The following is a 50,105-nucleotide window of genomic DNA, read 5'->3' as shown; positions in this document are numbered from 1 at the left end:
TCGTGATCACCACGATCATGTTCAACTTTATCGCGGCGGCGGTGCTGAACTATATTCTGGTTAATATGCTGCGTCCCCAAGGCAGCATGGATCCCGCAACGGCGCGTTTTCCTGACGCGACCAAACTGCCGACGCTACATGATATCCTTGCCCCGCTGGGGATCGAGTTTTCCAAGGCCGCGCCCGCCAATATCTCTCTTCTGGTGGCGGTTGCGGCCTGTATCTTCCTGTGGGTGCTGATCTGGCGCACGCGGCTGGGGTATGAGATCCGCGCCTATGGCCATTCGGAATCGGCCGCGAAATACGCCGGTATCTCTCCGGTCAAGATCACAATGATCGCGATGATCATCTCGGGTGGTTTGGCGGGCATGATGGCGATCAACAACGTCATGGGCGAAGCCGAACGGCTGGTGCTGAACGCGACCGAAGGCGCGGGCTTTATCGGGATCGCTGTGGCGCTGATGGGGCGTAGCCATCCTCTGGGTGTCTTCCTTGCCGCGATCCTGTTCGGGTTCCTCTATCAGGGTGGTGCTGAACTGGCGCTCTGGACCTCGATCCCGCGCGAGCTGATCGTCGTCATTCAGGCGCTGGTGATCCTCTTTACCGGAGCGCTGGACAACATGGTGCGTATGCCGCTCGAGAAAATCTTTCTGGCGCTGCGCGCCGCACGGGCCCCCAAGCCCGAACGCAAACCGGTGGAGCCTGCTGAATAATGGATTATATCACGCTCATCCAACTGTTCGACAGCACCGTGCGCCTTGCCACACCGCTGCTGCTGGCCTGCCTTGCCGGTCTGTTTTCCGAACGCGCCGGTATTTTCGACATCGGCCTTGATGGCAAGATGCTGGCGGCGGCGTTCTTTTCGGCGGCCGTGGCGTCGCTGACGGGGAACGTCTGGCTGGGGCTGCTGGCCGGCATCGCCGCGTCGATGGCGCTGAGCCTGCTACACGGGCTTGCCTCCATCACCTTCCGCGGCAACCAGCTGATTTCCGGCGTCGCGATCAACTTTCTTGCCGCCGGTCTGACGGTGCTGATCGCGCAGGACTGGTTCCAGCAAGGCGGGCGAACGCCGTCGCTGATCGGCGGGGCGCGGTTCAATCCGATCACCCTGCCCTTTGCCGATGACATCGCCCAGACCCCGATCATCGGCCCGCTCTATGCCGAGCTGATCTCGGGTCATTCGATCCTTGTCTACCTCGCCTTCCTCGCGGTCCCTGCGACATGGTGGCTGCTGTATCGAACACGCTTTGGCCTGCGTCTGCGCGCTGTGGGCGAAAACCCCGCGGCGGTGGATACCGCTGGGGTTTCCGTCATCGGGCTGCGCTATGCTGCGGTGCTGATCTGTGGCGTGCTTTGCGGTATTGCCGGTGCCTACCTCAGCACGGCGCTGCAGGCTGGCTTCATCAAGGATATGTCCGCAGGCCGTGGCTATATCGCGCTGGCGGCGCTGATCTTTGCCAAGTGGCGCCCGTGGTACGCGCTGTGGGCCACGCTGCTGTTCGGCCTGTTCGGCGCGCTGGAAACCCGCCCCGACGTGATCGAGGCATTGGTGAACTTCAAGGTTCAGGGCCAGTTGCTGGCCGCCCTGCCCTATGTGATGACCGTGATCATCCTCGCGGGCTTTGTCGGCAAGGCGATCCCGCCCCGTGCCGGCGGCGAGCCCTACGTCAAAGAGCGTTAACGCTCCCCGCGCCGTCGCAAATTGCGGCGGCGCAGCATCCACGATTGATTTCAACCTTTGGATCGGTCTAACTGCTTCTATGCAAATTTACCTGCCCATTGCCGAGCTGTCGGTCAACGCGTTCCTCCTTTTGGGGTTGGGCGGTATCGTGGGCGTTCTATCCGGCATGTTCGGCGTCGGGGGCGGATTTCTGATCACGCCCCTGCTTTTCTTTATCGGCATCCCCCCTGCGGTCGCTGTGGCGACCGGCGCGAACCAGATCGTTGCCTCCTCCTTCTCGGCGCTGCTGGTGCATCTGAAACGCAAGACGGTGGATCTGCGCATGGGCAGCGTGCTGCTGGCGGGCGGGCTGGTCGGGGCCGCGGCGGGCGTCACCATCTTCAACTACCTCAAATCGCTGGGTCAGGTCGATCTGCTGGTCAACCTGTGCTATGTCGTTTTCCTTGGCATCATCGGTGGGCTGATGCTGATTGAATCGCTGAATGCGATGTACAAGACCCGCAGCGGCAAACGCCCCCCGCGCAAGAAACACACGTGGATACAGAAGCTGCCGTTCAAGATGCGCTTTCGGGTCACGGGGCTTTATATCTCGGTCATTCCACCGCTACTGGTCGGGGCCTTTGTCGGGCTTTTGGCCGCAATCATGGGCGTTGGCGGCGGCTTTATCATGGTACCGGCGATGATCTATCTGCTGGGGATGCCGACCAAGGTGGTTGTGGGGACCTCGCTGTTCCAGATCATCTTTGTCGCCGCGTTTACGACGATGCTACACGCCACCACCAACTATACCGTCGACATCGTACTGGCCGTGCTGCTGCTGATCGGCGGGGTGATCGGCGCGCAGTTCGGGACCAGCCTTGGCACCAAGCTCAAGGCGGAACAACTGCGGATCCTGCTTGCGCTTCTGGTGCTGGTCGTCTGCGGCAAGCTGGCGCTGGAACTGTTGCTGCAACCGGCAGAGCTTTATTCCGTCGGGTTCACATCATGAACCGTCTGCGTGCCCTTTTGGTAGCAGCGCTGGCCTGCCTGTCTTTCTCCGCCATCGCGGACGAGGCGATTGTGCTGGGCCTGAACCAAAGCGAAGTCTCTATCTCCACCAATTTCAACGGGTCCGAGATCATCATCTTCGGGGCCGTCAAACGCGAGACCCCGATCCCCGAAGGCCCCGAGCTTGAGGTCGTGGTAACCGTGTCCGGCCCGTCGGCCCCGGTCACGGTGCGGCGCAAGGAAAAGACCTTTGGCATCTGGGTGAACACCGCCGCCGTAGAGGTCGACCGTGCCCCCAGCTTCTATGCCGTCGCCACCAGTGGCCCCTTGCAGGACGTGCTGAACCGCACCGAGGACCTGCGCTATAAAATCTCTGTCCCGCGGGCGATCCGGTCGGTCGGTGCGCCGATGAATATCGAGGATTCCGCCGCCTTCTCGGACGCGTTGGTGCGCATCCGCAGCAAGGCGAACCAGTATCAACTGGACGAGGAAGGCGTGACCGTGGACGAACAGACCCTGTTCCGCGCGACGGTGCAACTGCCCGCCTCCTTGATCGAGGGCGATTACAACACCCGCATTTTCCTGACCCGCGGCGGGTCCGTCGTGGCGCAATACGGGACGTTGATCGACGTGCGCAAGGTCGGGCTGGAACGCTGGCTGTTCAACCTGTCGCGGGAAAATGCGCTGGTCTACGGGCTGCTGTCGCTGGCGATTGCCATCGCGGCGGGCTGGGGGGCCTCTGGCCTTTTTGCGGCGCTGCGGCGCTAGGCCGCAGGATCGTCCGTCTGTGTCTCAAGGCTCAGCGGGGCGGCAGGGGCCGCGCGCAGATCATCCACCCGCAGCATTCCGGACGGTTTCGACAGGCGGTTACGCACGACCCAGATCAACCGCTCTTGCGCGCGGGTGATCGCCACATAGGCGAGCCGCTTCCACAGCGGTTGCCCCGCCTCTGACCGGCCCATCCGCGCCGCTGCATAAAGGTCGGGCGCAAAGACCTGCACCGTGTCCCACTGGCTACCCTGCGCCTTATGGATCGTCACCGCCGCCCCATGCAAGAACGTCGCCCCCATGCGCGCGGCAAAGGGGATAAAGGGTTCTTCCTCGTCCGGTTTTTCGATCTTCACGATCGACGCAGCAGAGATTTGCGGGTCTTCCGCGCCCATCACATGCAGGCGGCTAAAGCCCGGTTTGCGCCCTGCCCCCAGATAGACGACCTGCGCACCCTTGATCAGGCCCCGCGCTTCAAGGTCGAGCCGTTTCTTGCGGTGTTTCAACGGCAGCTCGATCCCGTCGCAGATCAGCGGCTCCCCCTCCAGCAGCGCGTCTTCGGGCGCGCCATAGACCGACCGGAAAGCGTTGATCAGCCGGATGCGCGTGGCATTGCGCCAGACCAGCACGGGCGACCGCGCCATCAAATCCACTTCTACCCGCTGGCCCCAGACGACACGGTCGTCTTTCTTTGAGGCGTCTTCGACCATACGCTCGAACTGTTCAAAGCTCAGGTCAGGGTCGGCAAGCGCATGGGCCAGATCAAGGATCGGGTTGTCGGCCTGCTGCCGGTGAATTCGGCTAAGGTTCAGCACCCGTTCCTTGGGCAGCTTTTCAAACACCATCGTGCCCGACTGCCCCACCGGAGCCAACTGCGCCGGATCGCCAAACAGCAGCAACGTCGGGAAGATCTCTTTCAGATCCTCGAACTGTTTGTCGTCCAGCATCGAACTTTCATCGACAAACCCGATATCCAGCGGTTCTTCGCGACGCTTCCATCCGGTGATGAAATCGCTGCCGCGCAGACCCGCAGCGGCCAAGGCACCGGGAATGGATTTATTGTTCTCGTAGAACGCGAAGGCGCGGTCCAGCGAGACTTCGTTCATCCCCTCGATCACCGGGCGTTCACCGCTGCCCGCCAGCCATTCTGCGATGCGTTCGTATTCGGGGTCATAGACAGGCGTATAGAGGATGCGGTGGATCGTCGTCGCGGGCACACCGCGCAGCCGCAGGACTGATGCCGCCTTGTTGGTGGGTGCCAGAATGGCCAGGGTGCGCTTGTCTTTCTTCTTGCGTTCGTAATCACCCGAAACGATGTCGACGCCGGCATTTTCCAGCGCCTTGTACAGTTCTGCCAGCAGCAGTGTTTTGCCCGACCCCGCCTTGCCGGTCACCGCCAGCACTTGGTCCGCCCCGCCCGCAGGGGGCATCAGCAGATTGTCAGCCAGATCGATGCCCGCATGGCGCAACATCTCGGTCACGCTGTCAAAGGCAGCCGCCTGATCGGCGGAATAGGTAAGGGCAGGTACTGTCATGGCGCGACCCTAATTCAGCGCGGCACCGGGGGCCAGATGGCATCGCCGCTATTCGCGCAATCAGCCCGTGCCAAACCGCCGCGTGATGCCGCATACGACAACACCCGCGCACCGATTGGTGCGCGGGTGTCTGGTCAGCCGGTCGTCAGCGCCCCCTGAACGGGGGCCACCGACTTATTTTTTCGCGTCCAGCGCGTCTTCGAGCGTGCGCAGGCCGGTCTTGGGCGATTGCACCAGTACCGACATGTTGCCCGGCTTATGCTCGTTCGCCATCATCTTCATGTGCGCGTCGGGCAGATCGGCCCAGGTGAACACTTCGGACATACACGGATCAAGACGGCGCTCTACCATCAGTTTGTTGGCGGCCGACGCCTGCTTGAGGTGAGCAAAGTGGCTGCCCTGCAAACGCTTCTGGTGCATCCACATATAGCGCACGTCGAACGTCAGGTTGAAACCCGAAGTCCCCGCGCAGATCACGACCATGCCGCCCTTTTTGCAGACGAAGGTGGAAACGGGGAACGTCGCCTCGCCGGGGTGCTCAAACACCATGTCGACGTTCACGCCCTTGCCTGTAATCTCCCAGATCGCGGCACCGAACTTGCGCGCCTCTTTGAACCAAGCCGCATATTCGGGCGTGTTCACGGTGGGCATCTGGCCCCAGCAGTTGAAGTCCTTGCGGTTCAGAACGCCCTTGGCGCCCAGATCCATGACAAAGTCACGCTTGGATTCGTCCGAGATCACGCCAATCGCATTCGCGCCAGCAGTGTTGATCAGCTGGATCGCATAGGACCCCAGACCGCCCGAGGCACCCCAGACCAGCACGTTCTGGCCCGGTTTCAGGTCATGAGGCTCGTGGCCGAACAGCATCCGGTAGGCGGTGGCCAGCGTCAGCGTGTAGCAAGCGGCCTCTTCCCATGTCAGGTGCTTGGGGCGTGGCATCAGCTGCTGCGCCTGCACATTGGTGAACTGGGCGAAGGATCCGTCGGGGGTCTCGTAGCCCCAGATACGCTGGCTGGGAGAATACATCGGATCGCCGCCGTTGCACTCTTCGTCGTCGCCGTCATCCTGGTTGCAGTGGATCACGACTTCGTCGCCGACCTTCCAGCGTTTGACCTTGTCGCCAACCGCCCAGACGATGCCCGACGCGTCAGAGCCCGCAATGTGGAAGGGCTGCTTGTGGCCGTCGAAGGGGCTGATGGGTTTGCCCAAGGCAGCCCAGACACCGTTATAGTTCACACCCGCCGCCATCACGAGGACAAGCACCTCGTGACTGTCGAGCGTCGGCACGTCCACGACCTCTTCGAGCATCGCGGTATTGGGGTTCCCGTGGCGTTCCTTGCGGATGGTCCATGCGTACATCTGCTTTGGAACGTAGCCCATCGGCGGGATTTCCCCGATCTCGTAAAGGTCTTTTTCCGGTGCGTCGTATTGCGCGATATTCGTGTCCAAGGCCATGTCGGTCTCCACAGTCAGAATAGGTTTGTGCCGCAGTGCAGAATCGCGGCGTCTACTGGTGGAATATGACCCTTCGCGCAACAATGCAACACCATTTGACCTGTAATTGTAATTTTATGACTTTGCATCCGCAGCAATTTCGGCAGTAGTTTCGCTTGTGTGACCTATCTGTCGAAGAAATGGGCGATAGAGTTCGCATAGAAGCGCAAGGCAGGGCGTTGCCCGTCGGCAGGAGCATAGCCACGATCCGACGCCGCGATCATCCCGCGCTGCACCAGATGATCGCGTGCTCTGGCGACATTGGCGGCGAAGTCCTGCGCCACAACCGTAGCCTCGTCAGAGGCCCGCGCGGCCATGCCTTGCATTTCCTGTTCCAGCGCGACGCCATCCAGCGGCTTTTCCGCCAGCAGCAGCACCCGCGCCAGCAAGGGCACGAACAACAGCGGCATCTCGTGTTCGATCCGCCCCATCAGATCCTGCGCCAGCCCGTCCACATTCGGCGCGTCGCCATAGTCGCGCAAATGTACCGGCGTGCCGAACACGACCACCGCCTCGCCGAAGCGCAGGAATTTGCCGCGCATACGCAGCCAGATCTTGCGAACAATGAATTTCAAAATGACCGAGATTTGGGCATCGAACCGACGGGTGCCTGCCTCGTCCGCAGCAATCAACACGCGGTCTTCCAGCACACGGTCATAGTTGATTGCCACCGGCACAAAGACGACATCGCGGTCTTTCAATTCTGCCTCAAGCACATAGCCAAGCAGCCCCATCTTGGGCGGCATCAACTTGCCGTTCAGGCTCAGCCCGCCCTCGGGGAAGATCGCCTGGGTCACCCCGCCTTCGGTCGCCATCTGCACATAGCGGGCCAAGACCTTGCGATACAGCGCGCCGCGCGATTTGCGCCGGATGAAATACGCCCCCATCGACCGGATCAACCGGCTGAGCGGCCAGACACGCGCCCATTCCCCCACGGCATAGCTGAGCGCCGACGCCTCCCCCGCGAGGTAGGTCACCAGCACGTAGTCCATGTTGCTGCGGTGGTTCATCACAAAGATGATCGTGGCGTCTGACGGGATACCTTCGATCACCGCGTCGTTGCGCGATCCGGTGCGCACATCATACAGCGCATTCGCCAGAAACCGCGCCAGCCGGATGCCAAAGCTGAAATAAGCAAAGGCGCTAAAACTCGGGACGATCTCGCGGGCATAGCGGCGCGCCTGTTCGGAGGCGACGTTCTCGGGGATACCTTCGGCGCGCGCGTGATCCACAATCGCCTGACTGATCTGCGGGTCATAGATCAGCCGCTGGATCATATCGTGCCGCCGCGCCAGCTTGAACGGTTCAATCGGGCGGGTCAGCCGCGTGTTCAGCTGTGCGACAGCTTTCTCCAGCCGTCTGCGAAAGAACCACCGGACCGAGGGCAACAGGAAATGGCTGAGCGCGGTCACAGCCGCGAACAGCAGGATCACCGCGAAAAGCCAGACGGGAAGTTCAATCGTTTGCGTCATCGCCCAACCCTTGCAGGACCCGCGCTGTCTGGGCAACATAAAACAGTCAACCACACATAGGGCACCCCTCGACAAGGCACACGCGACCGTAACGCAGCGGCTTTCGCCCATGCCGCAATGCAGCGAATTGACAGCGCCTGATTATTTCACGTATCAATCGACCAGCGCAAGAATATTACCCATTCGATTCACGAAAGGCCGCCCCATGTCGCAACCGCAAAAAGACCGCCCCTGGCTGATCCGCACCTACGCCGGACACTCCACCGCCGAGGCATCCAATGCGCTGTATCGCGCGAACCTTTTGAAAGGGCAGACCGGCCTGTCGGTGGCCTTCGACCTGCCCACCCAGACCGGATATGACAGCGATCACATCCTGTCGCGCGGCGAAGTCGGGAAAGTGGGCGTGCCCGTGGCGCATCTGGGTGATATGCGCAGCCTGTTCAAGGATATCCCGCTTGAGCAGATGAACACCTCGATGACGATCAACGCCACCGCGCCGTGGCTGCTGGCGCTGTATATTGCTGTGGCCGAGGAACAGGGCGCGGATGTGTCCAAGCTGCAAGGCACCGTGCAGAACGACCTGATCAAGGAATACCTGTCGCGTGGCACCTATATCTGCCCGCCTGCCCCGTCTCTCAAGATGATCGCGGATGTGGCCGAGTATTGCTATACCAACGTGCCCAAGTGGAACCCGATGAACGTCTGTTCCTACCACCTGCAAGAGGCCGGTGCTACGCCCGAGCAAGAGCTGGCCTTTGCCCTTGCCACCGCCACCGCCGTACTGGACGCCCTGCGCCCCCGCGTCCCCGAAGAGGACTTCCCCATGCTGGTGGGGCGGATCTCTTTCTTTGTGAACGCGGGCATCCGCTTTGTCACCGAGATGTGCAAGATGCGTGCCTTTGGCGACCTTTGGGACGAAATCTGCCGCGACCGCTATGGCGTTGAAGACCCGAAATACCGCCGCTTCCGCTATGGGGTGCAGGTGAACTCCCTCGGGCTGACCGAACAGCAACCCGAAAATAACGTCTACCGCATCCTGATCGAGATGCTTGCGGTGACCCTGTCAAAGAACGCCCGCGCCCGCGCCGTGCAGCTGCCCGCGTGGAACGAAGCGCTTGGCTTGCCACGCCCGTGGGACCAGCAATGGTCGATGCGGATGCAGCAGATCATGGCCTACGAGACCGACCTGCTGGAGTTTGACGACCTGTTCGATGGCAACCCCGCCGTGGACCGCAAGGTCGAAGCGCTGAAAGAGGGCGCACGGGCTGAACTGGCGAACCTTGATGATATGGGCGGCGCGATTTCGGCGATCGACTATATGAAGTCCCGTCTGGTCGAAAGCAACGCGGACCGTCTGGGCCGGATCGAGGCCGGCGAGACCATCGTCGTGGGCGTGAACAAATGGCAACAGGGCGAACCCTCGCCCCTGATGACGGGTGATGGCGGCATCATGGTCGTGGACCCCGCAGTCGAGGCCGACCAGATCAACCGTCTGAACGCATGGCGCGACAGCCGCGACCAGGCCGCCGTGGACAAGGCGCTGGCCGATCTGCGCGCCGCCGCTGCCGAAGGCCGCAATGTGATGGAACCTTCTATCGCCGCCGCCAAGGCGGGGGTTACCACCGGCGAATGGGCCGAACAGATGCGCAGCGTGCACGGCGAATACCGTGGGCCAACAGGCGTTGCTTCGGGCCGGTCAAACAAGACCGAGGGGCTGGACGACCTGCGCGACGCCGTGGATGCCGTCAGTACCCGTCTGGGCCGCCGGCTGAGCTTCCTTGTCGGGAAACCGGGTCTGGACGGCCATTCGAACGGGGCCGAACAGATCGCCGTGCGCGCCCGCGATTGCGGCATGGAAATTGCCTATGAGGGTATTCGCCTGACGCCGTCGGAAATTGTTTCCGCCGCCGCCGAAGGAGAACATCACGTTGTCGGGCTTTCGATTCTTTCGGGATCGCATATTCCATTGGTCGAGGATTTAATGAAACAAATGCGCGCCGCCGGATTGGATCACATTCCCGTAATCGTGGGTGGTATTATTCCAGAAGAAGACGCCAAAAGATTGCGCGCTATGGGAGTCGCTCGTGTTTACACGCCAAAAGACTTTGAATTGAATACAATTATGGCAGACATCGTCACACTCGCCGATCCCGAAACTGTGGCCGCCGAATAAAAAGCGGCCAATTCAAAAACTCTTTGTTTGTTCATTCTTTTGGCGTAAAGCATTAATTGGCTTTTCGACAAAGGAATGAGCGAGAATGAGTATTGATCTAAGCACAATGTCCCACAAACAGCTGGAACAGCATTTGGAAGACGTGAAGATGGCGATTAAGAACGCATATGAACGCGACCGCGTAGAAGCCCGCAAAGCCGCTGAAAAAGCAGCCGCCGAATACGGGTTCTCGCTGGATGAAGTATCCGGCGGTGCGAAAAAGGGCAAAGCCGCGAAAGCTGCCGCGAAATACGCCAACCCCGAAGACCCCAGCCAGACATGGACCGGCAAGGGCCGCCAGCCCAACTGGTTCCGCGACCTGATCGCCAGCGGCACAGATCCCGAAACGTTGGAACTGTAAATCAGCCTGACATGCGCACAGCGTGCGATTATTGCGTCCCCTCGGCGCATCCCCTTGGCTTTGGAAATATAAAGAGCATCCCATGACAATTCATATTGGCGCAAAACCCGGCGATATTGCCGAAACAGTCCTTATGCCCGGCGACCCGTATCGCGCGAAATGGGCTGCGAAAACATTCCTTAAAGATGCAAAACTTGTAAATGAAGTACGTGGCATGCTGGGTTTCACCGGCACATGGAATGGTAACCGCGTCACTATTCAAGGCTCTGGCATGGGAATGCCCTCGCTGTCGATTTATGCCAATGAATTGATTTCCGAATACAACGCGCAAACCCTTATTCGGATTGGATCTTGTGGCGGGATGCAGCCGCAGGTTGGTATTCGCGATGTCATTATTGCCATGACCGCCACGACAATTACCTCGCCTTCTTCCGGTATCTTCCGCGAGATGAATTACGCCCCCTGCGCCGATTGGTCCCTGCTGCGTGCTGCCGTGGACGCGGCAGAGGCGAAAGGCACGAAAACCCATGTCGGCGGGATCTATTCCTCGGATGTCTTTTATGCCGAACGCCCCGATCTGGACGAGCAGATGACCCGCCACGGTATTCTGGGTGTCGAGATGGAAGCGGCAGAGCTTTATACCCTCGCCGCGCGCCACAAACGCCGTGCGCTGGCTGTGCTGACGGTCAGCGACCACCTGCAAACCGGCGAGGCGCTGCCCGCGGAAGAGCGCGAGAAATCCTTTGGCGATATGGTCGAAATCGCGCTACAGGCGGCTTTCCCCAACAGCTGATGCGCGATGATCCCCCGGCGGACGCTCTGCGGGGGATTTATATCCATTTGGAAGCATGGCCGGGCGCTACCCCGATCCCTTAGCCCCCGTGGCTGCGGTCGTAGCCGTTGGGGGACGGGCTTTGCCACCCCTCAAGCGCGCCTTTGGCGGGGGCGAACACCTCTACCAGCAGCGGATAGCAGGCGGCAACGTCCGAGGAGTGTTTGGCGGAGCAATCCCCCCCCGGACAGGCGCTGAGCGCGCCAAGCAGGTCGATCTCGGCGAAAAACTCAAGGTAGTCGCCGGGGCGCACGGGGCTGGCCTTCATGAAATACTGACCGGTGTCACGGGTAAAGCCGGTGCACATAAAGACGTTCAGCACGTCATGCACGAAAGGCTCTGCCTCGGCGCGAGTGATGCCCTGATGATCCGCCAAGGCCCGGATCAGGTTGGAGTGGCAGCAATGGTGGTATTGCCCGCCCGACAACAGCTGGTTGGTATAGGGATCGCAGCGCGTGCCGATCACATCATGCACCGAGCCGCCGAAGGCATCCATGCCGTACCAGTCGAGCGTATCATGGGTCAGCGTCGCCATAGGGCGCAGCGTGGGAAAGCTGCTCCACATGCGCTGTCCGGTGGTGATATGCGTGCCATGCAGCGCGCGGGTTTTGCCGGAGTAGAACCGCTCGGACAGATCATTTTGCGACCAGAGGTTCAGATCACCGACCTGTGGCCCCTCGACAGAGGTAATCCGAAAGAAATGCCCCGCAGGCACGGTAAAGCAGCTTGCGTCACGAGGGGCGACGGTGACCTCGTCCACTTTGGTCAGCGTTTCGCGCGCGCGCCCGTAAAGTGCCATGTCAGGCACGGGCAGCGTCTCGACGGGATAGCAGATCACGGGCGCAACAGCGCGGCGGGCGTCGGCATCATGGGGCGGTGTCATAGCGGAAACTCCTGACTGTCGGGTCCGATCCTGAGGCCACCGCACGCGGCGTCAGAGAGGCCGGCCGCCGACATTGGCCTTGCAGTCGCGGGGGGCCGATTGGGTGGCGGTATAGGCCTCTGCTCCGCAGGCGACACAGTGGTAGAACTGCAGGCTGCCTTTGTCGCGGGTACTGTCCTTGCGCCAGCGGCATCCACGCACCGCCTTATCACGGTAGGCAAAATAGGCGACGATCGCAAAAGCGATGGCAAAGGCAATCAGGATCATAGGGGGCACATGTCACGCCCCCCGCGCCATAGGGCAGCGGGAGGCGCAGGTTGCGATGGGATCAAACAGTGCGTTCGACCATCATCTTCTTGATATTGGCGATGGCTGCGGCAGGGTTCAGGCCCTTGGGGCAGGTCTTGGCGCAGTTCATGATGGTGTGGCAGCGGTAAAGTTTGAACGGGTCTTCCAGATCGTCCAGACGTTCACCTGTGGCTTCATCGCGGCTGTCGATGATCCAGCGGTAGGCGTGCAGCAATGCGGCTGGCCCGAGGTAGCGGTCGCCGTTCCACCAGTAGCTGGGGCAGGATGTCGAGCAGCAGGCGCACATGATGCACTCATAAAGCCCGTCAAGCTTGGCACGGTCGTCGATCGACTGTTTCCATTCTTTCGCGGGCTCTGCCGTCTTGGTTTCAAGCCACGGCTGGATGGAGGCGTGCTGCGCGTAGAAATGCGTGAGGTCGGGGATCAGATCCTTGACCACGGGCATGTGTGGCAACGGATAGATCTTCACCGCGCCTTTCACTTCGTCCACGCCATAGGTACAGGCCAGCGTGTTGATCCCGTCGATGTTCATCGCGCAGGATCCGCAGATGCCTTCGCGGCAGGACCGGCGGAAGGTCAGGGTCGGGTCGATCTCGTTCTTGATCTTGATCAGCGCGTCCAGGATCATCGGGCCGCAGGTGTCCATATCGACGAAATACGTGTCGATGGCCGGGTTCTTGCCGTCGTCCGGATTCCAGCGATAGACCTGAAACTGCCGCAGGTTCTTGGCACCTTCGGGTTTGGGCCATGTTTTACCGGTCGTCATCCGGGAGTTCTTGGGGAGCGTGAGTTGAACCATATCGCTTCTCCTGGTCTGTCGGGCAGTTGCCCAGTTCGTTACAATTCTGGCGCTTACGTCTTTCGGATGTAAAGCGCATTTCCCTCGGCGCGCAGGGTTCGGCGGTACCCGGCGGCCAGTATCTCTGCACAAAGATCGCCGTCCCACTGATCCGCATGGCGGACCTCTATCAAGATCGCATCCGGCAGCCAGCCGCCGGTTTTGCCCTGCGCGAGGATGGGGTTCAGCACGACCTCCTCGGCCCCTTCGACATCGATCTTGAGGATCGTGCCGTCATGGTGCCGTGCGGCGTGTGTAAAGGCGGACAGGGGCCGTGTGGGCACCAGCACGCCGCCGTTTTGTTGCTTGCCCTCGATCGGGAGCAGCGATGCCTGACCGTAATTGTGCCCGCGGAAGTTCAGCATCGCCTCGCCCTCGCGGTCGGACAGCGCGCAGCCTTCGATACGCACGCGGTCGGTCAGATTGTTCAGCGCGATGTTCATGCCAAGCCGGCCAATCATCAGCGGGTTGGGTTCGAACGCCACAACGCGCGACCCTTCGCTCGCGGCCATCGCCAGCGGGATCGAATAGGCCCCGCAGTTGGCACCGATGTCAAAAACCAGCATGTTGCGGTCTTCCACCAGTTCGACCAAAGCCACCAGCGATTTGATCTCGGGCGGGTATTCGTTCAGCCAAAGGCAGGTTTCGGTATAGTTATCGCGCGGGTCCACCACCATGCGGATGTCAGCGAACTCCACCTCTGTGGGGCCAAGCTGCGACTTGATGCGGGTGCGTTCGCTGGTGTCGCCGTCACGGAATTGCGCGCGCAGATCGGCCATATGGCCTGCATCCTTGCCCTGCGTATCCGGCGTGACGTTCGGGTGACCCATTAGCCCAGCAACCCCGGGACGCTGCCAGCAGAACGCGACAGGCATTGCACGGTTTCGGGGCGCGACAGGACCGCGCGCACGGTGGCGACGGTGGTGTCATCCACGCCGATCACGGCGGATTTGGCGAAAACGCGCACCTGAGCCGCATCGGCATTGTCGACGATACAATCGGTGAAGGGCGTGATCAGCTGCTTGGGCACCTGCGGAAAGCGCGTGGCAAGGGTTTCGGTGATGACCCCCTTGGTGCCTTCGCGGGCGATGCTGTCGACCTGCTGCGTTGCTTGCGCGCAAGCGGACGCGGCCAAAATCATGGTCATAGCGATAAACTGTTTCATGTCGCCTGCCCTCCGCCTGCAGGACGAGGGCATGGCCCCCGGTTTGGTCCCCTGCCCCCAAAAGCGAAGGCAGGGTTTCAGATCAATAGACCCGTGCTTTGGGTGCGATCTTTTTCATGTCGATCCCGCCTTCGGATTCCTCGGTCAGCGGGTCAAGGTGCACACCACGGTAGCTGAGCGTTGCCGCGTTCCCGTCGAAATACGCGAGGCTGTGCTTGCGCCAGTTCTCGTCATCGCGATCAGGGTAATCTTCGTGGGCATGCGCCCCGCGGCTTTCCTTGCGGGCAGCAGCGGCGGTGATGGTGGCCACGGCGTTCGGCATCAGGTTGGTCAGCTCAAGCGTTTCCATCAGGTCAGAGTTCCAGACCAGCGATGTGTCAGTCACGTGCAGGTCAGCGATCTTGCCGGCGACCTCGTCCATCTTGACCTTGCCTTCGTTCAGCGTCTTGTCGGTGCGGAAAACCGCAGCATCGGCCTGCATGGTTTTCTGCATCTCAAGGCGCAGCTCGGCGGTCGGGATCTGGCCCTTGGCATAGCGCAGGCTGTCGAAGCGTTCAAAGGCGGCATCGACCGATTTCTGGTTCGGCGTCGGCACGGGTGCCTCTGCGTCGACCACCTCTTTCGCGCGGATCGCGGCGGCACGGCCAAAGACCACAAGATCGATCAGAGAGTTCGAGCCCAAGCGGTTCGCCCCGTGTACCGAGGCACAGCCCGCTTCGCCCACGGCCATCAGGCCCGGTGCCACGCGGTCCGGCGCGTCTTCGGTCGGTGCCAGTACTTCGCCCCAATAGTTAGTGGGGATACCGCCCATGTTGTAGTGTACGGTCGGCAGAACCGGGATCGGCTCCTTGGTCAGGTCTACACCGGCAAAGATGCGCGCGGATTCAGAGATACCGGGCAGACGCAGGTCCAACGTTTCCTTGGGCAGGTGGTTCAGGTGCAGGTGGATGTGGTCCTTGTTCTCGCCCACACCGCGGCCTTCACGGATTTCCATCGTCATACAGCGCGAAACAACGTCACGGCTGGCAAGGTCTTTGTAGGTCGGGGCATACCGCTCCATAAAGCGTTCGCCTTCGGAGTTGGTCAGATACCCGCCTTCGCCACGCGCGCCTTCGGTGATCAGACAGCCGGCGCCATAGATGCCGGTGGGGTGGAATTGCACGAATTCCATATCCTGCAAAGGCAGGCCCGCACGCGCCGCCATACCGCCGCCGTCTCCGGTGCAGGTATGCGCCGATGTCGCCGAGAAATAGGCACGGCCATAGCCACCTGTCGCCAGAACAACCATCTTGGCGCTGAACAGATGCATGGTGCCGTCGTCCAGCTTCCAGCACAGCACACCCTGACACACACCATCATCCGACATGATCAGATCAATGGCGAAATACTCGATGTAGAATTCAGCGTTATGCTTCAGCGACTGACCATAAAGCGTATGCAGGATCGCGTGGCCGGTCCGGTCGGCGGCGGCACAGGTCCGCTGCACGGGGGGGCCTTCGCCGAATTCGGTGGTGTGGCCGCCGAAGGGACGCTGGTAGATTTTACCCGCTTCGGTCCGCGAGAAAGGCACACCGTAGTGTTCAAGCTCGTACACCGCCTTGGGGGCTTCGCGAGCGAGGTATTCCATCGCGTCTGTGTCACCCAGCCAGTCAGAGCCCTTGACCGTGTCATACATATGCCACTGCCAGTTATCGGGGCCCATGTTGGACAGCGACGCCGCGATACCGCCCTGCGCCGCAACCGTGTGCGAACGGGTCGGGAAAACTTTGGTCACGCAGGCTGTTTTCAGCCCTTGCTCTGCCATGCCAAGTGTCGCACGCAGGCCAGCGCCGCCAGCCCCCACGACAACGACATCATATTCATGCGTTTCATATTCATATGCAGCCATGTCTCGGTCTCCGGTATAGCGTAGGCGTGTGTTAAAGCGCGATGCGGGCGATGGCGAAAACGCCAACCGCGGCCGCACCATAGCTGAGGCAGGTCATCAGGATGATCGCAACTTTCTGCGACAGCCCGTGGACGTAATCCTCGATCAGCACTTGGACACCGTCGTTAAAATGTTTGAAGCCAACGATCAGCGTCAGGGCGGCGACGATCGCGGGGAAAGGCCTGCTGTAGTAGGCGATGATCTCTTCGTAGGTGCCCCCAAGGGCGGACCCGAAGGTAAAGACGAAAAGCGGGATCAGGATCAGCAGCGCAACAGAGCTGACTTTCATCGCCCAGAAATGTGCGGTGCCCGATTTGGCCGAGCCCATGCCCATAGCGCGTTTGCGGTCTGTCAAATAAGCCATGTGTCTATCCCTCAGATGATCAGCGCGGTGATGATGGTCAAAACGACTGAACCGATCAGCGCGGCCCAGCCCAGCTTTTCAGCCGTCGGGATATCCAGCGCATAGCCGTTGTCCCAGATCAGGTGCCGGATACCGGCCAGCGTGTGATACCACAGCCCCAGCAGCGACAGGAACATGACCAGATCACCGAACCAGCTGGTGATGAAACCGTTCGCGATATCAAAATACTCCGCCGACGTTGCCGCCGCGAGGAACCACCAGACAATCAGCAGCGCGGCGACCAGCATCGCGTTGCCGGTGATGCGCGTCAGGATCGACGTCATGGAGGTCAGTTGCGGGCGATAGATCGTCAGGTGGGGTGACAGCGGGCGATTGCCCCGGTTCACATCTGCCATGATGGATTCCTTTTCTCGTCAGGTTGCGGTCATAGATAACGGTATTTTTGGGACTGTCACGTCCAGAGGCGTGAATTTGAAGCGGTTTATTGGCGCAGTTGCCCAAACCCTTCGGTTAGCGCCGGACATTTCCGCAATTTGTGATCACTAATTTTCCAGCTGTGATCACAAGAGCCAAAGCCAACCAAATTCATCGGGCTTTTCGGCAGCCGTTTGGGCGAAAATTCAGTCCCTAGCGTCCGTTTGCGCGCCGCATGATGCGCATGCCTTCAACTTGCGACGCGGCAGATTTGGCTACCTGCGGAGACTGATCTGAGCGGGGGGGAGCAAGCGGCTTTGGCATCATCCCGCGGGATCGTCCAATAGCAAAGTCCAGGTGCAGCGGGCGGGGTTTATTGTGATCTCGACCACACCCGCCCGCTGCACCTTAGGTATTACTTCAGCGATTCATCGATGCCTTTGCACGCATCGACCAAGCCTTTAACAGCATTCACAGAGTTGTCGAACATGGACTGTTCGTCCTTGTTCATCGCAATCTCGACCACACGTTCGACGCCACCAGCACCGATCACGGTGGGCACGCCGACGTAGAAGCCGTCCAGACCATAGGCACCGTCAACATAGGCGGCGCATGGCAGAACGCGTTTCTGGTCCTTCAGGTAGGCTTCGGCCATTTCGATTGCCGATGTCGCAGGCGCGTAGAACGCCGAGCCGGTTTTCAGCAGGCCAACGATTTCGGCACCGCCATCACGGGTCCGTTGAACGATCGCGTCCAGCTTTTCCTGTGTGGTCCAGCCCATTTTCACCAGATCAGGCAATGGGATACCCGCAACGGTGGAATAGCGCGTCAGGGGCACCATTGTATCGCCGTGGCCGCCCAGTACGAAGGCAGTGACGTCTTTCATGGAGACGTTGAATTCAGTCGCGAGGAAATGACGGAAGCGTGCCGAATCAAGCACACCGGCCATGCCGCAAACCTTGTGATGAGGCAGACCGGAGAATTCGCGCAGCGCCCAAACCATCGCGTCCAGCGGGTTGGTGATGCAGATAACGAATGCGTCTGGTGCGTGGGCAGCGATGCCTTCGCCAACGGACTTCATGACCTTCAGGTTGATTCCCAGCAGGTCATCACGGCTCATACCGGGCTTACGCGCAACACCGGCGGTCACGATGCAAACGTCTGCGCCAGCGATTTCAGAGTAGTCGTTCGCGCCGGTCATGGTCGCGTCGAATTTGGCGGATGGGCCCGATTCTGCGATATCGAGGGCCTTACCCTGCGGGATACCTTCGGCGATGTCGAACAGGACAACGTCGCCCAGTTCCTTGATTGCTGCGAGATGGGCAAGCGTGCCCCCGATTTGCCCTGCGCCGATAAGCGCGATTTTGGGTCTGGCCATGTGGTATACTCCGACAGGGTTACATTTCGCTTCGGGATACCGAAATGAAGCGCACCGTGCAAGTTGCGCTTGGTCCGGCATCACGTCACATCGCGCAGAGCCATAAAAAACGGGACCGTTCCTTTCGAAACGATCCCGTCTTGGTCAGCTTTTCAGCAAGCTATTGCCGAATTTGACTGAGCGTTCAGCTTAGCCTTGGTATTCGGGCTGTGCTTTCAGCGCTTCTTTGCTGCTGTCGATGTAGATGCGGAAGTCGTCGCCTTCAGCGTTCTTCATGATCTGCAGTTCGTCCCATGTAACGGCTACTGGCTTTTCGCCAATGCCCAGGAAACCACCGACGTTGATCACAACTTGGCCAACTTCGCCGTTGTCACCCATAACGAGGGCACCGATTTCACCGACGGTCTCGTCGTTGGCACCGTAAACATAGGACCCTTCAAGGTCTTCTGCTGTCAGCGCGGCAACTTCATCAGCTGTGGCGTTGGCATAGCCTTCACGCTCAACCGCTGGGGCTGTCAGCATGGGGCGTTCCATGTCTTGCTCAAGTTCGTTTGCTCCTTCGGCCATTTCGGTGGTTGCTTCATCAACGGCCTGCTCTGTTTCAGCGGCTGCTTCTTCGGCTTCCATTTCAGCTTCGTTTGCCAGTGCTTCGGCATCCGCTTCCATTTCGGTCTCTGTGTCGACCTCAGCTTCGGCGTTCATGTCGGTCGCTGCCATATCTGTCTCAGCGTTCATGTCGGCGTTGGCGTCCATGTTTGCTTCGGTTTCCATGTCAGCTTCGTCGTCCATACGTTCAAACGCTGGGGCTTTTTCAAGCATCTCTTTGCTTGTGTTCACCACGAGGAAACGGTCGTCGCTGTCACCTTCTTCGGTCACAATGCGAATCTCGTCCATGTTCACGCTTACGTCACGCTCGCCCATGCCGAGGAAGCCGCCAATGCCGAGAATAACGGCCTTAACGTTGCCTTCGGAATCCAGCAGGACGTCGTTGATTTCGCCGATGTCGTCCCATTCCTTTTCGCCGTCAGCGGCGATGGTGGAGTTTGCTTCAACTTCTGTCTCGGAATTGTAGATACGCATGCCGATCAGGTCGGACGCGAAGAAGTCAGTTTCTTGCGCTGTCACGGTACCAAAACCAGCTGCATGTGCATCTGCAAATGCGGGACCAGTCAAGCTCAGGATGATTGCGGTTGTGCCAAGAATACGTTTCATTGTTGATACTCCTTTAGAAGTTCCGGGTGATAATCACTCGGTTGTGATATCAACGATGATGTGGCGATTGCGTTCCGGCGATCCGCGTCTTTTTTCGCCGCTTTTATAATCTATGACATATCAAATGGGGCCCACCGCCTTAGTTTGTTGATCCTGCGGCGGGTGCGAAATTTTTGCGGAAATCTTGTGGCATCCGTCACAACCTGCGGTTCGCGTTCCCGCCGCGACATCCTGCGTCAGCGCCACCACCGCCGCCGCGGCAGTTGCCAGCCCGATCAGGTTAAACAGTTTTACCATTCTACACCTCTTACACTTACACTCGCACCATGACGCCTTTCCTTCTGGCAGCAAAACCTGAAGGCCGCGTTAAAGCCTCAAATTATCTGACGCTGCGCTGCGGCGCGTTTGCGCTTGAAGTTTTCGTCTAAAAATGCAGACCTGCACGCAACATTATTTCTTGGAGAGTCGCAAATGTCGAAAATCACCCGCCCCCTGCGTTCCGTTCTGTATATCCCCGGCTCCAAGGACCGCGCGTTAGACAAAGCCCGCGGGCTGCCGGCCGATGCGATTATCTTTGACCTCGAAGACGCCGTGATCCCGGAAGAGAAAACCGCTGCACGTGAAACACTCGCCACGGCGCTGAAAGACGGCGGCTATGGCAGCCGGTATAAAGTGATCCGCATCAACGGGCTGGACACCGAATGGGGTGCCGCCGATGCCCGCGCCGCGGCGAAGATGGACTGCGACGCCATTTTGCTGCCCAAAGTCGGCAGCCCCGCCGATCTGGACGCTTTGGCCGAAATCACGGGCGACATCCCGCTTTGGGCGATGATGGAAACCCCCGGTGCGATGCTGAATGCCGCCGCGATTGGCGCGCATCCCAAGCTGCAATGTATGGTGATGGGCACCAACGACCTGAACAAGGACCTGCAAACCCGCGTGCGCCCCGACCGCCTGCCCCTGATGACCGGGCTTGGCCTATGCGTACTGGCAGCCAAGGCCAACGGCATCGCGATTGTCGATGGCGTTTACAATGCGTTCAAGGATGACGAAGGCCACCGCGTTGAATGTGACCAAGGCCGCGACATGGGCTTTGACGGCAAAACCTTGATCCACCCCGCGCAGCTGGACGTCGCGAACGAGGCATTCTCCCCCTCCGAGGCTGAAGCCGACCTGGCCCGCCGCCAGATCGAGGCGTTTGACGAAATGCAGGCGACAGGTCAGGGTGTGGCCGTTGTGGACGGGCGCATCGTTGAAAACCTGCATGTCGCCACCGCACGCGAAACATTGGCAAAGCTGGACGCGATCGCGGCCCTGCAAACGGAGTAAACCTGATGATGGCACTTTTGATCCTTGGTCTGATCTTATGGGTCGGTGCCCATTATTTCCGTCGCTTCATGCCGGACCAGCGCGCAGCTATGGGCCGACAGGGCAAAGGCATCATCGCCGTCGCCATCGTGGCGGCGCTGGTCATGATCATTATCGGATACCGCGGGGCCGCGTTTATCCCCGTCTGGACTCCCCCGCCCTTCCTGACGCATCTGAACAACTTGCTGATGGTGCTGGCATTCTGGGTCTACGGGTCCAGTGCGGCCAAAGGGGCCAAGGCCTGGCCCGCCTATAAAACCCGCCACCCGCAGCTGATGGCCGTTAAAATCTGGGCGGTCGCGCATTTACTGGTGAACGGGGATCTCGCCTCTATCCTGCTGTTTGGCTCTATGCTGGCTTGGGCGGTCGGTTCCGTGATCCTGATCAACCGCGCGGAACCCAACTGGACACCCCCTGCCCCCGCGGGCAAGGCCACCTATATCCGCCTTGCGGTGATCACGCTGGTGATGCTGGTCGTCGTGACCGCGATCCATACCCTGCTTGGCGTCTCTCCCTTTTCCTGAGTTACTGAAAGAACCCCCATGAAACTCTATCGTTTCCTGTCCGAAGAAGACACTTCCGCCTTTTGCCACAAGGTCACCGACGCGCTGAATAAAGGGTGGGAGCTTTACGGCACGCCCACGCAGACATGGGATGCCAAGGCAAATGTCATGCGTTGCGGTCAGGCCGTGACCAAGGAGGTCGAAGGCACCTATACGCCCGACACCAAACTGGGGGCGCATTGATGGCACAGGCAAAGACCAACAAGGGCCGTTTCTTCGAGGACTATAAAGTAGGCGAGACGTTGCATCATGCGGTGCCCCGCACGGTCAAGGATGGTGAACGCGCGCTGTACCACGCGCTGTATCCCGCCCGTCATGCGCTTTATTCCTCTGACCAGTTTGCCCAAAGCTGCGGCCTGCCTGCCAGCCCGCTGGACGATATGATCACCTTTCACATCGTGTTCGGGAAAACCGTGCCGGATGTATCGCTGAACGCGGTCGCCAATCTTGGCTATGCGCAGGGGCGCTGGCTGGCTCCGGTCTGGCCAGGTGACACGCTGCGATCTGAATCCGAGGTGATCGGGCTCAAGCAGAACTCGAACGGGAAAACCGGCGTCGTCTATGTACGCACCACCGGCTACAACCAGAACGACACCAAGGTGCTGGAGTATGTCCGCTGGGTGATGGTGCGCAAACGTGATGTCGATGCCCCCGCCCCCGAAACTATCGTGCCCGATCTGCCCAAGGCGCTGACGGTTGACGATCTGTCGATTCCCGAAACGCTCGACTTCAGCAATTACGACTTTACCCTCGCGGGCGAGGCGCATCGCTGGGGCGATTATACCGTGGGCGAGATGATCGACCACGTGGATGGCGTCACCGTCGAAGAGGCGGAGCATATGATGGCCACCCGCCTGTGGCAGAACACGGCAAAGGTGCACTTTGACACCTCCGCCCGCCCCGATGGGTCGCGGCTGATCTATGGCGGGCACGTGATCTCTATGGCGCGGGCGCTGTCGTTCAACGGGCTGGCCAATGCGCAGATGATCGTGGGGCTAAACGGCGGGGCGCATGCGAACCCCTGCCTGTCCGGCGACACAATCCGCGCCTGGACCGAGGTTCTGGACAAAGCCGATACCGACAAACCCGGCGTCGGCGCATTGCGCTTGCGCTTGGTCGCCACCAAAGGCGGAGAGCCGTTCAAGCTGAAGGGTGAAGACGGCAAATACCTGCCCGATGTCCTGCTCGATCTCGATTACTGGGCACTGATTCCCAAGTAAGACGACCCCTTGACGACGGCCGACCGGTCGCAAAACAAACAACTATATGTCGCGTTCGGCCCTTAAAACGTGGGGTTTCCGAGCGCGACAGCCGCAGCGTCGGCAACATTCCGCAGATTTTCCACCGTTAGCGCTATTTTGTGATCACACGCGAAATTCGTGTGATCACAAATGTCGCTTTTATCTGGAAAACCCTGTATTTCTCCGAAAAACTGTTTACCGAGTATCAAGACTCAATCGTATACCGCGATTAGACTGGAACAAAGACGGGACCGTTTTTTATGAACATCCACGAATATCAGGCAAAAGCCCTTTTGCGTAGCTACGGCGCGCCAGTATCCGACGGCCGGGTCGTGCTGAAAGCTGAAGAAGCGAAAACAGCCGCAGGCGAGATGGACGGACCTCTTTGGGTCGTCAAGGCGCAGATCCACGCAGGTGGCCGCGGCAAGGGGTCCTTCAAAGAAGCCGACGCTGGCGACAAAGGCGGTGTACGCCTGACCAAATCGGTTGAAGAAGCCGCCGAAGAAGCCAAGAAAATGCTGGGCCGCACCCTGGTCACGCATCAGACCGGCCCCGCGGGCAAACAGGTCAACCGGATCTACATCGAAGACGGTTCGGGCATTGAAACCGAATTGTACCTCGCGCTGCTGGTGGATCGCCAGACCTCGCGCATCGGGTTCGTCTGCTCCACCGAGGGCGGCATGGACATCGAAGAAGTGGCCGAGTCCACCCCCGAGAAAATCATCAGCTTCTCTGTTGACCCCGCCGCGGGCTTCCAGCCCTACCACGGCCGCCGCGTTGCTTTCGCCCTGGGGCTGGAAGGCAAGCAGGTCAAACAATGTGTGACCCTGATGGGCCAGCTGTTCAAAGCCTTCGTCGAAAAAGACATGGAAATGCTGGAAATCAACCCGCTGATCGTCACCGACAGCGGCGACCTCAAAGTGCTGGACGCCAAAGTCAGCTTTGACGGCAACGCGATGTACCGCCACGGCGATATTGCCGATTTGCGCGACACCACCGAAGAAGACCCCAAAGAGCTCGAGGCGTCCAAGTACGACCTGAACTACATCGCTCTGGACGGTGAAATCGGCTGCATGGTGAACGGTGCCGGTCTGGCGATGGCCACAATGGACATCATCAAGCTTTACGGTGCCGAGCCTGCGAACTTCCTTGATGTTGGTGGTGGTGCCACCAAAGAGAAAGTGACCGAAGCGTTCAAGATCATCACCTCCGACCCGCAGGTCAAAGGTATTCTGGTCAACATCTTCGGCGGCATCATGCGCTGTGACGTCATCGCCGAAGGCGTGGTCGCAGCCGTGAAGGAAGTCGGCCTGCAGGTTCCGCTGGTTGTCCGTCTGGAAGGCACAAACGTTGAAGAAGGCAAAGCCATCATCAACAACTCCGGCCTGGACGTGATCGCTGCGGACGACCTGAAAGATGGCGCGCAAAAGATCGTGAAAGCGGTCAAAGGCTAAAACTGGCTGGAAAGCTTGGATGATGCATCGTCTCGCCTTTTGTTTTTCCATTGCCGCGCTGGCTGTCCCTTTCGGGGCGGCCAGTAACGCTATGGCACAGACAACGCGCGCGGCGGACATCGCACAGGCCTTTGCAGACCATTGTTTCAGCCCGCGTCTGACCGCACGGACAGCGCAGACACAGCTTGGCAGCACCGGGGCACGGGTCGATTTCTATGATCTGCGTCCCTTTACCTCGGCACCACAGTCTCCGGTGACGGGCGCGGCAGCAACGGCGGGCACGGACCGCCGCTGCGAAGTGTCCTTTGACGGGGCGGCGCCGCGGGTTGCGCAACAGGGGATCGCCACCGGATTGGCACAGGAAAACCTGACCGATCTGGTAGATGTCCCCGCAGGGTTTCCCATCACGACGGGGGCCACCTATCGCGCCGCCGTCATGCTGAACCCCAACCGCATGGCTGTGGTACAATCGGGGGTACGCGACGGGGCGCAGGGGGTTGAAACCTTTGTCCGCGTCGAACGCCTGATCCCGCTGAACGAGGCAAGCCAATGACCGCGTCCGCGCAAAACACCGTCACCGGTGGCAAGGCCATCGTCTTTGGGATGACCGCTCTGGTCTTCGCAATGATGGCTGTCGTCGCACAGCTGCCCATGCCGATGCAGGATTCCCTGCTGGCCGAAGGCGGCCCGTTCGAGACACTGTCGGTTGTTGGCTATGGCCTGTGCATCCTGCTGGCGATCATCGCAACCGGTTTGATCCTGTTGCGCCGCGAGACATGGGGCTTCATCCGTGGGATCGCCAAAGGCGCGGCACCGCTGATGTTCGCTGTTGCAATCTATCTGACATACCGACTGCCGCGCCTTGCGGCGGCGGCACCTTCCACCGCGCCCTGAGACCGGCGCCACCTGAATTGAACTTGAGAAGAAAGCACATAACATGGCCGTACTCGTAAACGAAAACACCAAAGTGATCTGCCAGGGCCTCACCGGCTCGCAGGGCACGTTCCACACCGAACAGGCCATCGCCTATGGCACCAAAATGGTCGGCGGTGTGACCCCCGGCAAAGGCGGCCAGACGCATCTTGACCTGCCCGTGTTCAACTCTGTCCACGAAGCCCGTCACGTCACCGAAGCCAACGCCACCGTCATCTACGTGCCGCCCCCCTTCGCCGCGGATTCCATCCTCGAGGCGATCGACGCCGAGATGGAGCTGATCATCTGTATCACCGAAGGCATCCCGGTTCTGGACATGATGCGCGTCAAGCGCGCGCTCGAAGGGTCCAAATCCCGCCTGATCGGGCCAAACTGCCCCGGCGTGATCACGCCTGACGCCTGCAAAATCGGCATCATGCCCGGCCATATCCACAAGCGTGGCACCTGCGGGGTTGTCTCGCGCTCGGGTACGCTTACGTACGAAGCTGTGAAACAGACATCCGATCTTGGCCTCGGCCAATCCTCTGCGGTTGGTATCGGCGGCGACCCCATCAAAGGGTCCGAGCATATCGATATCCTCGAGATGTTTCTGGCCGATCCAGAAACACAGTCGATCATCATGATTGGTGAAATCGGCGGTTCTGCCGAAGAAGAAGCGGCGCAATTCCTGGCCGACGAGAAGAAAAAAGGCCGTTGGAAGCCCACAGCCGGTTTCATCGCGGGCCGCACAGCCCCTCCCGGCCGTCGTATGGGCCACGCCGGTGCGATCGTCGCAGGCGGCAAAGGTGACGCGGAATCCAAGATCGCAGCTATGAAAGAAGCAGGCATCGTTGTTGCGGATAGCCCCGCAACGCTGGGTGAAGCTGTTCAAGAAGCTATCAACAAAGGCTAACGCCAGATGGTGGGGCCTGACTTTTCAGGCCCCGCCGCTCTTACTTAAACGTCGCGCTCTCATCAGAGGTATCGCCATGACAGACCAACCCAAAAACGACCAGTTCCACGATACCTCCTTTCTCGAGGGGCAGAACGGCGAATACCTAGAGGCAATGTATGCCCGCTATGCCAGCGATCCCAATGCGGTTGATGGCGCATGGCAGGCGTTCTTCGAAGCGATGGACGATGACCACGCCGATGTTCAGGCAGAGGCCGCAGGCCCATCCTGGGCGCGCAGCGATTGGCCCCCTGTCCCGCAGGACGAACTGACCTCTGCATTGACCGGCCAGTGGCCCGTCCCGACCGAAGCGAAAGCCGCCGGTCATAAGATTACTGAAAAAGCCTCCTCCAAGGGGATCGAACTGTCTGACGCGCAGGTACAACGTGCCGTGCTCGACAGTATCCGCGCGTTGATGCTGATCCGCGCCTACCGTATCCGTGGCCACCTTGCCGCCGATCTTGACCCGCTTGGCATGCGCGACAGCGACACCCAACCTGAACTGGACCCGGCCGCCTATGGCTTCGGGCCCAAGGACATGGATCGCCCGATCTTTATCGACAATGTGCTTGGCCTCGAGATCGCGACGATGAAACAGATCGTCGATATCGTCAAAAGCACCTACTGCGGCACCTTCGCGCTGCAATACATGCACATCTCTGATCCCGAACAGGCCGCGTGGCTGAAAGAGCGGATCGAGGGCTACGGCAAGGAAATCCAGTTCACCCGCAATGGCCGCAAAGCCATCCTGAACAAGCTGGTAGAGGCCGAAGGTTTCGAGAAATTTCTGCACGTCAAATACATGGGCACCAAGCGGTTCGGCCTTGATGGCGGCGAAAGCCTGATCCCCGCGATGGAACAGATCATCAAGCGCGGCGGTCAGCTGGGCATTCAGGACATCGTGATCGGCATGCCGCACCGTGGCCGTCTGTCGGTGCTGGCAAACGTCATGCAGAAACCCTACCGCGCGATCTTCAACGAGTTTCAGGGCGGCAGCTTTAAACCCGATGATGTCGACGGCTCCGGCGATGTGAAATACCACCTCGGCGCGTCCTCCGACCGTGAATTCGACGGCAACACCGTCCACCTGTCGCTGACCGCCAACCCGTCCCACCTTGAAGCGGTGAACCCCGTTGTTCTGGGCAAGGTCCGCGCCAAGCAGGACCAACTGAACGACAAGGAACGCACCTCCGTGATGCCGATCCTGCTGCACGGGGATGCGGCCTTTGCCGGTCAGGGTGTCGTGGCCGAATGTTTCGCTCTCTCGGGCCTGCGCGGGCACCGTACCGGCGGGACCATGCATATCGTGGTGAACAACCAGATCGGTTTCACCACAGCGCCGCACTTCAGCCGCTCCAGCCCTTATCCGACCGATAACGCGCTGGTCGTCGAGGCTCCGATCTTCCACGTCAACGGCGACGACCCCGAAGCGGTCGTGCACGCGGCCCGCGTGGCGACGGAATTCCGTCAGAAGTTCAAGAAAGACGTGGTCATCGATCTGATCTGCTACCGCCGCTTTGGTCACAACGAAGGCGACGAGCCGATGTTCACCAACCCGGTGATGTACAAGAAGATCAAAAAGCAAAAGACCACGCTGACGCTCTATACCGAGCGTCTGGTGAAAGACGGCCTGATCCCCGAGGGCGAGATCGAGGATATGAAAGCCGCTTTCCAGGAGAAGATGAACACCGAATTCGAGGCCGGCAAAGAATACCGCCCCAACAAGGCCGATTGGCTGGATGGCAAGTGGTCGCACCTCGATAAGGCCAAGGAAAAGAAATACCAGCGTGGCAAGACAGCCATCGCCGCCGAAACCATGGCGGATGTGGGCAAGGCGCTGACCGCCGCCCCCGACCGCTTTCCGCTGCATAAAACCGTGGCGCGCCTGCTGGACGCCAAGGCCGAGATGTTCAAATCCGGCGAAGGCTTCGACTGGGCCACAGCCGAGGCGCTGGCCTTTGGCTCGCTCTTGACCGAAGGGTACAAGGTCCGTCTGTCCGGTCAGGACTCCGCCCGCGGCACCTTCTCGCAGCGTCACTCGGCCCTGATCAATCAGGAAAACGAAGACCGCTACTACCCGCTGAACCACATCCGCGAAGGTCAGGCAGAATACGAAGTCATCGACTCCATGCTGTCGGAATACGCGGTTCTGGGCTTTGAATACGGCTACTCGCTGGCGGAACCCAACGCGCTGACCCTGTGGGAAGCGCAGTTCGGCGACTTTGCCAACGGCGCGCAGATCATGTTCGACCAGTTCATTTCCTCTGGCGAAAGCAAATGGCTGCGCATGTCCGGCCTCGTCTGCCTGATGCCCCATGGCTATGAAGGGCAAGGGCCCGAACACTCCTCCGCGCGTTTGGAACGCTTCCTGACCATGTGCGGTGGCGACAACTGGATCGTGGCGAACTGCACCACGCCCGCGAATTACTTCCACCTGCTGCGCCGCCAGCTGCACCGCAGCTACCGCAAGCCGCTGATGTTGATGACGCCGAAATCCCTGCTGCGCCACAAGCTGGCCGTCAGCAAGGCCGAGGAATTCACCACCGGCTCCTCTTTCCACCGCGTCCTCTGGGACGATGCGGAACAGGGCAACTCGGACACCACATTGGCAGCGGACGACAAGATCAAGCGCGTCGTCATGTGTTCCGGCAAGGTCTATTACGACCTGCTGGAAGAACGCGACGCCCGTGGCATCGACGACATCTACCTGCTGCGTTTCGAACAATTCTATCCGTTCCCCGCGCAATCCGCTGTGAAAGAGCTGGAACGCTTCAAGAATGCGGAAATGGTATGGTGTCAGGAAGAGCCCAAGAACCAAGGGGCATGGTCCTTCATCGAACCCAATATCGAATGGGTTCTGGGCCGTATCGACGCCACCCACACCCGTCCGACCTATGTCGGTCGCGCCACCTCGGCCTCGCCTGCGACCGGCCTTGCCTCCCAACACAAAGCACAACAAGCAGCCCTCGTTGACGAAGCGCTGACCATCGAAGGAAAATAACCATGACAAGCGAAGTACGCGTCCCTACCTTGGGTGAATCCGTAACCGAAGCGACCGTGGCAACATGGTTCAAAAAGCCCGGCGATAGCGTCGCAGTCGACGAAATGCTCTGCGAGCTGGAAACCGATAAGGTCACCGTCGAAGTGCCCTCCCCCGTGGCGGGCACTCTGGCCGACATCGTCGCCGCCGAAGGCGAAACCGTCGGCGTTGACGCGCTGCTGGCCAATATCTCCGAAGGGGATGCGGCCCCGGCGAAATCCGAAGCCCCCAAGGCGGTCGATGCTGGTGCCGAAGACGTGAAACCCCGCGACGCTGCCGATGATGTCGACGTCATGGTCCCCACCTTGGGCGAATCCGTGTCCGAGGCGACCGTCAGCACGTGGTTCAAGACCGTCGGTGACCACGTCGAAGCCGATGAAATGCTGTGCGAGCTGGAAACCGACAAGGTCAGCGTCGAAGTGCCCGCGCCGACATCGGGCACGCTGACCCAGATCATCGCCGAAGAAGGCAGCACGGTCGAGGCCAACGGCAAGCTCGCCGTGATCAGCCAGGGCGAAGGCGGCAGCGCAAGCAAACCCGCCGATGATACCGCTGAACCCAAAGCGGGCGGTCAGGTCCCTGCCCCCGGCAACGCGCCCTCGGGCGATGTCGAAGACGCGCCTTCCGCCAAGAAAGCCATGGCCGAAGCCGGCATCAGCCGCGATCAGGTCACCGGCACAGGCCGGGACGGACGTGTGATGAAGGAAGACGTGGCCAAGGCCGTTGCCGCTGGCAAGAACGCGGCAAAACCTGCCGCAGCCGCGCCACGCGCCCCATCGGCACCCCAGGACGCCGCCCGCGAGGAACGCGTCAAGATGACCCGTCTGCGCCAGACCATTGCGAAACGTCTGAAAGACAGCCAGAACACCGCTGCCATGCTGACGACCTATAACGAGGTCGACATGACAGAGATCATGGCCCTTCGGAACGAATACAAAGATCTGTTCCTGAAAAAGCACGGCGTTAAACTCGGCTTCATGTCCTTCTTCACCAAGGCCTGTATCCACGCCCTGAACGAAGTACCCGAAGTGAACGCCGAAATCGACGGCACCGATGTGGTCTACAAGAACTACGTCAACATGGGCATCGCGGCCGGCACACCCACCGGTCTGGTCGTGCCCGTGGTCAAGGACGCGCAAGCGATGTCCTTTGCCGACATCGAAAAGGAAATCGGTGAACTGGGGGCCAAGGCCCGCGACGGCAAACTGTCCATGGCGGAAATGCAGGGCGGCACGTTCACTATCTCTAACGGTGGTGTCTATGGCTCCCTGATGTCCTCGCCGATCCTGAACCCGCCACAATCGGGTATTCTCGGGATGCACAAGATTCAGGACCGCCCCATGGCGATCAATGGTCAGGTCGTGATCCGTCCGATGATGTATCTGGCGCTCAGCTATGACCACCGCATCGTGGACGGCAAAGGTGCCGTGACCTTCCTCGTCCGCGTGAAAGAAGCGCTCGAAGACCCACGCCGCCTGCTGATGGACCTGTAACCCACCACACCCACCGCCCGGAAAGGACAAATGATGACAGAGACCACGATACTCGCCGCCTATGGCCTGCTCGTTATGCTGACAATCTTGCTTCAGGTTCTGGGCGGTGCACAACAACTCAGCCTGGGCTATCTGCTCTCGTCGCGCGACGAGGACCGGTCGATGACCGGCATGACGGCCCGGCTGAAACGCGCATTGGACAACTCCATCGTGGCAATGGCGCTCTTTGCCCCGGCGGTGCTGATCCTCGAAATGCTGGACCGCACCAATGCCACGTCCCTGCTGGCCGCACAGGTCTTCCTCATCGCACGGATCATCTATCTGCCGGTCTATGCGCTTGGCGTGCCCGCGATCCGGACCCTCGCATGGCTGGCGGGCTTTGCCGCCACCGCCATTCTCTATTTCCTCGCGCTATAGCGGACCGCCAAGATGACACCCGAACTCACCGTTCTGACCCTCGCGGCGCTGCTCCAGGTCGTGACCTTTGTCGCCTATGCGATCCCTGCCAACCGCGAGGTCGGCCCCGGCTACACCATGTCCGCGCGCGACCGAGAACCGTCGAAATCGCTCTCTGACAGGACCGCCCGTCTGGGCCGCGCCTTCAACAATATGTTCGAAGCGCTGGCGCTTTTCGCCGTCGCCGTCGTGGTGCTGCAGATGTCCGGCCAGAACACGACCTACACCGCCATTCTCGCATGGATCTTCCTCGCGGCCCGCGTCGCCTATGTGCCCGCCTATGCGCTTGGCCTGCGTCCCGGACGCTCGCTGATCTGGGCCGTGGGCCTTGGTGCGACGGTGCTGATGCTGCTGGCCGCGCTGTTTTGATCTTCCAAATGGCATAGATCCCGGGGGCGTGCGCTTGCGCACGGGGGCAGCGCCCCCTAGCCTTGACCGCAACACGCCCCGCCCCTGCATGCCTGAACGCCACACTTTCTACTCTACCCCAATTCCCGACCACCAAGGAGACCTTCCATGTCCAGCTACGATGTCATCATCATCGGCTCCGGCCCCGGCGGCTATGTATCCGCCATCCGCTGCGCCCAACTGGGCCTCAAAACCGCCTGTGTCGAGGGCCGCGAGACGTTGGGCGGCACCTGCCTGAACGTCGGCTGTATCCCGTCCAAGGCGCTGCTGCATGCCACGCATATGCTGCACGAAGCCGAACACAATTTTGCCGACATGGGCCTCAAGGGTAAAAGCCCTTCGGTCGATTGGGCGCAGATGCAAACCTACAAACAGAACACGATCGACACCAACACCAAGGGGATCGAGTTCCTGTTCAAGAAGAACAAGATCGACTGGATCAAAGGCTGGGCCACCATCCCCGAAGCTGGCAAGGTCAAGGTCGGTGACGAGATCCACGAGGCCAAGAACATCATCATCGCCACAGGGTCCGAACCCTCTGCCCTTCCCGGTGTCGAGGTTGACGAAAAGGTCGTCGTCACCTCCACCGGCGCGTTGGCGCTGAACAAGATCCCGAAAAAGCTGGTCGTGATCGGCGCGGGCGTCATCGGGCTCGAACTCGGCTCTGTCTACGCGCGTCTGGGGGCCGAGGTGACGGTTGTCGAATATCTCGATGCGATCACCCCCGGCATGGACGGCGAAGTGCAAAAGAACTTTATGCGTATCCTGAAAAAGCAGGGCGTCAACTTTGTCATGGGCGCCGCCGTACAAGGCACCGAAGCCTCCAAGACCAAAGCCAAGGTGACCTACAAGCTGCGCAAGGATGACAGCGAACACACGCTGGACGCCGACGTTGTTCTCGTCTCCACCGGCCGCAAGCCGTTCCACGACGGTCTGGGTCTTGAAGGTCTGGGGGTCGAGCTGACCAAACGCGGCCAGATCGCGGTAAGTGACACCTGGGAAACCTCGGTCAAAGGCATCTACGCCATCGGCGACGTCATTGAAGGCCCGATGCTGGCGCATAAGGCCGAAGACGAAGGCATGGCCGCAGCAGAGGTCGTGGCGGGCAAACATGGCCACGTGAACTATGGCGTGATCCCCGGCGTGATCTACACCCACCCCGAGGTTGCCAATGTCGGTGCCACCGAAGAGCAGCTGAAAGAAGCAGGCCGCGCCTATAAGGTCGGCAAATTCAGCTTTATGGGCAACGCCCGTGCCAAGGCCGTCTTCGCGGGCGAAGGCTTCGTCAAGCTGATCGCCGACAAGGAAACAGACCGCATCCTCGGCGCGCATATCATCGGCCCCGGCGCAGGCGATCTGATTCACGAGGTCTGCGTTGCGATGGAATTCGGAGCCTCTGCCGAGGATCTGGCGATGACCTGCCATGCGCATCCGACCTACTCCGAAGCGGTCCGCGAAGCGGCGCTGGCCTGTGGCGATGGCCCGATCCACATGTAAGGCAGCCGACTGCATCGAAACGACAAAGGGTGGACCGATTGGCCCACCCTTTTTTGTGTTCTAACCGTTGTGTCCTAACCGTCGTGCGCGCCGATCGGTAGGGGCAGCGCCTAGCTCGGTTGAGGGGTTTTGAACCCCGCCTCGGCCAAGAGCGCGTCCGACCGTGTCTCGACCGTTTCTTCAAGCCGTTTCATGAAGGCGGCCCGCTCCAACCCCGGTGCGATGGGGGTCAGGAACTCGACCACTGCCACACCCGGACGCCGGTACAGCCCGCGCCGTGGCCAGAAGTAACCGGCGTTGGTGGCGACGGGGACGCAGGGCTGGCCCATCTGCTCGTACAGTGCGGCAGTGCCTGCCTTATAGGGTACAGACAGGCCGGGCGCGACGCGTGTGCCTTGTGAATAGATGACAAGCTGGCCCGGTTCGGCCTCGCCCGCTTTGACATCGGCCAGCATCTTGGAAATCGCCGCACCACGTTTGCCACGGTTCACCGCGACCATCTGCATGCGCTTGGCATATTGCCCGATCACCGGCGTCATCAAAATCTCGCGTTTCATGATGAATTTCGCGCGCGGCAGAATGTGAAAGATCATCAGGATATCAAGGAAAGACTGGTGTTTGGCGGCGACCAACACGGCCCCGTCCGGCACGTCGCCCCGCACCTCGCACCGCAGCCCGACGATGACCTTCGCCATCCACATGGTCCCCGCCGCATAGGCCTTGCACGCCGCATAGGCCCCCCGCCTCGAGAACATCGCCCAAGGCGCGTAAAGCAGCCCCAGAAGCGGCATATAGACCGTGGCCAGCACGATGAAGGTCAACGATCGTATCCACTGCAACATTATGCGAGTTCCTTTAATGTACGGCGCGCGGCCGCCCCTGTGGCCGCAAAGGCGACACCACCGGACAGAAACGGGATCACCAGCGGCACAACCCAGTGCCAGCCCTGAAAGCCCAAACCCGTCAGAAAGCCCCCCGCGTCAGCGGTGCTTGGCAACAGCAGTATCGCCAGCAGCCCGACCCCCGTGCCCGCCGCAGCGCCGGTCAGCGCACGCAGGGTGAAACGCCGGATAAAGGCCTGCGCGATATAGCTGTCGGTCGCGCCCACCAGACGCAAAACAGCAATGACCTGAGCGTTGGCCGACAGCGCCGCATTGGCGGCAAGTGTCACCATCGCGGCCAGCGTCGCGATGATCAGGATCATGGAGACCCAGCCCAGAAGCTTCAGCCGCGACGCGGCCTTGACCAGCGGCGCGCGCCAGCGGCTGTGATTGTCCAGAACCGCCCCTGGCACCTCTGCCGCGAGGCGCAGGCGCAGGCCATCGGCGTCCATGCCGTCGTCCTCTTCGATGATCTCGATCAGGCGGGGCACCGGCAGGGCATCAATGGCCAGTTCCGGACCGAACCAGGGGGCCAGCAGGGATTGCTGCTCTTCATCCGTGAGGGCGCGGGCTGTGGCGACGCCTTTGGTCGTCTCGAGGATGCGCAAGGCGGCCTCGGTCTGGGCGCTGCGCTGGTCGATGGGGGCCACAACACGGATCGTCGCGGTACGTGCCAACTCTTGCCCCCAGATATTCGCCAACCGTCCCGAGGCCAGCGACAGCGCCAGCGCAAAGACCGCCAGAAACGCCATCGTTCCCGCGGCAAACAGGGTCAACTGCGCGGTAAACCCCGACGGCGGCACCACACGGTCCGCCTGACGGTCGCCGTTCCATAGCGCGGTCAGCGCAATGCGCAGCATCTTCATAGATCCGCCCCCGCCAGCTGGATGCGCCGGTTGGCGATACGCAAGACACGCGCCTGCACCTGCGCCTTGGTGGCACGGATCAGCCCCAGATCGTGGGTCGCGATCAACACGGTCTTGCCCATGCGGTTCAGTTCTACCAGCAGGCGAAGCAGGCGCTGCGACATTTCCCAGTCAACGTTGCCGGTGGGTTCATCCGCAAGCACCACATCGGGCGACATGATCACCGCACGGGCCAGCGCCGCACGCTGGCGCTCACCGCCCGACAGCTCTGGCGGCAGGGCCTCGGCGCGGCTGCTCAGCCCGACCCACGACAGCAGCTCTTGCAGATCGTCGCCGCCGGTTTCCGCATGGCGGCCCGACACGGTCAGCGGCAAACCGATGTTTTCGGCAACCGGCAAATGGTTCAGGAATTGGCAATCCTGGTGCACCACACCCACACGCCGCCGGATCATCGCGATGTCATCGCGGTCCATCGCACGCACGTCCTTGCCAAACAGCGACACATGCCCCGCCGTGGGCAGCAGCGCGCCATAGCAGAGCTTCATCAAAGTGGTCTTGCCAGAGCCGGACGGACCCGTCAGAAAATGGAACGACCCCGGCGCCAGCTTGACCGAGATATCGGACAAAAGCTCGCCCCCGCCATAGCTGTAAGCCACGTTTTCAAACTCGATCACACGCATATCCCGCTTGGTTTGAACTGTTGTGCCCCAGCACCGCTTGGGTTTCAATGCACCCCGGCGCAGCCATTGCATGAAGATTGCACTTTTCCTACGGTTTTCTAGGACATAAGGTTGATCTGACGTGAAAACGAAGAGGTTTCCAATGGTTCGGGGCGCAACATGAGACTGATCTGTCCCAATTGCGATGCGCAGTACGAGGTCCCGGACGAGGTGATGCCCTCTTCCGGTCGCGACGTGCAATGTTCGAACTGTGGCCAGACCTGGTTCCAGCACCACCCCGATTTCCCCCCTCTCGATGACGAGGACGACAGCAGGATCAGCACGGTTTCCGCCGCTCTGTCCGGGCGCGATGATGCGGATGACGGCGTCGCGCGCGAACGCGATGTAGATGCACCCGCCCCAGCAAACACACCCGGGCCCGACGAAGACGCAGCGGAAGACCCCGACGCGGGCGAATCCGCGCATCCCGCCCCGCCACCGCGCAAGCAGCTTGACCCTTCGGTCGCCGATATTCTCCGGCAAGAGGCCGAGGCGGAACAAGAAGCCCGCCGTCGCCGTCAGGCTCAGACCCTTGAAAGCCAGCCTGATCTGGGGCTTGAAGAAGCAGACCAACCCAGCGAAAGCGACCGCGCGCAGCAGGCCAAGGCCCGCATGTCGCGTCTGCGCGGCGAAGAGCAGCACAGCGTTGCCGAGACCACAGCCGCCGCGGCGGCCGTTGCATCGCGCCGCGAATTGCTGCCCGATATCGAAGAGATCAATTCCACCCTGCGCACCGGATCAGAACGGCGCGTGATCCCGAACACGGGCGCAGACGCCGGGCGCGATACCCATGCGGACCCGAAACAGCGGGGCGGGTTCAGCCGCGGGTTCGTGCTGATTGTCGCGCTCGCCTCTGTGCTGGTGCTGCTATACGTCTTTTCGCCGCAAATCTCGGAAGCGGTTCCCGCGCTGCGCCCCTATCTTGCGCTTTACGTCGCGCAGGTGGACAGCGCGCGCCAATGGCTGGACGAGATGTTGCAATCAACGCTGCAATGGCTGGATGCACGGGCGTCGCAGTCGGGCAGCTAAAACGGATCGGGCCCGTCCTTTTGGCGGCCCCGTCCTTGCGCCCTCAATCCTATCAGAAACGGTCCAGCAGACGGCGCAGGTAGTCGCGTTCGACCTCTGGCCGCGTCGCCTCGCCCGAGCGGCGACGGATCTCGTCCAGCAGTTCACGCGCGCGGCCATAGGCGTCGTTATCCAGCGCCAGATCACCCTCTGACCCCTGCGCGCCATTCGCCCCCTGCTCGCGCCCTAAAGGGTCCGTGTTCTCGGCACGGCGGTTGCCCTGCGCGGTGCCTTGCCCTGGCTCGGACGCCTGCTGGTCCTGTTCCATCGCCTCGCCCAAGGCGCGCATACCCTCGCGCAGCGCTTCCATCGCCTGCGACTGGTTATCGATCGCTTCGGCCAGATCGTCGCGGCGCAAAGCCTCTTCGGCACCGTCCATCGCGCGGCCGGCACGGTCCAGCGCATCGCGCGCGGCGTCACCTTCGGGGGTGCCACTACCGGGCAGGCGCCCTTCCTGACGGCGCAGTTCATCGCGCAGCGCTTGCTGACGGTCAGCGATCGATCCCTGTCCCGGCCCCGGTTCGCCCTGGCCATTGTTCTGGCCCGGCTGCTGCCCCGGTTGGCCGGGCTGGTTGCCCTCCTGTTGCGGGCCGGGCTGCTGGCCCTGGTCCTGCCCCTGTTGCTGGCCGTCATCGGCATTGGGGTTGAACCTGTCCTGCAAATCGCGGAACGCCTGATCGCTTAGCTCTTGCTGCTCGCGCAGGCTATCGGCCAGCCCCTCCATCGCCTGTTCACCCTCGGATTGCCCACCTTCGCCCGGCTGGCCTTGGGTAACACGCATATTCTCCATCATCTCTTGCAGCTCGCGCAGCGCCTGTTCGGCCTCTGCCATGCGGCCCTGCTCCATCAGTTCCTGAATCCGGTCCATCATGCGTTGCAGGTCGTCCTGCGTCATCTGCATGGTCTCGCCCTGCTGGCCTTGCTGCTGGTCGCCGTTCTCACCTTCTTGCGCCTGCTGGCGTTGCAACTGGCGCATATAGTCGTCGGTGGCGCGGCGCAGCTCTTCCATCAGCTCTGCGATCTCGGCGTCCGAGGCACCGTTCTTCATCGCCTCTTGCAAACGCTCCTGTGCGCGGCGCATCCGGTCCAGCGCATCGGCCAGCACGCCTTCCTCCAGCTCAATCGCCAAGTCCCACAGATCATCCGCGATCTCGGCCTGCACCTCGTCGGACAAACCATAGCGGGCGCGAATTTCGATCCGTTCAATCAGCCGCCGCAAGCGCAGCGCCGCCGTGTCAGAGCGGAACACATCCTCCGGACGATAGGACACCGCCCGCAAGACCTGCGCGAGGGTGTCGGCGTTGCCCTTGGCCCAGAGCAGATCGCGCCGCTGTTCAATTACGGCCGCCGCCAGCGGATCGAAAAAGCGTCGTCCCGGCAGGGTCATCTGCGTCGGCGGGGTGGTCGCCTGTTGTTCCGACGCATCCAGCACGCTCAGCGTGACGGTGACCGGCAGGTTGGCCCAAGGATGTTTGGAAAAATCGTCGATCAGGTTCTCTTCGAAATCGCGGCGGTCCCCGGCAATGGGCAGCGACAGCGGCACGATCATCCCGGCCCGCGGATCAGGGTCAACCGCCAGCCCATAGCGGCGGTCCACAGCGGCCAGATCCAGATCAATCCGCGCCTCGCCCGCTTCAACGCCATAGTCGTCCCGCGCCACAAAGGGCAGTTGCATCTCGCCAAGGGCGGTCACCTCGGGCGGGCCTGCAATCTCGACCTGCGGTTTGGCGTCGGGCAGCATCGTCACGTCCCACGTTCGCCCGTTCGGCCCGTCGATGGCGATCTGTCCACTTTGGCTGACTTTGAAGTCCTGCACGATGGCGGGGGCGTCCCCCTCTGGACGGGTCTGGCCCGAGACGGTCTCGGTCACCGACAGCGCCCCCACTTCGCCATACATGCGCAGGGTGATCAGCGTGCCCGCAGGCAGGTTCAGCGGGCCTTCGGCAAGGTCGGAGAGATAGAGCGTCGGCTTGCCGGTATAGCGCGGTGGCTCCGCCCAGCCTTCCCAGACTGGCCCCGAGGCCAAAGCCCCTCCGCCCGCCGTCAGACCCGCAACCGACCCGATGCGCAGCACCGACCCAAAGACCAGCGCCGTAACGAAAGCCAGCAGCGCGACATAGCGCAGGGCAAAGGGATCACGGCGCGCCACGCGCAAGTCCGCAGGCACCGCCTGCGCAGCGGCGGCACGGGCGGCCATGCGGCGCTGATGTGCCTGCCACACCGCAGCAGAGGCATCATCCCCCGCGCCGATCGCCTGCACATCCATCAGCGCCTGAATGGGGCGTCCGGGCAGGCTGGCGTCAAGGCGGGTCAGCGCCTCTATCCGGCGGGGGATGCGTAAATGGCGCAGCGCATAGACCAGCGCCCCGACAGCGGCCAGCGTCACAACAACGACAGCGCCCGTCACGACAGACATCGGAACGGTATCGTGCAGCCCCAGCATCAGCACCGCCAGAACAGCCAGCACCAAGGCAATCAGCGGCCAGAACGCCTGCACCAACACCTCGGCCCAGATACCGGCCCAGGTCAGACGCAGGGGCCAACGGATCGACTTGAGACCCTGCTCGGGCGAGTGGTCGTCATCCTTGGCGGTGAAAAGCGTCATGCGGGCCCTGCTTTCAAAAGCCGGACACGCAAGGCGCGGTCACAGCCATTCAGGAATGGTATCGCGATTTATCATTTCGTCAAAGGTCGGGCGTCGGCGGATAACCGCAAATTGATCGCCATGGACCAGCACCTCGGGGATCAGCGCACGAGAGTTGTATTCGCTGGCCATCACCGCGCCATAGGCACCGGCACTGCGGAAGGCCACCAGATCGCCCGCGGCCAGCTTTGGCATCATGCGCTGCTTGGCAAAGGTATCACCGGATTCGCAGACCGGCCCGACAATGTCATAGGGCTGCTGCTCGGCCCCTGCTTCGGCTTCGACGACGGGGATGATATCGTGATGGGCTTCGTACATGGCGGGGCGGATCAGGTCGTTCATCGCACCGTCGATGATCAGGAAATCGCGGCCCTCGCCGGATTTGACATAGATCACCTCGCTCACCATGAGGCCGGCGTTGCCCGCGATCAGGCGGCCCGGCTCAATCTCGATCTCGCAGCCTAGATGGCCAAGCGTCTTTTGCACCATCGCGCCGTAATCCGTGGGCAGCGGCGGGGCGGCATTGCTACGCTCATAGGGGATTCCCAGCCCGCCGCCCAAATCCAGACGACGGATGGTATGCCCGTCGGCGCGCAGCTGCTCTGTCAGTTCGGCAACCTTCTGGTACGCCAGTTCGAACGGCGTCAGATCGGTCAGCTGGCTGCCGATGTGCACATCGATGCCCACGACCTCTAGCCCCGGCATCGCGGCGGCCATGCGGTAGACTTCGCGGGCGCGGGCAATGGGGATACCGAATTTATTCTCGGACTTGCCGGTCGCGATCTTGGCATGGGTTTTGGCGTCGACATCGGGGTTCACGCGGATGGTGATCGGCGCGACCTTGTCCATCGACCGCGCGACGGCGTCCAGCACCTCCATCTCGGGTTCGGATTCGACGTTGAACTGGCGGATGCCGCCCTCAAGCGCGAGCCGGATTTCAGAGACCGTCTTGCCCACACCCGAGAACACGATCTTGTCGCCGGGCACGCCTGCCGCCTTGGCACGCAGGTATTCCCCAGCCGACACCACATCCATGCCCGCCCCCGCCTGCGCGAGCGTTTTCAGCACCGCTTGGTTCGAGTTCGCCTTCATCGCGTAGCAGACCAGATGGTCCATCCCGTCCAGCGCATCGTCAAAAGCCTTGAAGTGGCGCAGCAACGTGGCGGTGGAATAGACGTAAAAGGGTGTGCCGACCGCGGCTGCGATCTCGGAGATGGCGACATCCTCGGCGAACAGCGCGCCATCGCGGTACAGGAAATGATCCATAGTTTCAGGCTCCTAAGCTTTTCCCGCCGAAAGCTGCCGGCGATCGTTTACGGGCGGCGGACCGCAGGGACAGGCATCGCGGCAGACCACAGCTTACCCCAATACCAAAGGCGGCGGGAATGGCAATCAGCGCCACCCGCCCCGCCGGTCAGAATGTCTTGGAAACGCCCACATCCACATGCCCCGAGATATGCACACCGGGCTCATAGTTGCTGCGATGCTTGCGGGTGGCGGTATCCGTCGCGGGGGGATAGGCGCGGCTGTCATGGGCGCTTGGCGCATGGCGTTGCGCGCTGTCGCAGCCCGCCAGTACCGCCAGTGCAACCACGGCCAGCACCGCCGCGCGGATCACAGCGCCGCCCCCAGACCAAGCCGGAACGGGCCGCGGCCAAGGGTGACGCCAGTGCCCACCGACATGCCTGACGACGACAGCGTCACCGTGCTATTGACCTGCGGCGGCACGGGTTCCCCGTCCACACCACAGGCGGCGAGAGTCAGCAACAAGGCAATAATGGCGACGGGTTTCATCCGATGATCCCTTTCCAGCGGGCCACCTGCGCGCGCACCTGTGCGGGCGCGGTGCCTCCGTAAGACATACGCGAATTGACGGAATTTTCCACGCCCAAAACGTCAAAGACATCTGCCGTGATGTCGCCATGGGCCGATTGCATCTGCTCCAGCGTCAGATCCGGCAGGTCGCAGCCGTTCTGTTCGGCCAATGCCACCAGCGATCCGGTGATGTGATGCGCATCGCGGAACGGCAGCCCCAGCACGCGGACCAGCCAATCGGCCAGATCGGTCGCGGTGGAAAAGCCCGATCCCGCCGCCGCAGCAAGGCTTTCGCGGTTCGCGGACATATCCTTGACCATGCCTTCCATCGCGGCCAGCGCCAGCATCAGGTTGTCAGCGGCGTCAAAGACCTGTTCTTTGTCTTCCTGCATGTCCTTGGAATAGGCCAGCGGCAGCCCCTTCATCACCATCATCAGGGCCACATTGGCCCCCATGATCCGGCCGATCTTGGCGCGGATCAACTCTGCCGCGTCGGGGTTCTTTTTCTGCGGCATGATGCTCGACCCGGTCGAGAAACGGTCCGACAGGGTCACGAAACGGAACTGCGCCGAGGACCAGATCACCAGCTCTTCGGCGAAACGGCTCAGGTGCATGGCGCAGATCGACGCAGCGCTCAGGAATTCAAGCGCGAAGTCACGGTCGCTGACCGCGTCCAGCGAATTGGCGGCCGGACGGTCAAAGCCAAGCGCCTGTGCGGTCATGTCGCGGTCAATCGGAAAGGACGTGCCCGCAAGCGCAGCCGCGCCCAAAGGCGATTCATTCATCCGCGCACGCGCGTCGCGCATTCGGCTCAGATCGCGGCCAAACATCTCGACATAGGCCATCATGTGGTGGCCCCAGGTGACCGGCTGCGCGGTCTGCAAATGGGTGAAACCGGGCATGACCCAATCGGCTCCGGCCTCTGCCTGACCCAGCAAGGCCTTGATCAACGCCAACAATCCGCTTTCGGCGGCGTCGAACTGGTCGCGGGTCCACAGTTTGAAATCGGTCGCAACCTGATCGTTGCGCGACCGGCCCGTGTGCAGACGGCCTGCGGGTTCGCCGATCACCTCTTTCAGGCGCGCCTCGACGTTCATGTGGATGTCTTCCAGCGCGGTCGAATAGGCAAATGTCCCGCCCTCGATCTCTGACAACACCGTGAGCAACCCTTTCCGAATGGCATCGGCATCGCTATCACTAATGATGTCTTGTGCAGCCAACATGGCGGCATGGGCACGCGACCCGGCAATGTCCTGGGCGGCCATACGCTGGTCAAACGAGATCGAGGCGTTGATCGCCTCCATGATCGCGTCTGGTCCGGCGGCAAAACGGCCACCCCACATTTTGTTCGAAGTCGTATCGGTCATCAGGCAACCCCTCGGAGGGAAAATGAAAAAGATTATGCTCGCGCTCGTTTATACGGCCCTTGCCCTTGGTGCAAACCCCAGCTTTGGGCAAAGCGCCGACATCAAGCCCCTGCGCGACGGTGATATGAAGAAACTGGTCGTGCACGATTCCCCCGTTGCCACCTCCTCTGTCGCGTTCCAGCTTGAGGATGACGGCGGCGAGACGACGCTTGAGGCGTGGCAGGGCAAATATGTGCTGATCAACTTCTGGGCCACGTGGTGCGCGCCCTGCCGCAAGGAAATGCCGCAGCTGAACGCGCTGCAAAAGGAATTCGGCGGCGATGATTTCGAGGTGCTGACCATCGCCACGGGCCGCAACACGCCCGACGGGATCAAACGGTTCTTCGCGGATGCGGGCGTCGATAGCCTGCCACGCCACCAAGACCCGAAACAGGCGCTGGCCAGTCAGATGGGCATTTTCGGCCTGCCGATCACCGTGATCATGGACCCCGAGGGACGTGAAATCGCACGCTTGCGCGGTGATGCGGATTGGTCGAGCGACAGCGCAAAAGCCATCGTGCAGGCATTGATCGCGGGCAAGGCAGACAGCTAGGCCCGCCCCAAGAAAGCAGGCGATCCGGCGGCGTCAGGCGGCGTGCGCGAGGATCGCCGCTTCGGACATCGACAGATTACGCCGCGCATAGCCGCCATAGGTATGCGGATCAAAGGCGATCTGTGGAAACTGGTCCAGCAGCCGCGCGCGGTCCGTCGCGTCCAATGTCTCTAGCGCGGCAGAGGCAGGGTGAAAGCTTTCCGTCTCTACGCCGTTGGCCCAAAGCACCTCGTGGAAATCGAGCAGGAGGTGGATATAAGTCACCTCGCGCGCATGGGCATCGATGGTGACACTGCGCCCGTTCACCAGATCCCGCGCGGTGACAAGCACCTCGTCCGTGTTGAACAAGTCATGCGCGACGCGCCCCTTCACCAGCATCCGGTGGCTGGGCGACACCAGCAAATCCGCGTCAGGCTGCGCGCCCCCCAAAGCACCGGCGCGAAATCGGATGGGGCGCAGCTGCGGCATCGCGAACAATCGCGCCCCGCTCATCCGGCGGCTACCGATCCAGCGCACGGGTTGCAGGCCGTTGTCTTTCGTCTGGACGTGATCGCCCTCGCGCAGTTGTTCGATCCGGCATGCGCCATCGGCGGTGCGGATCATCGTGCCGGGGGTAAAGCAGATGACGCCGCTGCTGTATTGCGCCGCCCGATCTGCCGCGGCGGTGTTCAACGTATGCGCGACGACCCACAGATCGGTATTGCGCGGCGGCAGCGCGTCAAGGAACATCAGCAGCGGCTGGCTGCCCTGACCGACCTCGATCACTGTCACCAGATAGGTCTGCGCGCCGTCGGTCACGGTAAAGCTGTTATCCATCAACGGGGTGTCGCGGTCACTGGCGAAAGACCGGTGCGGCGGCGTGGTGCCGTCCAGGGCGGCCCCGACCAAACGATGCACCATCCGCGCAGCCCGTCTGCGCAGATCCCCTGCCTCGTCCGCCTGATCCAGCCGCAGCACGTCATTCGGCCCGTCAACGCGAATTGAATCGCCCCGCCACGCCCAGGCTGCCCCCACCTTGAGGGATTGCACCGGTGCGGCGTCCAGCCCGTCTATTTCTGTCTGCGACCAGCTTATGACAAACGTGCCTCGAAAGCCCGTTTTAACCACTGTTCGTGCCTCGTCGTATTATTATTGCCCCAAGGCTATCAAAACCGTTCCCCGCTGGAAAGAACGAATCACCCTATGCACGGGGCCTGCGCGTCAGAAGTCGATCTTGATGCGTACAGAGCCGACAAGCTGGTGATCGGGCTGCGTCTCGTATTCCTTGCCCAGCCACGTCAGACCATAGAACGCCGAGGCCCGCTTGCCCTGCCAATGCACCCCGGCACGCAGACGATCGCGGCGCGGGGTCAGGTCATAGCCACGATCCGACGGCAGGAACACGCTGTCGCTGACCCGCGCGATATCGGCCCCGACGACAAAGCCAAAGCCCGTGGCGTCGCGGTTCTGCACCACGCGGTAACGCTGGCCGGTGGTGCTGTCGCGCACCAACATTTCCCCGCGTGTGATGTTGCCAAAGGTCAGGTCAAAGCCCGCGCGAACGAATGTCTCTATCCCCGCCTGCCCTTCGACAAAGGGGCGCAGGCTTGTCCGCGCGCCAATCGGAAAGCTGCGCCCGATTTCGACCAGAACCGTAGGGTGAAAGCCGTTTTCGATCTGGTTATCCAACACCCGATCAGAGGGCGAGGTCGCGTCGATGATGTCGTGAATACCCCGTTGCAGATCATCCAGATGGGTCTGCGGACCGGTGGCATAGATCGCCGCCCCGACCGAATATTCCACAGCATCGCGTTCGAAATGGGTGTGCATCCCGACGGACAGGGCACCGGCCCAGGGGCGCGATCCGGCTTGAGGGCGACGCAGGTTCGCGGGGGAGAGCACCTCTACCCCCAAACGCAGCTCGATCAACTGCCCAAAGCGGTCGGGCAAGCGCCCCGTCCACTGCGGCCCCCAGACGCGGGACGACACATAGGCGCCCGTGCGCTCGCGGTCGCGAAACTCTCCGATGGAATCATTGGAAATCAGACGGCCATAGCCAAGGCGTTCCCGCTCTGTCGCTTGCGCACTCACGGGCAAAAGCAAAAGCGCGGCCAATACCGGCACAAGAAATCGCAGCATCGTCACTCCTATCGCAATGGCTGTAAGGGTCGGCACCCGTTGCCCCTTTGCTAACGCGCCCTGCCGCGTCGCGCTATCCTCGGTACATTTTTCTTAGGCGGGCGTGTCCTTGGCGCACAGACCGATTGCGCGATACCGACAATTCGCTAACATAACGACAGTGAAAACCAGCCTTGAGGCACTGATGTCAGACCCAAAATCGCACCCGTCCCGCCGTATCGTCTCTTCCCGTCACCTTGCCGAGGGCGAAGGGTGGGAAGCGTCCGAGCTCGAATACGGGATGATCATCGCCTACAACGCCTTCTCGCGCTGGATGTCGCGCTGCATGGCGGCGGCGGGCAATGCCGACCTGACCCCGCTGGAAATACTGGTGCTGCACAACACCAACCACCGCGACCGTGAAAAACGGCTGACGGACATCTGCTTTCTGCTGAATATCGAAGATACGCATACGGTGAACTACGCGCTGCGCAAACTGCTGAAATCCGGCCTGCTAGAGGCCGAGAAACGCGGCAAAGAGGTATTCTATCGCACCTCCGCCAGCGGAGCCGAGCTGATAGAGACCTACCGCGCGGTGCGCAACACCTGCCTGATCGACAGCATGGGGCGCACCGATATCAAAGGCGACGACCTGCGCGAGATCGCGGCGCAGCTGCGCGCGATCTCGGGTCAGTATGATCAGGCCAGTCGCGCGGCGGCGTCGCTTTAACCGCGGCTGCCTAGGGTACTGGCGGCGCGGGCCAGTTCGGTGATCGCCGCCCAATCGCCCTTGCGCATCAGATTGTCCGGCGCGACCCAGCTGCCGCCCGCGCAAACCACATTAGGCAGAGACAGGTAGCTTTCCGCATTGGCAGGGCTCACGCCGCCCGTGGGGCAGAACCGCACCTGAGGCAGCGGCGAGGACAGCGATTTCAGGAAGGGCGCTCCACCCGCAGCTTCAGCAGGGAAGAACTTGAGCATATCATAGCCGCGTTCATAAAGACGCATCGCCTCCGACGCGGTGGCGGCACCGGGCAACATCGGCAGGCCCAGATCTTCGGCCGCTTGCAGCAGTTTATCCGTGGCACCGGGCGACACCCCAAAGGTCGCGCCCGCATCCACCGCACGTTTGACATCATCGGGGGTCAGCAACGTGCCCGCCCCGACAACGCCGCCTTCGACTTTGGCCATCTCGGCAATGACCTCAAGCGCGGCATCGGTGCGCAGCGTCACCTCTAGCGCGGGCAATCCGCCTGCGACCAAAGCTTCGGCCAGGGGGCGGGCGTGCAGCGCGTCATGCACCACCAGGACCGGCACGATGGGAGCACGTTTACAGATGGCATAGGCAGCGGCGCTGGCGTCTTGCGGGGTCATCGGATCATCCTCTGGTCAGGTTCAAATGCTGCTGGCGCCGGTATCAGCCGCGCCAACCGTGTTGCGGAAAGTGGCAAACAGCTCGCGCCCCTGCCCGTATTCATTGCCCGACAGATCAGCCGTGGCGACCGGGCGCTCCATCGCGCCGGGGGTCAGGACCGTCAGCTGCCCGTCGCGGGCGTCGACGCGCACGATATCACCGTCTTGCAAACGTGCAATCGGCCCGCCGTCCACCGCTTCGGGACACACGTGGATCGCGCTCAATACCTTGCCCGAAGCACCGGACATGCGCCCGTCGGTGACCAGCGCCACCTTCAGCCCGCGCGCCTGCAGGTTCGCCAGCACCGGCGTCAGGCTGTGCAATTCGGGCATGCCGTTGGCCTTGGGCCCCTGAAAACGTACGACGACGATGACATCCTCGTTGAACTCACCATTGCGATAGGCGTCTTTCACGCTTTCCTGATCATGGAACACGCGGATCGGGGCTTCGACGATGTGATGCTCCGGCTTCACGGCAGAGACTTTGGTGACCGCATTGCCAAGGTTCCCCGCCAGACGTTTCAACCCGCCGGTGGGCTGGAAAGGATCGCCAATGGGGCGCACGATCTTTTCGTTCAGCGTCTCAGTCGGGCCTGCGACCCATTCGATCGCGCCATCCTTGAGCTTGGGGTCTTGGGTGTAGCGCGACAGCCCGTCGCCCGCGATGGTCTTGACCTCGTCATGCAGCAAGCCGCCCGCCATGAGCTGACCGATCATAAAGCCCAAGCCCCCCGCCGCGTGGAAGTGGTTCACATCGGCCAAGCCGTTCGGATAGACCCGCGCCAGCAGCGGCGTGACATCGGCAAGGTCCGAGAAATCCTGCCAGTCCAGCACGATCCCACCGGCCCGCGCCATCGCGACAAGGTGGATCAGCAGGTTGGTCGACCCGCCCGTCGCATGCAGGCCGACGATGCCGTTCACATAGGCTTTTTCGTCCAGCACATCGCAAACGGGTGTGTATTCATTGCCCAGATGGCTGATCGCCAGCGCCCGCTGCGTACCCGCAACGGTCAGCGCATCACGCAGGGGCGTGTTGGGGTTCACAAAGGACGCGCCGGGCAGGTGCAGGCCCATGAACTCCATCAACATCTGGTTGGTGTTGGCGGTGCCATAGAAGGTGCAGGTGCCCGGCCCGTGGTAGGCCGCCATCTCCGACGCCATCAGCTCTTCGCGCGTGGCCTCGCCTGCGGCGAATTTCTGGCGCACGATCGCTTTCTCGTCGTTGGAGATACCCGAGGTCATCGGCCCCGCAGGCAGGAACACCGCCGGCAGATGCCCGAAAGCCTGCGCCGCGATCACCAGACCGGGCACGATCTTGTCACAGACCCCCAGATAGATCGCGGAATCGAAAGTGTTGTGGCTTAGCCCGACACCCGCCGCCATGGCGATGATGTCCCGCGAAAACAGGCTCAGTTCCATCCCCGGGGTGCCTTGGGTCACGCCGTCACACATGGCAGGCACGCCGCCTGCGACCTGTGCCGTCCCGCCCGCCGCGCGCGCGGTGTCGCGGATCAGGGTCGGAAAGCGTTCAAACGGCTGGTGTGCCGACAGCATGTCATTATAAGTCGTGATAATCCCGATATTGCCCGCCGATTGCGTCGCCAGCGCGGCTTGGTCCTGCCCCGCACCGGCATAGGCATGCGCCTGCCCGCTGCACGAAAGATGCGCCCGCGCCGGCCCTTCCTCGGCGGCGCGGCGCATCCGCGCCAGATAGGCACCCCGGCTTGGCGCGCTGCGTTCGATGATCCGGTCGGTGACACGGGCTACGGTATCGTTCAACATCATGCTTTCCTTCGTGACGTGGGTGGGCCTAAGGGCCTTCCTACAAAGACGTGAGTATGTTAGCGCTAACTTATCACGCACATGTGCCATTTGCAAACCCGTTGCGACCCTGGGTAAAACGAATGGCGAAAATTGTCTTTCCCCGCCAAAACAGGTGCCCTAAACAATTCGGATGACACAAATAGACCCTCCTTTCCTGATTGGCGTTGACGGAGGCGGCACCGGTTGCCGCGCCGCTGTTGCCACCCCCGATGGCCGTATCCTTGCCGAAGGCAAAGGCGGGCGGGCGAATGTCAGCACCGATTGCGCCACCGCGATCGACAGCGTGCTCACCGCGACGCGCAACGCGATAGAGAGCGCCGGTCTGGATGTCGCCGACATGCCCCGTGCCGTGGCTCATCTGGGGCTTGCGGGATACACGGGGCCGGAAATGGGCCCGCGCGTGCAGGCGGGTCTGCCCTTTGCCAAATCCGTCGTGACCGAAGACACCACCACCACCATCGTCGGTGCCGTCGGAGAGCAGGACTGCCACCTGATCGCCCTTGGCACCGGCACCATCGTGGGCCGCCAAAAGGCCGGCGTGCAGACCTGTATCGGCGGCTGGTGTTATCAGGTCTCGGATCAGGCGTCGGGTGCGTGGCTGGGGCATGGCGTGCTAGAGCAGACCTTGCTCGTCGTCGACGGGATCACCCCCGCCAGCCCCCTGTCGCAGCAGATGCTGGATAAATTCGGCGGTGGCGCGGGCATCGTGCAGTTCAGCCTCAAGGCGCGGCCCGGCGATTTCGCCACCCTTGCCCCCGATGTGGTACAGGCCGCCGCCGCGGGCGACAGCATCGGACGGGCGCTGATGGCAAGCGGGGCCGATTACCTGACCCGCGCCCTGATCGCGCTAGACCACCAGCCCGGCGGCCCGCTGTGCCTGACCGGCGGCGTCGGCCCCCATTACGCCGCCTATCTGCCCGACACGCAGACCGCCCATCTGGTCGAAACCAAAGGTCGCGCACTCGACGGGGCCGTCGCACTGGCCCTGCGCGCCGCGCGGGCATGACCGCCCCCCTCACCGCCTATACCGGCGCGCGCATTTTTGACGGGCACGATCTGCTGACCGGTCACGCACTTGTGGTGCACCCCGACGGCATCCCGCGCATCACACCCCTGACCGCGCTGCCGACGGGGGCCAAAACCCGGAGGCTCAACGGGGGCATCCTCTCCCCCGGGTTTGTGGATCTGCAAGTGAACGGCGGGGGCGGCGTGATGCTCAATAGCGCGCCCGATCTGGACACGCTGCACACCATGGCCGCCGCGCACCGACGGCTTGGCACCCGCGCATTTCTTTCCACGTTGATCACCGACACCCCCGCCCATAGCCGCGCTGCCATCACCGCCGTGGCAGAGGCGTTGCACCTGGGCATGCCGGGTATCGCGGGGCTCCACCTTGAAGGGCCGCATCTGAGCCTTGCCCGCAAAGGTGCCCATGACGGCAGCCTGATCCGCCCCCTGTCTGACGCTGATATGGCGATGCTGACCGATGCCGTGGCCCGGATCCCGAACCTGATGATGACCCTCGCCCCCGAAAACGCCACCCCCGATCAGATCGCGGCGCTGACGCAGGCGGGTGTGCTGGTGTCGCTGGGCCATAGCGATT

General features: G+C 61.6%; 50 protein-coding genes and 1 pseudogene. 25 read left to right on the top strand and 26 right to left on the bottom strand.

Annotated features, from left to right (window positions below):
* From B3849_RS01265 to B3849_RS01250, 4 genes are all read left to right on the top strand, one after another.
* Positions 1-713, top strand: a 713-nt coding sequence (locus tag B3849_RS01265; RefSeq protein WP_286779714.1) for an ABC transporter permease, incomplete at its 5' end; no start/stop codon positions are given.
* Positions 713-1,681 carry an ABC transporter permease gene (locus tag B3849_RS01260; protein ID WP_005851549.1) on the top strand — a complete coding sequence of 323 codons (969 nt, stop codon included), beginning with the start codon at positions 713-715 and terminating at the stop codon, positions 1,679-1,681. The genes B3849_RS01265 and B3849_RS01260, both read left to right, overlap by 1 nt.
* A gap of 79 nt (positions 1,682-1,760) precedes the next feature.
* Positions 1,761-2,669: a sulfite exporter TauE/SafE family protein gene (locus B3849_RS01255; protein WP_005851548.1), complete on the top strand. Its 909-nt coding sequence runs from the start codon at positions 1,761-1,763 to the stop codon at positions 2,667-2,669.
* Positions 2,666-3,436, top strand: a complete 771-nt coding sequence (locus B3849_RS01250; RefSeq protein ID WP_278425838.1) for a TIGR02186 family protein — start codon at positions 2,666-2,668, stop codon at positions 3,434-3,436. Before B3849_RS01255 ends, B3849_RS01250 begins: the two co-directional genes overlap by 4 nt.
* Here the strand turns inward: B3849_RS01250 and B3849_RS01245 are convergent.
* From B3849_RS01245 to B3849_RS01235, 3 genes are all read right to left on the bottom strand, one after another.
* The gene (locus B3849_RS01245; protein ID WP_278425839.1) at positions 3,433-4,971 is read right to left on the bottom strand and encodes an ATP-dependent DNA helicase; all 1,539 of its coding nucleotides are present in this window, start codon (positions 4,969-4,971) and stop codon (positions 3,433-3,435) included. The genes B3849_RS01250 and B3849_RS01245 overlap by 4 nt on opposite strands.
* A 174-nt stretch (positions 4,972-5,145) precedes the next feature.
* Positions 5,146-6,426 carry a crotonyl-CoA carboxylase/reductase gene (gene ccrA / locus B3849_RS01240; RefSeq protein ID WP_009826059.1) on the bottom strand — a complete coding sequence of 427 codons (1,281 nt, stop codon included), beginning with the start codon at positions 6,424-6,426 and terminating at the stop codon, positions 5,146-5,148.
* 164 nt (positions 6,427-6,590) lie between these two features.
* Complete coding sequence (locus B3849_RS01235; protein ID WP_278425840.1) at positions 6,591-7,937, bottom strand: 1-acyl-sn-glycerol-3-phosphate acyltransferase; 1,347 nt, start codon at positions 7,935-7,937, stop codon at positions 6,591-6,593.
* 181 nt (positions 7,938-8,118) lie between these two features.
* Between B3849_RS01235 and B3849_RS01230 the strand changes: the two genes are divergently transcribed.
* The 3 genes from B3849_RS01230 to deoD all read left to right on the top strand — a co-directional run bounded on the left by B3849_RS01230 (position 8,119) and on the right by deoD (position 11,303).
* On the top strand, positions 8,119-10,110 hold the full coding sequence (locus B3849_RS01230; protein WP_386170688.1) for a methylmalonyl-CoA mutase family protein: 1,992 nt from the start codon (positions 8,119-8,121) through the stop codon (positions 10,108-10,110).
* An 85-nt stretch (positions 10,111-10,195) separates the two neighbouring features.
* On the top strand, positions 10,196-10,510 hold the full coding sequence (locus tag B3849_RS01225; protein WP_005851537.1) for an H-NS family nucleoid-associated regulatory protein: 315 nt from the start codon (positions 10,196-10,198) through the stop codon (positions 10,508-10,510).
* An 82-nt stretch (positions 10,511-10,592) separates the two neighbouring features.
* Entirely contained in the window at positions 10,593-11,303 is a 711-nt protein-coding gene (gene deoD, locus B3849_RS01220) for a purine-nucleoside phosphorylase (RefSeq protein ID WP_278425841.1), read from the top strand.
* A gap of 79 nt (positions 11,304-11,382) precedes the next feature.
* On the opposite strand, the gene B3849_RS01215 is transcribed toward deoD, so the two are convergent.
* From B3849_RS01215 to B3849_RS01165, 11 genes are all read right to left on the bottom strand, one after another.
* Positions 11,383-12,225: an urea carboxylase-associated family protein gene (locus B3849_RS01215; protein ID WP_286779713.1), complete on the bottom strand. Its 843-nt coding sequence runs from the start codon at positions 12,223-12,225 to the stop codon at positions 11,383-11,385.
* A gap of 51 nt (positions 12,226-12,276) precedes the next feature.
* Positions 12,277-12,492 carry a hypothetical protein gene (locus B3849_RS01210; protein WP_005851533.1) on the bottom strand — a complete coding sequence of 72 codons (216 nt, stop codon included), beginning with the start codon at positions 12,490-12,492 and terminating at the stop codon, positions 12,277-12,279.
* Between the two features lie 61 nt (positions 12,493-12,553).
* Entirely contained in the window at positions 12,554-13,333 is a 780-nt protein-coding gene (locus tag B3849_RS01205; RefSeq protein WP_005851531.1) for a succinate dehydrogenase iron-sulfur subunit, read from the bottom strand.
* Positions 13,334-13,386: 53 nt separating this feature from the next.
* Positions 13,387-14,202 carry an FkbM family methyltransferase gene (locus B3849_RS01200; RefSeq protein WP_278425843.1) on the bottom strand — a complete coding sequence of 272 codons (816 nt, stop codon included), beginning with the start codon at positions 14,200-14,202 and terminating at the stop codon, positions 13,387-13,389.
* On the bottom strand, positions 14,202-14,519 hold the full coding sequence (locus tag B3849_RS01195; RefSeq protein ID WP_235208538.1) for a hypothetical protein: 318 nt from the start codon (positions 14,517-14,519) through the stop codon (positions 14,202-14,204). The genes B3849_RS01200 and B3849_RS01195 overlap by 1 nt, the downstream gene beginning before the upstream one ends.
* A gap of 100 nt (positions 14,520-14,619) precedes the next feature.
* Positions 14,620-16,425, bottom strand: coding sequence for a succinate dehydrogenase flavoprotein subunit (sdhA, locus tag B3849_RS01190; RefSeq protein WP_005851527.1), 1,806 nt, complete (start codon positions 16,423-16,425; stop codon positions 14,620-14,622).
* Between the two features lie 31 nt (positions 16,426-16,456).
* Positions 16,457-16,828 (bottom strand): succinate dehydrogenase, hydrophobic membrane anchor protein, encoded by a 372-nt coding sequence (gene sdhD / locus B3849_RS01185; protein WP_037964988.1) that lies wholly within the window; start codon positions 16,826-16,828, stop codon positions 16,457-16,459.
* Between the two features lie 11 nt (positions 16,829-16,839).
* A complete protein-coding gene (gene sdhC / locus B3849_RS01180) occupies positions 16,840-17,223 on the bottom strand; it encodes a succinate dehydrogenase, cytochrome b556 subunit (protein WP_005851524.1) in 384 nt (127 codons plus the stop codon).
* 434 nt (positions 17,224-17,657) lie between these two features.
* Complete coding sequence (mdh, locus tag B3849_RS01175) at positions 17,658-18,620, bottom strand: malate dehydrogenase (RefSeq protein WP_009826049.1); 963 nt, start codon at positions 18,618-18,620, stop codon at positions 17,658-17,660.
* Positions 18,621-18,809: 189 nt separating this feature from the next.
* The gene (locus tag B3849_RS01170) at positions 18,810-19,832 is read right to left on the bottom strand and encodes a PRC-barrel domain-containing protein (RefSeq protein WP_278375918.1); all 1,023 of its coding nucleotides are present in this window, start codon (positions 19,830-19,832) and stop codon (positions 18,810-18,812) included.
* A gap of 120 nt (positions 19,833-19,952) precedes the next feature.
* Positions 19,953-20,129, bottom strand: a complete 177-nt coding sequence (locus B3849_RS01165; RefSeq protein ID WP_278375917.1) for a hypothetical protein — start codon at positions 20,127-20,129, stop codon at positions 19,953-19,955.
* Between the two features lie 174 nt (positions 20,130-20,303).
* On the opposite strand from B3849_RS01165, the gene B3849_RS01160 reads away from it, so the two are divergent.
* From B3849_RS01160 to lpdA, 13 genes are all read left to right on the top strand, one after another.
* Positions 20,304-21,161 (top strand): HpcH/HpaI aldolase/citrate lyase family protein, encoded by an 858-nt coding sequence (locus B3849_RS01160; protein WP_278375916.1) that lies wholly within the window; start codon positions 20,304-20,306, stop codon positions 21,159-21,161.
* 5 nt (positions 21,162-21,166) lie between these two features.
* Complete coding sequence (locus tag B3849_RS01155) at positions 21,167-21,724, top strand: NnrU family protein (protein ID WP_168593042.1); 558 nt, start codon at positions 21,167-21,169, stop codon at positions 21,722-21,724.
* Positions 21,725-21,742: 18 nt separating this feature from the next.
* Positions 21,743-21,946: a DUF1737 domain-containing protein gene (locus tag B3849_RS01150; protein ID WP_009826044.1), complete on the top strand. Its 204-nt coding sequence runs from the start codon at positions 21,743-21,745 to the stop codon at positions 21,944-21,946.
* Positions 21,946-22,983: a MaoC family dehydratase gene (locus B3849_RS01145; RefSeq protein WP_278424890.1), complete on the top strand. Its 1,038-nt coding sequence runs from the start codon at positions 21,946-21,948 to the stop codon at positions 22,981-22,983. Before B3849_RS01150 ends, B3849_RS01145 begins: the two co-directional genes overlap by 1 nt.
* A 281-nt stretch (positions 22,984-23,264) precedes the next feature.
* Complete coding sequence (gene sucC / locus B3849_RS01140) at positions 23,265-24,458, top strand: ADP-forming succinate--CoA ligase subunit beta (protein ID WP_005851509.1); 1,194 nt, start codon at positions 23,265-23,267, stop codon at positions 24,456-24,458.
* Positions 24,459-24,549: 91 nt separating this feature from the next.
* Entirely contained in the window at positions 24,550-25,011 is a 462-nt protein-coding gene (locus tag B3849_RS01135) for a succinyl-CoA synthetase subunit beta (protein ID WP_278424889.1), read from the top strand.
* Complete coding sequence (locus tag B3849_RS01130) at positions 25,008-25,352, top strand: hypothetical protein (protein WP_278424888.1); 345 nt, start codon at positions 25,008-25,010, stop codon at positions 25,350-25,352. Before B3849_RS01135 ends, B3849_RS01130 begins: the two co-directional genes overlap by 4 nt.
* Before the next feature lie 43 nt (positions 25,353-25,395).
* Positions 25,396-26,283, top strand: a complete 888-nt coding sequence (gene sucD, locus B3849_RS01125) for a succinate--CoA ligase subunit alpha (RefSeq protein ID WP_009826038.1) — start codon at positions 25,396-25,398, stop codon at positions 26,281-26,283.
* Between the two features lie 76 nt (positions 26,284-26,359).
* Positions 26,360-29,323 carry a 2-oxoglutarate dehydrogenase E1 component gene (locus B3849_RS01120; protein ID WP_286779712.1) on the top strand — a complete coding sequence of 988 codons (2,964 nt, stop codon included), beginning with the start codon at positions 26,360-26,362 and terminating at the stop codon, positions 29,321-29,323.
* Positions 29,324-29,325: 2 nt separating this feature from the next.
* The gene (gene odhB / locus B3849_RS01115) at positions 29,326-30,855 is read left to right on the top strand and encodes a 2-oxoglutarate dehydrogenase complex dihydrolipoyllysine-residue succinyltransferase (protein ID WP_005851503.1); all 1,530 of its coding nucleotides are present in this window, start codon (positions 29,326-29,328) and stop codon (positions 30,853-30,855) included.
* Positions 30,856-30,885: 30 nt separating this feature from the next.
* Complete coding sequence (locus tag B3849_RS01110; protein ID WP_005851501.1) at positions 30,886-31,272, top strand: MAPEG family protein; 387 nt, start codon at positions 30,886-30,888, stop codon at positions 31,270-31,272.
* Positions 31,273-31,284: 12 nt separating this feature from the next.
* A complete protein-coding gene (locus B3849_RS01105) occupies positions 31,285-31,680 on the top strand; it encodes an MAPEG family protein (RefSeq protein WP_005851499.1) in 396 nt (131 codons plus the stop codon).
* Positions 31,681-31,827: 147 nt separating this feature from the next.
* A complete protein-coding gene (gene lpdA, locus B3849_RS01100) occupies positions 31,828-33,216 on the top strand; it encodes a dihydrolipoyl dehydrogenase (RefSeq protein WP_278424885.1) in 1,389 nt (462 codons plus the stop codon).
* A gap of 110 nt (positions 33,217-33,326) precedes the next feature.
* On the opposite strand, the gene B3849_RS01095 is transcribed toward lpdA, so the two are convergent.
* The 3 genes from B3849_RS01095 to B3849_RS01085 are packed head-to-tail and all read right to left on the bottom strand — an operon-like array spanning position 33,327 to position 35,637.
* Entirely contained in the window at positions 33,327-34,058 is a 732-nt protein-coding gene (locus tag B3849_RS01095) for a lysophospholipid acyltransferase family protein (protein ID WP_278424884.1), read from the bottom strand.
* Positions 34,058-34,963: a cell division protein FtsX gene (locus B3849_RS01090; RefSeq protein ID WP_005851493.1), complete on the bottom strand. Its 906-nt coding sequence runs from the start codon at positions 34,961-34,963 to the stop codon at positions 34,058-34,060. Before B3849_RS01090 ends, B3849_RS01095 begins: the two co-directional genes overlap by 1 nt.
* Positions 34,960-35,637 carry a cell division ATP-binding protein FtsE gene (locus tag B3849_RS01085; RefSeq protein WP_074636275.1) on the bottom strand — a complete coding sequence of 226 codons (678 nt, stop codon included), beginning with the start codon at positions 35,635-35,637 and terminating at the stop codon, positions 34,960-34,962. Before B3849_RS01085 ends, B3849_RS01090 begins: the two co-directional genes overlap by 4 nt.
* A gap of 165 nt (positions 35,638-35,802) precedes the next feature.
* Here B3849_RS01085 and B3849_RS01080 point away from each other — a divergent pair, with 165 nt between their 5' ends.
* On the top strand, positions 35,803-36,711 hold the full coding sequence (locus tag B3849_RS01080) for a zinc-ribbon domain-containing protein (RefSeq protein WP_278424882.1): 909 nt from the start codon (positions 35,803-35,805) through the stop codon (positions 36,709-36,711).
* Positions 36,712-36,763: 52 nt separating this feature from the next.
* Here B3849_RS01080 and B3849_RS01075 read toward each other — a convergent pair whose 3' ends face one another.
* The 5 genes from B3849_RS01075 to argH all read right to left on the bottom strand — a co-directional run bounded on the left by B3849_RS01075 (position 36,764) and on the right by argH (position 42,576).
* Positions 36,764-39,355: a TIGR02302 family protein gene (locus tag B3849_RS01075; RefSeq protein ID WP_278424881.1), complete on the bottom strand. Its 2,592-nt coding sequence runs from the start codon at positions 39,353-39,355 to the stop codon at positions 36,764-36,766.
* Positions 39,356-39,394: 39 nt separating this feature from the next.
* The gene (gene lysA, locus B3849_RS01070) at positions 39,395-40,660 is read right to left on the bottom strand and encodes a diaminopimelate decarboxylase (RefSeq protein WP_037943238.1); all 1,266 of its coding nucleotides are present in this window, start codon (positions 40,658-40,660) and stop codon (positions 39,395-39,397) included.
* Positions 40,661-40,808: 148 nt separating this feature from the next.
* Positions 40,809-41,012, bottom strand: coding sequence for a hypothetical protein (locus B3849_RS01065; RefSeq protein ID WP_005851483.1), 204 nt, complete (start codon positions 41,010-41,012; stop codon positions 40,809-40,811).
* Positions 41,009-41,188 (bottom strand): hypothetical protein, encoded by a 180-nt coding sequence (locus B3849_RS01060; RefSeq protein WP_009826028.1) that lies wholly within the window; start codon positions 41,186-41,188, stop codon positions 41,009-41,011. The genes B3849_RS01065 and B3849_RS01060 overlap by 4 nt, the downstream gene beginning before the upstream one ends.
* Positions 41,185-42,576 (bottom strand): argininosuccinate lyase, encoded by a 1,392-nt coding sequence (gene argH, locus B3849_RS01055; RefSeq protein ID WP_005851479.1) that lies wholly within the window; start codon positions 42,574-42,576, stop codon positions 41,185-41,187. The genes B3849_RS01060 and argH overlap by 4 nt, the downstream gene beginning before the upstream one ends.
* A gap of 22 nt (positions 42,577-42,598) precedes the next feature.
* Between argH and B3849_RS01050 the strand changes: the two genes are divergently transcribed.
* Positions 42,599-43,168, top strand: coding sequence for a TlpA disulfide reductase family protein (locus B3849_RS01050; protein WP_009826027.1), 570 nt, complete (start codon positions 42,599-42,601; stop codon positions 43,166-43,168).
* A gap of 33 nt (positions 43,169-43,201) precedes the next feature.
* Here the strand turns inward: B3849_RS01050 and B3849_RS01045 are convergent, their stop codons facing one another.
* The gene (locus B3849_RS01045; RefSeq protein WP_278424880.1) at positions 43,202-44,275 is read right to left on the bottom strand and encodes a Hint domain-containing protein; all 1,074 of its coding nucleotides are present in this window, start codon (positions 44,273-44,275) and stop codon (positions 43,202-43,204) included.
* Between the two features lie 93 nt (positions 44,276-44,368).
* Positions 44,369-45,286, bottom strand: a complete 918-nt coding sequence (locus tag B3849_RS01040; protein WP_278424879.1) for a lipid A-modifier LpxR family protein — start codon at positions 45,284-45,286, stop codon at positions 44,369-44,371.
* A gap of 184 nt (positions 45,287-45,470) precedes the next feature.
* Between B3849_RS01040 and B3849_RS01035 the strand changes: the two genes are divergently transcribed.
* Positions 45,471-45,995, top strand: coding sequence for a winged helix DNA-binding protein (locus tag B3849_RS01035; RefSeq protein ID WP_174226595.1), 525 nt, complete (start codon positions 45,471-45,473; stop codon positions 45,993-45,995).
* On the opposite strand, the gene eda is transcribed toward B3849_RS01035, so the two are convergent.
* Positions 45,992-46,639, bottom strand: coding sequence for a bifunctional 4-hydroxy-2-oxoglutarate aldolase/2-dehydro-3-deoxy-phosphogluconate aldolase (eda, locus tag B3849_RS01030; protein WP_005851466.1), 648 nt, complete (start codon positions 46,637-46,639; stop codon positions 45,992-45,994). The genes B3849_RS01035 and eda overlap by 4 nt on opposite strands.
* A gap of 21 nt (positions 46,640-46,660) precedes the next feature.
* Positions 46,661-48,463: a phosphogluconate dehydratase gene (gene edd / locus B3849_RS01025; protein WP_037964959.1), complete on the bottom strand. Its 1,803-nt coding sequence runs from the start codon at positions 48,461-48,463 to the stop codon at positions 46,661-46,663.
* Between the two features lie 169 nt (positions 48,464-48,632).
* On the opposite strand from edd, the gene B3849_RS01020 reads away from it, so the two are divergent.
* Positions 48,633-49,508: a BadF/BadG/BcrA/BcrD ATPase family protein gene (locus B3849_RS01020; RefSeq protein ID WP_005851462.1), complete on the top strand. Its 876-nt coding sequence runs from the start codon at positions 48,633-48,635 to the stop codon at positions 49,506-49,508.
* Positions 49,505-50,105 (top strand): annotated as a pseudogene (locus tag B3849_RS01015) (N-acetylglucosamine-6-phosphate deacetylase); the annotation flags it as partial. The gene B3849_RS01020 and the pseudogene B3849_RS01015, both read left to right, overlap by 4 nt.

Source organism: Sulfitobacter sp. UBA4523, from assembly GCF_002388305.1.
In the GTDB taxonomy this organism is placed as follows: domain Bacteria; phylum Pseudomonadota; class Alphaproteobacteria; order Rhodobacterales; family Rhodobacteraceae; genus Sulfitobacter; species Sulfitobacter pontiacus.
The sequence above is the reverse complement of the archived record's forward strand: the minus strand, read 5'-3'. Positions and strand labels throughout refer to the sequence as shown.

What these genes read in the sequence shown, in the direction of transcription:
- B3849_RS01060 (WP_009826028.1), bottom strand. Translation starts at nt 41,188, where the DNA reads ATGAAACCCGTCGCCATTATTGCCTTGTTGCTGACTCTCGCCGCCTGT.
- B3849_RS01195 (WP_235208538.1), bottom strand. Translation starts at nt 14,519, where the DNA reads ATGACCATGATTTTGGCCGCGTCCGCTTGCGCGCAAGCAACGCAGCAG.
- B3849_RS01235 (WP_278425840.1), bottom strand. Translation starts at nt 7,937, where the DNA reads ATGACGCAAACGATTGAACTTCCCGTCTGGCTTTTCGCGGTGATCCTG.
- B3849_RS01150 (WP_009826044.1), top strand. Translation starts at nt 21,743, where the DNA reads ATGAAACTCTATCGTTTCCTGTCCGAAGAAGACACTTCCGCCTTTTGC.
- lpdA (WP_278424885.1), top strand. Translation starts at nt 31,828, where the DNA reads ATGTCCAGCTACGATGTCATCATCATCGGCTCCGGCCCCGGCGGCTAT.
- sdhD (WP_037964988.1), bottom strand. Translation starts at nt 16,828, where the DNA reads ATGGCTTATTTGACAGACCGCAAACGCGCTATGGGCATGGGCTCGGCC.
- B3849_RS01170 (WP_278375918.1), bottom strand. Translation starts at nt 19,832, where the DNA reads ATGAAACGTATTCTTGGCACAACCGCAATCATCCTGAGCTTGACTGGT.
- sdhA (WP_005851527.1), bottom strand. Translation starts at nt 16,425, where the DNA reads ATGGCTGCATATGAATATGAAACGCATGAATATGATGTCGTTGTCGTG.
- B3849_RS01215 (WP_286779713.1), bottom strand. Translation starts at nt 12,225, where the DNA reads ATGACACCGCCCCATGATGCCGACGCCCGCCGCGCTGTTGCGCCCGTG.
- B3849_RS01250 (WP_278425838.1), top strand. Translation starts at nt 2,666, where the DNA reads ATGAACCGTCTGCGTGCCCTTTTGGTAGCAGCGCTGGCCTGCCTGTCT.
- B3849_RS01105 (WP_005851499.1), top strand. Translation starts at nt 31,285, where the DNA reads ATGACACCCGAACTCACCGTTCTGACCCTCGCGGCGCTGCTCCAGGTC.
- B3849_RS01090 (WP_005851493.1), bottom strand. Translation starts at nt 34,963, where the DNA reads ATGAAGATGCTGCGCATTGCGCTGACCGCGCTATGGAACGGCGACCGT.
- B3849_RS01225 (WP_005851537.1), top strand. Translation starts at nt 10,196, where the DNA reads ATGAGTATTGATCTAAGCACAATGTCCCACAAACAGCTGGAACAGCAT.
- B3849_RS01260 (WP_005851549.1), top strand. Translation starts at nt 713, where the DNA reads ATGGATTATATCACGCTCATCCAACTGTTCGACAGCACCGTGCGCCTT.
- lysA (WP_037943238.1), bottom strand. Translation starts at nt 40,660, where the DNA reads ATGGATCATTTCCTGTACCGCGATGGCGCGCTGTTCGCCGAGGATGTC.
- B3849_RS01145 (WP_278424890.1), top strand. Translation starts at nt 21,946, where the DNA reads ATGGCACAGGCAAAGACCAACAAGGGCCGTTTCTTCGAGGACTATAAA.
- B3849_RS01035 (WP_174226595.1), top strand. Translation starts at nt 45,471, where the DNA reads ATGTCAGACCCAAAATCGCACCCGTCCCGCCGTATCGTCTCTTCCCGT.
- B3849_RS01200 (WP_278425843.1), bottom strand. Translation starts at nt 14,202, where the DNA reads ATGGGTCACCCGAACGTCACGCCGGATACGCAGGGCAAGGATGCAGGC.
- B3849_RS01130 (WP_278424888.1), top strand. Translation starts at nt 25,008, where the DNA reads ATGACCGCGTCCGCGCAAAACACCGTCACCGGTGGCAAGGCCATCGTC.
- B3849_RS01245 (WP_278425839.1), bottom strand. Translation starts at nt 4,971, where the DNA reads ATGACAGTACCTGCCCTTACCTATTCCGCCGATCAGGCGGCTGCCTTT.
- B3849_RS01120 (WP_286779712.1), top strand. Translation starts at nt 26,360, where the DNA reads ATGACAGACCAACCCAAAAACGACCAGTTCCACGATACCTCCTTTCTC.
- B3849_RS01050 (WP_009826027.1), top strand. Translation starts at nt 42,599, where the DNA reads ATGAAAAAGATTATGCTCGCGCTCGTTTATACGGCCCTTGCCCTTGGT.
- deoD (WP_278425841.1), top strand. Translation starts at nt 10,593, where the DNA reads ATGACAATTCATATTGGCGCAAAACCCGGCGATATTGCCGAAACAGTC.
- odhB (WP_005851503.1), top strand. Translation starts at nt 29,326, where the DNA reads ATGACAAGCGAAGTACGCGTCCCTACCTTGGGTGAATCCGTAACCGAA.
- edd (WP_037964959.1), bottom strand. Translation starts at nt 48,463, where the DNA reads ATGATGTTGAACGATACCGTAGCCCGTGTCACCGACCGGATCATCGAA.
- ccrA (WP_009826059.1), bottom strand. Translation starts at nt 6,426, where the DNA reads ATGGCCTTGGACACGAATATCGCGCAATACGACGCACCGGAAAAAGAC.
- sucC (WP_005851509.1), top strand. Translation starts at nt 23,265, where the DNA reads ATGAACATCCACGAATATCAGGCAAAAGCCCTTTTGCGTAGCTACGGC.
- B3849_RS01110 (WP_005851501.1), top strand. Translation starts at nt 30,886, where the DNA reads ATGATGACAGAGACCACGATACTCGCCGCCTATGGCCTGCTCGTTATG.
- mdh (WP_009826049.1), bottom strand. Translation starts at nt 18,620, where the DNA reads ATGGCCAGACCCAAAATCGCGCTTATCGGCGCAGGGCAAATCGGGGGC.
- B3849_RS01040 (WP_278424879.1), bottom strand. Translation starts at nt 45,286, where the DNA reads ATGCTGCGATTTCTTGTGCCGGTATTGGCCGCGCTTTTGCTTTTGCCC.
- eda (WP_005851466.1), bottom strand. Translation starts at nt 46,639, where the DNA reads ATGACCCCGCAAGACGCCAGCGCCGCTGCCTATGCCATCTGTAAACGT.
- B3849_RS01020 (WP_005851462.1), top strand. Translation starts at nt 48,633, where the DNA reads ATGACACAAATAGACCCTCCTTTCCTGATTGGCGTTGACGGAGGCGGC.
- argH (WP_005851479.1), bottom strand. Translation starts at nt 42,576, where the DNA reads ATGACCGATACGACTTCGAACAAAATGTGGGGTGGCCGTTTTGCCGCC.
- sdhC (WP_005851524.1), bottom strand. Translation starts at nt 17,223, where the DNA reads ATGGCAGATGTGAACCGGGGCAATCGCCCGCTGTCACCCCACCTGACG.
- B3849_RS01165 (WP_278375917.1), bottom strand. Translation starts at nt 20,129, where the DNA reads ATGGTAAAACTGTTTAACCTGATCGGGCTGGCAACTGCCGCGGCGGCG.
- B3849_RS01135 (WP_278424889.1), top strand. Translation starts at nt 24,550, where the DNA reads ATGGCACAGACAACGCGCGCGGCGGACATCGCACAGGCCTTTGCAGAC.
- B3849_RS01095 (WP_278424884.1), bottom strand. Translation starts at nt 34,058, where the DNA reads ATGTTGCAGTGGATACGATCGTTGACCTTCATCGTGCTGGCCACGGTC.
- B3849_RS01210 (WP_005851533.1), bottom strand. Translation starts at nt 12,492, where the DNA reads ATGATCCTGATTGCCTTTGCCATCGCTTTTGCGATCGTCGCCTATTTT.
- B3849_RS01155 (WP_168593042.1), top strand. Translation starts at nt 21,167, where the DNA reads ATGATGGCACTTTTGATCCTTGGTCTGATCTTATGGGTCGGTGCCCAT.
- sucD (WP_009826038.1), top strand. Translation starts at nt 25,396, where the DNA reads ATGGCCGTACTCGTAAACGAAAACACCAAAGTGATCTGCCAGGGCCTC.
- B3849_RS01160 (WP_278375916.1), top strand. Translation starts at nt 20,304, where the DNA reads ATGTCGAAAATCACCCGCCCCCTGCGTTCCGTTCTGTATATCCCCGGC.
- B3849_RS01080 (WP_278424882.1), top strand. Translation starts at nt 35,803, where the DNA reads ATGAGACTGATCTGTCCCAATTGCGATGCGCAGTACGAGGTCCCGGAC.
- B3849_RS01075 (WP_278424881.1), bottom strand. Translation starts at nt 39,355, where the DNA reads ATGACGCTTTTCACCGCCAAGGATGACGACCACTCGCCCGAGCAGGGT.
- B3849_RS01255 (WP_005851548.1), top strand. Translation starts at nt 1,761, where the DNA reads ATGCAAATTTACCTGCCCATTGCCGAGCTGTCGGTCAACGCGTTCCTC.
- B3849_RS01205 (WP_005851531.1), bottom strand. Translation starts at nt 13,333, where the DNA reads ATGGTTCAACTCACGCTCCCCAAGAACTCCCGGATGACGACCGGTAAA.